The organism is Lysinibacillus sp. BPa_S21, from assembly GCF_023337795.1.
GTDB lineage: Bacteria > Bacillota > Bacilli > Bacillales_A > Planococcaceae > Lysinibacillus.
Window position 1 is genome coordinate 1 of record NZ_JALIRS010000020.1, and the last position, 49,328, is coordinate 49,328.

General features: G+C 38.1%; 45 protein-coding genes and 1 rRNA gene. 15 read left to right on the forward strand and 31 right to left on the reverse strand.

What is annotated here, in order from left to right; translation table 11 throughout:
* Positions 1-483 precede the first annotated feature (483 nt).
* The 4 genes from MOK21_RS22220 to tatC are packed head-to-tail and all read left to right on the forward strand — an operon-like array spanning position 484 to position 4,054.
* Positions 484-1,230, forward strand: coding sequence for a gluconate 2-dehydrogenase subunit 3 family protein (locus MOK21_RS22220; RefSeq protein ID WP_249076126.1), 747 nt, complete (start codon positions 484-486; stop codon positions 1,228-1,230).
* Positions 1,231-1,248: 18 nt separating this feature from the next.
* Positions 1,249-2,961, forward strand: a complete 1,713-nt coding sequence (locus tag MOK21_RS22225; RefSeq protein ID WP_249076127.1) for a GMC family oxidoreductase — start codon at positions 1,249-1,251, stop codon at positions 2,959-2,961.
* A 32-nt stretch (positions 2,962-2,993) separates the two neighbouring features.
* Complete coding sequence (gene tatA, locus MOK21_RS22230) at positions 2,994-3,197, forward strand: twin-arginine translocase TatA/TatE family subunit (RefSeq protein WP_283164863.1); 204 nt, start codon at positions 2,994-2,996, stop codon at positions 3,195-3,197.
* 11 nt (positions 3,198-3,208) lie between these two features.
* The gene (tatC, locus tag MOK21_RS22235) at positions 3,209-4,054 is read left to right on the forward strand and encodes a twin-arginine translocase subunit TatC (RefSeq protein WP_249076128.1); all 846 of its coding nucleotides are present in this window, start codon (positions 3,209-3,211) and stop codon (positions 4,052-4,054) included.
* Between the two features lie 14 nt (positions 4,055-4,068).
* Here tatC and MOK21_RS22240 read toward each other — a convergent pair whose 3' ends face one another.
* The 11 genes from MOK21_RS22240 to MOK21_RS22290 all read right to left on the reverse strand — a co-directional run bounded on the left by MOK21_RS22240 (position 4,069) and on the right by MOK21_RS22290 (position 13,699).
* The gene (locus tag MOK21_RS22240) at positions 4,069-4,884 is read right to left on the reverse strand and encodes a metallophosphoesterase (RefSeq protein ID WP_249076129.1); all 816 of its coding nucleotides are present in this window, start codon (positions 4,882-4,884) and stop codon (positions 4,069-4,071) included.
* Positions 4,885-5,137: 253 nt separating this feature from the next.
* A complete protein-coding gene (locus MOK21_RS22245) occupies positions 5,138-5,860 on the reverse strand; it encodes an amino acid ABC transporter ATP-binding protein (protein ID WP_249076130.1) in 723 nt (240 codons plus the stop codon).
* Positions 5,853-6,512 (reverse strand): amino acid ABC transporter permease, encoded by a 660-nt coding sequence (locus tag MOK21_RS22250; RefSeq protein ID WP_249076131.1) that lies wholly within the window; start codon positions 6,510-6,512, stop codon positions 5,853-5,855. Before MOK21_RS22250 ends, MOK21_RS22245 begins: the two co-directional genes overlap by 8 nt.
* An 84-nt stretch (positions 6,513-6,596) precedes the next feature.
* Positions 6,597-7,394, reverse strand: coding sequence for a transporter substrate-binding domain-containing protein (locus MOK21_RS22255; RefSeq protein WP_249076132.1), 798 nt, complete (start codon positions 7,392-7,394; stop codon positions 6,597-6,599).
* 539 nt (positions 7,395-7,933) lie between these two features.
* On the reverse strand, positions 7,934-8,293 hold the full coding sequence (locus MOK21_RS22260) for a Na+/H+ antiporter subunit G (protein WP_249076133.1): 360 nt from the start codon (positions 8,291-8,293) through the stop codon (positions 7,934-7,936).
* Positions 8,271-8,555, reverse strand: coding sequence for a Na(+)/H(+) antiporter subunit F1 (locus MOK21_RS22265; RefSeq protein WP_249076134.1), 285 nt, complete (start codon positions 8,553-8,555; stop codon positions 8,271-8,273). The genes MOK21_RS22260 and MOK21_RS22265 overlap by 23 nt, the downstream gene beginning before the upstream one ends.
* Entirely contained in the window at positions 8,555-9,037 is a 483-nt protein-coding gene (locus tag MOK21_RS22270; protein ID WP_249076135.1) for a Na+/H+ antiporter subunit E, read from the reverse strand. Before MOK21_RS22270 ends, MOK21_RS22265 begins: the two co-directional genes overlap by 1 nt.
* Positions 9,037-10,542, reverse strand: a complete 1,506-nt coding sequence (locus tag MOK21_RS22275; protein WP_249076136.1) for a Na+/H+ antiporter subunit D — start codon at positions 10,540-10,542, stop codon at positions 9,037-9,039. Before MOK21_RS22275 ends, MOK21_RS22270 begins: the two co-directional genes overlap by 1 nt.
* Positions 10,535-10,873, reverse strand: coding sequence for a Na(+)/H(+) antiporter subunit C (locus tag MOK21_RS22280; RefSeq protein ID WP_249076137.1), 339 nt, complete (start codon positions 10,871-10,873; stop codon positions 10,535-10,537). The genes MOK21_RS22275 and MOK21_RS22280 overlap by 8 nt, the downstream gene beginning before the upstream one ends.
* A 2-nt stretch (positions 10,874-10,875) precedes the next feature.
* Complete coding sequence (locus tag MOK21_RS22285; RefSeq protein WP_049663623.1) at positions 10,876-11,298, reverse strand: Na(+)/H(+) antiporter subunit B; 423 nt, start codon at positions 11,296-11,298, stop codon at positions 10,876-10,878.
* Positions 11,285-13,699, reverse strand: a complete 2,415-nt coding sequence (locus tag MOK21_RS22290) for a Na+/H+ antiporter subunit A (RefSeq protein WP_249076138.1) — start codon at positions 13,697-13,699, stop codon at positions 11,285-11,287. Before MOK21_RS22290 ends, MOK21_RS22285 begins: the two co-directional genes overlap by 14 nt.
* A gap of 832 nt (positions 13,700-14,531) precedes the next feature.
* Between MOK21_RS22290 and MOK21_RS22295 the strand changes: the two genes are divergently transcribed.
* A complete protein-coding gene (locus MOK21_RS22295; RefSeq protein WP_249076139.1) occupies positions 14,532-15,218 on the forward strand; it encodes an adenine nucleotide alpha hydrolase family protein in 687 nt (228 codons plus the stop codon).
* Positions 15,219-15,369: 151 nt separating this feature from the next.
* On the opposite strand, the gene MOK21_RS22300 is transcribed toward MOK21_RS22295, so the two are convergent.
* On the reverse strand, positions 15,370-16,575 hold the full coding sequence (locus MOK21_RS22300; RefSeq protein ID WP_249076140.1) for an MFS transporter: 1,206 nt from the start codon (positions 16,573-16,575) through the stop codon (positions 15,370-15,372).
* 119 nt (positions 16,576-16,694) lie between these two features.
* Between MOK21_RS22300 and MOK21_RS22305 the strand changes: the two genes are divergently transcribed.
* A complete protein-coding gene (locus MOK21_RS22305; protein WP_283164864.1) occupies positions 16,695-17,420 on the forward strand; it encodes a DUF421 domain-containing protein in 726 nt (241 codons plus the stop codon).
* Positions 17,421-17,802: 382 nt separating this feature from the next.
* On the opposite strand, the gene MOK21_RS22310 is transcribed toward MOK21_RS22305, so the two are convergent.
* From MOK21_RS22310 to MOK21_RS22340, 7 genes are all read right to left on the reverse strand, one after another.
* Positions 17,803-18,585, reverse strand: a complete 783-nt coding sequence (locus tag MOK21_RS22310) for an ABC transporter permease (protein ID WP_249076141.1) — start codon at positions 18,583-18,585, stop codon at positions 17,803-17,805.
* A complete protein-coding gene (locus MOK21_RS22315) occupies positions 18,582-19,475 on the reverse strand; it encodes an ABC transporter ATP-binding protein (protein ID WP_249076142.1) in 894 nt (297 codons plus the stop codon). The genes MOK21_RS22310 and MOK21_RS22315 overlap by 4 nt, the downstream gene beginning before the upstream one ends.
* On the reverse strand, positions 19,475-19,675 hold the full coding sequence (locus MOK21_RS22320) for a PLD nuclease N-terminal domain-containing protein (protein ID WP_249076143.1): 201 nt from the start codon (positions 19,673-19,675) through the stop codon (positions 19,475-19,477). The genes MOK21_RS22315 and MOK21_RS22320 overlap by 1 nt, the downstream gene beginning before the upstream one ends.
* A gap of 325 nt (positions 19,676-20,000) precedes the next feature.
* Entirely contained in the window at positions 20,001-21,101 is a 1,101-nt protein-coding gene (locus MOK21_RS22325) for an acyltransferase (RefSeq protein WP_249076144.1), read from the reverse strand.
* A gap of 228 nt (positions 21,102-21,329) precedes the next feature.
* Positions 21,330-23,012, reverse strand: a complete 1,683-nt coding sequence (locus tag MOK21_RS22330; protein ID WP_249076145.1) for a hypothetical protein — start codon at positions 23,010-23,012, stop codon at positions 21,330-21,332.
* A 213-nt stretch (positions 23,013-23,225) separates the two neighbouring features.
* A complete protein-coding gene (locus tag MOK21_RS22335; protein WP_249076146.1) occupies positions 23,226-23,657 on the reverse strand; it encodes a protein-tyrosine phosphatase family protein in 432 nt (143 codons plus the stop codon).
* A 20-nt stretch (positions 23,658-23,677) separates the two neighbouring features.
* A complete protein-coding gene (locus MOK21_RS22340) occupies positions 23,678-24,625 on the reverse strand; it encodes a carbohydrate kinase family protein (protein WP_249076147.1) in 948 nt (315 codons plus the stop codon).
* Positions 24,626-24,920: 295 nt separating this feature from the next.
* Between MOK21_RS22340 and MOK21_RS22345 the strand changes: the two genes are divergently transcribed.
* The gene (locus MOK21_RS22345; RefSeq protein ID WP_249076148.1) at positions 24,921-25,484 is read left to right on the forward strand and encodes a GNAT family N-acetyltransferase; all 564 of its coding nucleotides are present in this window, start codon (positions 24,921-24,923) and stop codon (positions 25,482-25,484) included.
* Between the two features lie 18 nt (positions 25,485-25,502).
* A complete protein-coding gene (locus tag MOK21_RS22350) occupies positions 25,503-26,420 on the forward strand; it encodes an EamA family transporter (RefSeq protein WP_249076149.1) in 918 nt (305 codons plus the stop codon).
* A 188-nt stretch (positions 26,421-26,608) separates the two neighbouring features.
* Here MOK21_RS22350 and MOK21_RS22355 read toward each other — a convergent pair whose 3' ends face one another.
* Complete coding sequence (locus MOK21_RS22355; RefSeq protein WP_249076150.1) at positions 26,609-26,839, reverse strand: hypothetical protein; 231 nt, start codon at positions 26,837-26,839, stop codon at positions 26,609-26,611.
* A gap of 202 nt (positions 26,840-27,041) precedes the next feature.
* On the opposite strand from MOK21_RS22355, the gene MOK21_RS22360 reads away from it, so the two are divergent.
* The 5 genes from MOK21_RS22360 to MOK21_RS22380 all read left to right on the forward strand — a co-directional run bounded on the left by MOK21_RS22360 (position 27,042) and on the right by MOK21_RS22380 (position 33,559).
* Positions 27,042-28,145 carry an extracellular solute-binding protein gene (locus MOK21_RS22360; RefSeq protein WP_249076151.1) on the forward strand — a complete coding sequence of 368 codons (1,104 nt, stop codon included), beginning with the start codon at positions 27,042-27,044 and terminating at the stop codon, positions 28,143-28,145.
* A gap of 123 nt (positions 28,146-28,268) precedes the next feature.
* Positions 28,269-29,339, forward strand: a complete 1,071-nt coding sequence (locus MOK21_RS22365) for an ABC transporter ATP-binding protein (RefSeq protein WP_249076152.1) — start codon at positions 28,269-28,271, stop codon at positions 29,337-29,339.
* A 12-nt stretch (positions 29,340-29,351) separates the two neighbouring features.
* A complete protein-coding gene (locus MOK21_RS22370) occupies positions 29,352-31,073 on the forward strand; it encodes an ABC transporter permease (RefSeq protein ID WP_249076153.1) in 1,722 nt (573 codons plus the stop codon).
* A 27-nt stretch (positions 31,074-31,100) separates the two neighbouring features.
* Positions 31,101-32,615, forward strand: coding sequence for an argininosuccinate lyase (argH, locus tag MOK21_RS22375; protein ID WP_249076154.1), 1,515 nt, complete (start codon positions 31,101-31,103; stop codon positions 32,613-32,615).
* The gene (locus MOK21_RS22380; RefSeq protein WP_249076155.1) at positions 32,612-33,559 is read left to right on the forward strand and encodes an N-acetylglucosamine kinase; all 948 of its coding nucleotides are present in this window, start codon (positions 32,612-32,614) and stop codon (positions 33,557-33,559) included. The genes argH and MOK21_RS22380 overlap by 4 nt, the downstream gene beginning before the upstream one ends.
* A gap of 844 nt (positions 33,560-34,403) precedes the next feature.
* Here MOK21_RS22380 and MOK21_RS22385 read toward each other — a convergent pair.
* From MOK21_RS22385 to MOK21_RS22400, 4 genes are all read right to left on the reverse strand, one after another.
* Positions 34,404-35,699: a transglutaminase domain-containing protein gene (locus MOK21_RS22385; RefSeq protein WP_283164865.1), complete on the reverse strand. Its 1,296-nt coding sequence runs from the start codon at positions 35,697-35,699 to the stop codon at positions 34,404-34,406.
* A gap of 113 nt (positions 35,700-35,812) precedes the next feature.
* Positions 35,813-36,967 (reverse strand): transglutaminase domain-containing protein, encoded by a 1,155-nt coding sequence (locus MOK21_RS22390; protein WP_249076157.1) that lies wholly within the window; start codon positions 36,965-36,967, stop codon positions 35,813-35,815.
* A 234-nt stretch (positions 36,968-37,201) separates the two neighbouring features.
* Positions 37,202-37,462, reverse strand: a complete 261-nt coding sequence (locus MOK21_RS22395; protein ID WP_053993550.1) for a metal-sensitive transcriptional regulator — start codon at positions 37,460-37,462, stop codon at positions 37,202-37,204.
* Between the two features lie 124 nt (positions 37,463-37,586).
* Positions 37,587-38,294, reverse strand: a complete 708-nt coding sequence (locus MOK21_RS22400; RefSeq protein WP_249076158.1) for a glycosyltransferase family 2 protein — start codon at positions 38,292-38,294, stop codon at positions 37,587-37,589.
* 197 nt (positions 38,295-38,491) lie between these two features.
* On the opposite strand from MOK21_RS22400, the gene MOK21_RS22405 reads away from it, so the two are divergent.
* Entirely contained in the window at positions 38,492-40,429 is a 1,938-nt protein-coding gene (locus MOK21_RS22405) for an SEL1-like repeat protein (protein WP_249076159.1), read from the forward strand.
* 582 nt (positions 40,430-41,011) lie between these two features.
* Here the strand turns inward: MOK21_RS22405 and MOK21_RS22410 are convergent.
* From MOK21_RS22410 to aceA, 6 genes are all read right to left on the reverse strand, one after another.
* On the reverse strand, positions 41,012-42,382 hold the full coding sequence (locus MOK21_RS22410; protein ID WP_249076168.1) for a sensor histidine kinase: 1,371 nt from the start codon (positions 42,380-42,382) through the stop codon (positions 41,012-41,014).
* Positions 42,382-43,053 (reverse strand): response regulator transcription factor, encoded by a 672-nt coding sequence (locus tag MOK21_RS22415; RefSeq protein ID WP_249076160.1) that lies wholly within the window; start codon positions 43,051-43,053, stop codon positions 42,382-42,384. The genes MOK21_RS22410 and MOK21_RS22415 overlap by 1 nt, the downstream gene beginning before the upstream one ends.
* Positions 43,054-43,187: 134 nt before the next feature.
* Positions 43,188-44,285, reverse strand: coding sequence for a DUF1648 domain-containing protein (locus tag MOK21_RS22420; protein ID WP_249076161.1), 1,098 nt, complete (start codon positions 44,283-44,285; stop codon positions 43,188-43,190).
* Between the two features lie 3 nt (positions 44,286-44,288).
* On the reverse strand, positions 44,289-44,684 hold the full coding sequence (locus MOK21_RS22425) for a GntR family transcriptional regulator (protein ID WP_249076162.1): 396 nt from the start codon (positions 44,682-44,684) through the stop codon (positions 44,289-44,291).
* Positions 44,685-45,103: 419 nt separating this feature from the next.
* Positions 45,104-46,702: a malate synthase A gene (aceB, locus tag MOK21_RS22430; protein WP_249076163.1), complete on the reverse strand. Its 1,599-nt coding sequence runs from the start codon at positions 46,700-46,702 to the stop codon at positions 45,104-45,106.
* Between the two features lie 111 nt (positions 46,703-46,813).
* The gene (gene aceA, locus MOK21_RS22435; RefSeq protein ID WP_249076164.1) at positions 46,814-48,097 is read right to left on the reverse strand and encodes an isocitrate lyase; all 1,284 of its coding nucleotides are present in this window, start codon (positions 48,095-48,097) and stop codon (positions 46,814-46,816) included.
* A gap of 214 nt (positions 48,098-48,311) precedes the next feature.
* Between aceA and MOK21_RS22440 the strand changes: the two genes are divergently transcribed.
* Positions 48,312-48,983: a LytTR family DNA-binding domain-containing protein gene (locus MOK21_RS22440; protein WP_249076165.1), complete on the forward strand. Its 672-nt coding sequence runs from the start codon at positions 48,312-48,314 to the stop codon at positions 48,981-48,983.
* A 131-nt stretch (positions 48,984-49,114) separates the two neighbouring features.
* On the opposite strand, the gene rrf is transcribed toward MOK21_RS22440, so the two are convergent.
* Positions 49,115-49,230: ribosomal RNA gene (rrf, locus tag MOK21_RS22445) — 5S ribosomal RNA — on the reverse strand.
* Between the last annotated feature and the right edge of the window lie 98 nt (positions 49,231-49,328).

Here is a 49,328-nt window from a genome sequence, read left to right on the forward strand (position 1 = left end):
AAATGTTTTCTGTAGCGAAAGCAAAGCGGCAGCTACAATTGTTTTATCTGTGCGAAAGCGAAGCGACAGCAACAAATATTTTCTGTAGCGAAAGCAAAGCGGCAGCTACAATTGTTTTATCTGTGCGAAAGCGAAGCGACAGCAACAAATGTTTTCTGTAGCGAAAGCAAAGCGGCAGCTACAATTGTTTTATCTGTGCGAAAGCGAAGCGACAGCAACAAATATTTTCTGTAGCGAAAGCAAAGCGGCAGCTACAATTGTTTTATCTGTGCGAAAGCGAAGCGACAGCAACAAAGCGCCCAGCTGGAACGGAAATCAACCCCACGTTATGCTAATGAGCCACAATTTATCAAGAATACTTCAAATTGATGCATCTATTGGATTAAATTTTAAATTTTTCCATGCATACCTGATTATTATTTCCTTTTTTTGCTGATTATAAAAAATAGAATAGTTTCTATACATTTTGAGGGGAGGATTCCGATGAGTCCAGAAAAGGATATTTCACGTCGTGATTTTTTAAAAACAACAGGGATTGCAGCAGGTACATTAGTCGGCGGTGGATTAATAGGAGGTCTTGTAGGCTATAACATGCCTAGTAAAGGAACCGCCACGCAAGAGCATGGTCAGCATGGAACCGCTACTGGAGAGACTGGCTCGCCAAAAGCTAAAATGTTTTTTATGAATCAAAGAGATTTTAATATTTTAGCGAATGCTACTGAACGTATTTTTCCTGAAGATGATTTAGGTCCAGGAGCAAAGGGCTTAGATGTACCTTACTTTATCGATCATCAACTAGCAGGACAATACGGTAGCAACTCTAAAGAATATATGCATGGACCGTTTGCTGAAGGTGCTCCAACGCAAGGTTATCAGAGCCGTTTAACCCGTGCAGAGATTTTTAAACAAGGTGTTCAAAGGTTAGAGGATGAGGCACAGAATCGCTACAAGAAGAGCTTCAATGATATTGAAGGGAAGCAAATGGATGAAATTTTAACCGCCTTCCAGAAAGGTGACGTAAAAATGAATGGTGTTACATCCGCTTTCTTCTTTACATTATTACGTGCAGCAACATTAGAGGGTGCTTACTCGGACCCTATATATGGTGGAAATCGCAATATGGATGGCTGGCGTATGAAAAACTTTCCTGGTCATCAGATGGCGTATATTACGCAAATCGAAGATCCGAAATTCCAAAAAATTGAGCCTAATTCATTAGGCAGTCACTAAATAGAAGGAGGTCAGAATATGGCAAAAACATTACCAAGTGTGGATGTTGTAACAGTCGGAGTAGGTTGGACCGGTGGCATTGTCGCTGCAGAGTGCTCAAAGGCAGGTTTAAAGGTCGTTGGGTTAGAGCGCGGACAAAAGCGCGGCACAGAAGATTATATGACTATTCATGACGAGTATCGTTATGCAATTCGCTACGATATTATGCAAAACCTTTCAAAGGAAACAGTAAGCTTCCGTAATAATCGGAATATGAAGGCATTGCCAATGCGTCAGCTCGGCTCCTTTTTACTTGGTGAAGGGCTTGGTGGCTCAGGTACACACTGGAACGGTATGACGTATCGCTTCTTACCCTATGATTTTCAAATTAAAACATTAACAGACAAACGGTATGGACCAAAAAAGCTTGGACCTGATTATTTATTACAGGATTGGGGATTAACATACGACGAACTTGAGCCCTATTTCGATAAATTCGAAAAAACAGCGGGTATTTCTGGTGATGATAAAAACCCATTTAGCGGAAAACGTTCAAATCCTTATCCGACGGGGCCAATGAAAATGACACCAATGCTCGCACAATTTGAACAGGCTGCAAAGAAGTTAAAATTATCGCCTTACATGGTACCTTCTGCAAATTTATCAGAAGTTTATAAGAACCCTGACGGTGAAACGATTAATGCTTGTCAATATTGCGGCTTCTGTGAACGCTTCGGTTGTGAATATGGCGCCAAATCATCTGCAGAGGTTACGGTTGTGCCAACTGCATTAAAAACAAATAATTTTGACTTACGCTATAATTCCAATGTTGTTGAAATCTTAAAGAAAGGCAATAAAGTAACCGGTGTCCGATACATCGATACGATATCTGGTGAAGAGTTTATCCAACCAGCAAACGCTGTTGTACTCACTAGTTATGTCTTTAATAATGCCAAGCTATTGATGGTCTCTAATATAGGGGAACGCTATGATCCAGCTACTGGCAAAGGGACACTTGGAAGAAATTATTGCTATCAAATACTACCTGGAGCGGCAGGATTTTTCGATGAGCAGTATAACACGTTTATGGGGGCTGGTTCACTCGGGGTGAGTTTAGATGACTATAATGGCGATAATTTCGATCATAGCGACTTAGATTTTATTCACGGTGGAAATATCGCTCTAACGCAAACAGGTGCACGCCCTATCGGCTCAAATCCAACACCTCCTGATACGCCAACATGGGGGACAGAATTTAAAAAGCAATCGATTCATTACTATACCCGCTCATTCGGGATTGGTGCACAGGGGGCATCGATGCCACATAAAGAAAATTATTTGTCTCTAGATTCTACGTATAAGGATGCTTATGGCTTACCTTTAGTACAGTTAACGTACAACTTTACAGATCAGGATCGAGCACTTCATAAATATATTTCAGCACGTGCGGCTGACATTATGAAAGAAATGGGCGCCAAAATTGTTGTTCCAAACGCTGAAATCACTGATTACAATATTGTACCGTATCAAACAACCCACAATACAGGTGGAACAGTAATGAGCTTGAAGCCAGAGGATGGCGTTGTGAATAACTACTTGCAGCATTGGCAAGTAGAAAATCTTTTTGCTGTAAGTGCCGGAAACTTTGCACACAACAGTGGTTATAACCCTACAGGTACCTTAGGGGCACTAGCCTACCGTTGCGCAGAGGGTGTTGTGAAATATAGCAAATCAGGCGGTTCCTTAGTTTAAAAACTAGGCATTTTAGAAAAGGAGGCAAGACTATGGGAGGTTTTGGAGCAATGGGTTTACCTGGGTTAATCATCATTTTGGTCATTGTTTTAATCGTATTTGGTCCAAAAAAACTGCCAGAAATCGGCGGTGCAGTCGGTAAAACATTTGCAGAGTTTAAAAAGTCAACGAAGGGCCTTATCGATGACGAGGATGATTCAACGAAAAAAGAAGAAAAAAAATCTGACGCTTCGTAGGAGGTTTTCCTATGGATCCATATGAAGAAGGCAAAAGAAAATATTTAAGTCCACTTGATAAGAAAGAAACTGAGCCTCTCATACCTGTAGAGGCTTTTGTTGAAGTTCCAGTAGAGATAATTGAACAGGATATGGTAGCTGATGAACCGCTTATTCCAATTGCATCATTGCTTGAACATCTTACTGAACTTAGAAAACAAATGATTAAAGGGCTTTTCGTATTTATTGTATTTTTTATTATCGTGTTCTCCACTATTAATATTTGGTTTCCTTATGTAACCCGGGGACATTCACTAATTATTTTGGGACCTTTAGAAGTTGTGAAATTTTACATGACGATTTCCACAACACTAGCATTCGGGCTATCTATGCCCTTTTTAGTTCATTTTTTATGGAGCTTCGTAAAACCTGGTTTAAAAGAAGAAGAAAGCCGTTTCCTCGGTCTTTATGCACCTGTTATGCTGGTACTCTTTTTAATAGGCGTAGCTTTCGGTTACTTTATTGTGAATCCACTCAGCTATTCCTTTTTAGTCAGTATAGGGGCAACTAATTTTGATGTGATGGTATCAGCAAATGAATACATGCATTTTTTAGTGATGACAACTGTACCACTCGGACTACTCTTTGAATTACCTATTGTAGCCCTTTTTTTATCGTCCATTGGTGTTCTAACGGCTGAATCCATGAAAAAAATACGAGGCTGGTCTTATATCGGGATGGGCGTTGGTTCCGCCGTGATTACACCACCCGACTTTATTAGTCAGCTACTCGTATTAATTCCAATGATTATTTTATATGAAATAAGCATTTATCTTGTTAAACGTATAGAGCGTAAACAAATAGAAAGCACTGCGTAGCAAAGACGCAGTGCTTATTTTTTCTTTAATTCCATTACAAGAATCTCTGGCGGGTTAAAAATCCGAATAGGTACTGTACTATTGCCTAATCCTCGACTAACGGCCATAGTTGTTGCGCCTTCTTCAAAAACGCCAGCCGTATATTTCGGGAATATTCCTTGTCCTCGTGCAAAAAGACCACCAATACCAGGAATTCGAACTTGTCCACCATGTGCATGTCCCGCAAATACTAAATCAATTCCATATTCCACATACGTATTAAACACTTCTGGTCGATGCGCTAGTAAAATTGTTAATACATTAGGCGGAACATTTTTTGTTGCTATCTCTAGCATTTCTTTCGTTGTTCTACCCGATAACGGATCTTCGATGCCAACAATCGCCAAGCGCTCCCCGTCGCGCTCAATAACGGTCGATTCATTGGACAACACATGTACCCCTAACGATGATAGCTCGTCATAAATTACATTCACTTTATTCGTCGCTACTTCATGGTTTCCTAGTACATAATAGACATCCGCTACTTTAACTAACCCTCTAACAGCTTGCAAGCTTCGCTCCAGATTATAACGATTACTATCAACTAAATCACCTGTAATAAAAATCAGGTCAGGATTTGTTGTTTTCACCTTAGCTATGAGTTTCTCTTGCTGTTCGCCAAAGAGAGCATCCTGTAAATCTGTTATTTGTGTAATGCGTAGCCCATTAAAGCTGGCAGGCGCTTTTTCTGACTCGAATTCATACTTGCTTACGACCAGCCAGTGATTGTTTACGTACAAAAAAATGACTATAAAAACAACAAAAAAAGCTACATATAATAATTTTTTCAATCGCAATCGCTCACTTTGTGGCTACTTTTCAGAAAAAATCTGACCCCTCTATTATAAGCATAAAACAAAGTAATTGTAACCATATACACATAAAATCATTAGATTGAACAAAAAGAACAACCTAAAATGTACTGTAAACTAAGGTTCTGACTAGCGAGCTTTTCTAGCGGATCTTCATATATTGATATGAATATAAGTAATCAAAAAACGCATTCAGACACTCCTTTAATAGAGTCTAAATGCGTTTTATCACTTATAGTACTTTTTCTAAAAAATCCTTCGCACGCTGTGTAGATGGTGATGAGAAAAACTGCTCTGGTGATGCATCCTCAATTAATTTTCCGCCATCTAGGAATAGTATACGGTCAGCCACTTCACGTGCAAAGCCCATTTCATGCGTTACGATTAACATCGTCATCCCCGTATCAGCAAGATTTTTCATAACGGCTAATACCTCTTTTACCATTTCAGGGTCAAGAGCTGAAGTAGGCTCGTCAAATAAAATTACTTTTGGGTCCATTGCAAGTGCTCGAGCAATGGCAACGCGTTGCTTCTGCCCTCCTGATAGACGGCTTGGATATTCATTGCGCTTATCAAATAGGCCTACTTTCGTTAATAACTCTTCAGCCTTTTTAATAGCCGCTGCCTTATCCATTCCTTTCACATTAATCGGCGCGTATGTTAAATTTTCAAGTACCGTTTTATGAGGGAAAAGATGAAAATGCTGAAATACCATACCGACTTCTTCACGGATTTTCATAATGTTTGTCCCTTTGTCCGTTAGAACATCACCCGCAATTGTAATCTTTCCGCTCGTTGGTTCCTCTAATAGATTTAAACAGCGTAAGAATGTTGATTTACCAGATCCTGATGGTCCAATAATAGCAATTACTTCTTTTTCTTTAATTTCTGTTGAAATACCTTTTAGTACTTCATTTTTTCCATATGATTTGTGTAAATCTTCAATTTTAATCACTTTTTCTCATTCCTTTCTCGATTCGTTTACCAAGGAACGTTAGTATAAGTGTCATGATGTAGTAGATTACACCTGCAAATAGTAAAGGTTCAAGATAACGATATGTTGCACCACCTACAATGTAAGCACGGCGCATAATATCAAGTGCACTAATAACTGTAACTACAGCTGTTTCTTTATTTAATGTAATAAACTCATTCACTAAAGATGGTAAAATGTTCTTTATTGCTTGTGGGATAATAATATCCTTCATCATCTTTGTATATGGAATACCGAGTGCTTGTGCCGCTTCCATCTGTCCTTTATCTACCGCATTAATACCAGCGCGAATGATTTCAGAAATATAAGCACCTGAGTTTAACCCGAATGCAATAATAGCTGTTGGAACTGGGTCAATTTGAATATCTAATAGCTGTGGCACTGCATAGTAAATAATCATTAATTGTAGTACGAGCGGTGTACCACGGAAAATTGATGTATAAAAATCTGCAAACCAACGCAATACATTCACTTTACCAATTTTGCATAACGCTAGTAATATCCCAATTATAAAACCGATGATTGATGCACCGATTGCAATCTGAAGTGTAACACCTATCCCTTTTAATATATAAGGAATAGAGGGAATAATAGCTGTAAAATCTAAATTCACAGTGCCCCCTCCTTTCTTGTATTCTTTTAAAGAAATGAAAGTATAAGCGATAGCTCGAAATAGAGCTATCGCAGTTTAACTTGCTTATTTAACTTTTAACCATTTTTCTTCTAGCTCTTTAATTTTGCCTTCAGCCTCTAATTCTTTTAATGCTTTGTTAATTTTATCTTTAAGATCGCTCCCTTTTTGAACAGCGATTGCTTTAAAGTCTTCAGGTTGCTCTTTCACAAGAAACGCCTCTAGTTTATCGTTCGTATCAAGATAACCTTTTGCTACACCACTTTCTACAATTCCAGCATCTAAACGTTTTGACATCATGTCTTGAATAATTTCAGGAATTCGTGTACGCCCTTCAACTGTAGCATCTACTTCTTTAGCAATTTTGTTACCTAACTTTTCTTGAATAGAAGCGTTTTGAACACCGATTTTTTTACCAGCTAAATCAGCCTCTTTTTTAATTCCACTATCTTTTTTCACAACAAACACTTGCTCTGTTTGATTATATTTGTCAGAGAAATCTACAACTTTTTCACGTTCTTTATCAGGTGACATACCAGAAATAACAACATCCACTTTACCTGCTTGTAGAGCTGGTACTAGACTATTGAAGTCTATATCTTGAACTTGCATTTCTGCACCAATCTTGTCACCAACTAATTTAATTAAATCGATATCAAAACCAATAATATCTTCACCTTTTGCAGCATCAACATACTCGAATGGTGCATAATCAGATGAAGTACCTACTTTTAATACTTGTTTTTGTTCTGTGCCTTCGTTAGCATTTGATTTTTTATCACTTGCTTTATCTTCTTTTGCTCCACATGCTGCTAGTACAGCAATTACTAGAACAAGCATTAGCATGAAAAATTTGTTCTTCATATTCACAGATCCCCTTTTATTTATGTTTTATTGTTTATGAAACTTGTATTCTTGAAAATAGCGAATGGATATTTATTCACTCAAGAGAATAAATATCTATCTGCTAATAAGATATACTTTTTTGAAGTAATAATCAAGCTAATCTGAAAATTTCCCAATAAAACATTATACACATAATTTTCTGATAATACAATCTATTCCATTCAGCCCAAAAAATATGCTTATCGCCATCACCTGCACAATTCTTTTAAAGGAAAGCGGGATTAAAAATAATAGTAGGATACATTGTGTTGTTTGGAGAAGCATCGCTCGACTCCTGCGGGAAAGCAAGACAGACGAGACCCCGCACGAAGCGTAGCGTAGGAGGAGGCTAAGCGCTCGCCCGTTGGAAAGCGAACGCAATGCTCCGGAAAACAACAATAGGGTCACAGTGCCATGAAAAAAGCGAGGTATTCAACGATTTAATCTTGAATACCTCGCGAAGTGAGAAGATATAGACTTTTTCAGTGCCCCCCAAAATGGAGATCTCGCCACTTATCTTATTTTTCATCTGGAAATAGCTTTTCCTTCAACTCATCCTCACCAGATCCTTCTGCTAAAGGTACGCGGGAGCGATACGCTGCACGGCATATTAAGTGCCCTGCTACAGGAGCTGTTACAAAAACGAAGAGAATTCCTAAAATTAAACGAACACTCACATATCCATCATGTACCCAAAAGTAAATAAATGCGCCTAATAGACATGTTAAGACCGACAATGTTGAACTTTTCGTTGCAGCATGTGAGCGTGTGTATACGTCAGGTAAACGAATCATCCCTAATGCACTAATTACACTGACAATGGAGCCAATCAATATAAGTATGACTGCCGCCCATTCAATCATTTGATTTACGTTCAACAATCACACCTCTTTCAATATATTTCGTAAATGCAATCGTGCCGATAAAAGCTAAAATACCCAATATTAAAATGGCTTCTAAATACGCCTTTGTTTTCAATATGATTGAGACGATAGCGATTGCTGAAAGTAAATTAACCCCTATTGTATCAAGTGCTATGGCACGGTCAGGCAACGAAGGACCTCGAATCACACGAAACAGCGACAACGCAATCGATACACTGAATAATGCAAGAGCCAATAGTAAAATTTTTTCAATCACTAACGTGTCACCTCCATGATGGCCTGTTCAAATTTCCCTATTGAACGAATTACAGCTTCTTTTGATTGTTCAATATCCATCGCATGAATATAAAACATATCTCCCTCTTCAGAAACTTCCATCACTACCGAACCCGGAGTAAGAGTGAGCAACAACGCAAGTGCTGTTATTTCCCAATCCCCTTTAAGCGCTGTTTTATACGTAAATATACCAGGCGTAATATTGAGCTTTGGCGTAGTAATTTGTCTTAATACGCTGTAACTCGATAAAAGTAGCTCCCAATTAAAGAGCCATAATAATTTAATGATTGAAAACACACGTCGTAAATAAAATTGTGTGCCGTAAAAGCGATGCATAGCATATAAAATCCCTATTCCGACGATAAACCCCATTAAAAATGTCGAAAATTGAGGTATAACTTCATCCTGTAACAATAACCAAAGTGTTGCGATAAATAAATTTAAGATAAATTGCATCGCCATTATTTATTCACCTCACCTTGCCATGTTGTGCCATCCAACACTGCATCAATATAGAGTGATGGTGTGTAGAGCGTTTTTGCTGCATCTGTTACATATGGAGCCATCCATTCAGCTCCAATTCCTAAACCAATTGTGCAAGCTGCCAACAATGTTAATGGTAAGACCATACGCTTTGGTAACGGCTTTTCATCCTCTAGACTTATAATAGTTTCCCCAAAGAATGAGGAGAGGAATATTCGTAAAAGTGAATACAAAACAATTAAACTCGATAAAAATCCTAGTCCTAATAGAACAAAATTCCCGCCCTCAATAGCACCTTGTCCTATTAAAACCTTACCTAGAAAGCCACTTAATGGTGGTATCCCAGCAAGGGAGCACATGACGATAAAGAATAACCAGCCGAATAGAGGGTAATTTCGAATAAGCCCACTCATTTTATCAATAACCGTTTCGCCCGTAACATACATCATCATTCCAACTGCTAAAAACAGCATGGCCTTAGCTACCATATCATGCATCAAATAGTATGTTACGCCCTGTAAGGCTGATTCCGTACCGATCGCAAGACCCGCTACTATAAAGCCAACACCAATAAGAACATTATAGGAAGCAATTGTTCTTACATCTCGCCCTGCTAGTGCTCCCATACATCCAGCAATAATCGTAACTCCCGCCATAATTCCTAGCACCATATGAGTCACTTCCGTATTAGTTGGGAAAAGCAATGTAAAGGTGCGGACGAGCGCATAAATACCAACCTTTGTTAATAACGCAGCAAAAAGTGCGGCTATAGCTGTTGGAGGTACACTATATGAGCCTGGAAGCCAGAAGAATAATAATAGGCCAGCCTTCAAGCTAAAGACAATTAAGAAAATAAGAGCTACGGTCGTTATAAGTGGATCAGCTCCTGCCTCCATTACGCGGACAGAAATATGTGCCATATTAAGCGTTCCAACTGTTCCATATAAAAAGGCTAATGCCACTAGGAAAATCCAAGATGCCACAATATTGATCAGAACATATTTTAACGCCTCGCGTAGCTGAACTTTCTCGCCCCCCAAACTAATGAGTGCATAAGAAGCAAGTAACATCACTTCAAAGCACACAAACAAGTTAAAAATATCCCCTGTTAGAAAAGAGCCGTTAACTCCCGCTATCATCAGAAGGACAAACGGGTAAAAATACATCTTTTCAAAACTTTTACCGATTGTAAAAATGGCATATAGCAGACAAATGGCGGCAACAATATTCGCTACCAATACAAGGAGCATTGCGAATGAATCCGCAACAAATAAAATACCGAATGGTGGTGCCCAACCACTAAAATCAATACGCATCACACCTTGCTTCTGAATCTCTTGCAATAAAATGACACTGATAAGGACTACGAAGCTTACTGTCAATAAACTAATGATGCGCTGCAAAAAAATATTTTCTCGTAAAAACACAAGCAAAATCGCCGTAATAACCGGCACAATTAATGGTAAAACAATCATATTACTCATCCGGCGTACCTCTCAATTCATCAAAATTCGCCGAACGGTTCGTTTTATAAGCTCGGTAACCGAGAACTAGTACGAACGCTGTAACTGCAAAGCTAATTACAATTGCCGTTAAAATCAATGCTTGCGGCAAGGCATCTGTGTATGGACCTTCTGATTCTTCTAACAGTGGTACATCTCCCTTTTTCAGTCCACCCATCGTTAAAATCAGTAAATGTGCCGCATGCGATAATACCGCAGTTCCTAAAATCACACGTAACAGCTGTTTCGAGAGGATTAAGTACGTCGCAACAGCTACTAATACACCCACTAAAACTAGTATTAAAGTCTCCACCGCTACTCATCCTCACTTATACTTAAAATAATTGTGACTACAACACCAACTACTGTTAAAGCCACGCCAGCCTCGAAAATTGTTACAGTCGAAAAGCCCATTTTCCCGAATATCGGTACATTTATATAACTATGGGTCTGCGTTAAAAACGGAACATCAAAAAATAGCGAGCCGATTGCTGTACCTGTCGCAAGTAAAACGCCCAACGCTGCAACTTTTTTAAAATCAAATGGCATCCCTTTATGCACGGTTTCAATGTCATATGCTAAATATAGTAAAACAATGCCGGAGGCCAACACGAGACCACCTATAAAACCTCCACCAGGAGCATGATGCCCTGCAAAGAATAGATAAATACCAAGGGTTAAAATAATGAATACAACCGTCTTTGTAATCGTACGTAAAATAACATCATTGATTTTCATGATCCGATTCCTCCTTTCGTGGCTTTAGCTTCGTTAATGAATACACGCCTAAGCCAGCAATCAGAAGAACGACAACTTCTAGCATCGTATCAAATGCACGAAAATCGCCTAATATGGTGTTGACAATATTTGAACCACCCGCAAGTTCGTAGGAATCATTGAAGTAAGTAGCTACTGGCTCAAAGCGATCGAAATGGACAACCGCTAAGCCCACTAATGTCACTGTGGCGCCAACGAAAATAGATATAATCACTTTAGACCATTGCATTTTTTTACGTGATGCTTCTGGCATTAAATCTGGCAAATATTTAAAGCATAGCAGGAATAATGCAGTTGTCACAGATTCAACGACTAACTGAGTTAATGCTAAATCAGGAGCACGGAAAATAACAAAGAAAAATGCAATTGAATAGCCCAGTACACCATTTAATAACATGGCTGTTACTCGTCCTTTAGCGAAAATCATCCAGACAGCGGCGAACATCATGACAAACACTAAAATGAGCTCATAGGACTCAACCGTGGAATCCTTCGCAAAATCAAAGGTAGTAGCATCCGACCAAATAAAATAACCTGCAATAAGAGCAACAAAAAATACATATATATAGACAAAATAATGTGTTAAATTACCTGTCATATAACGATTAGTAAGCTTTGCAGAACTATTCTCACTAAACTCAATCATGCGATTGTAATAGATATTAAACGTATGTCTTTGAGGGAATATCCGGTACAAAGGCTTCCAGCTTTTTAACGTTTTAAATAAAATAATCCCAATAATAATGACGCCAAGAGTCATTAACAATTCAGCATTAATGCCATGCCAAGCATGAATATGTGGTGTTAATGCACTAGTAGATGGGAATGTTGGATAAATACTCGCCATAGCAGGCTCTAAAATATAATGCCCAAGCACATTTGGGAAGAAGAAAATCCCAACTACAAAAACGCACAGAATGATTGGCGAAAGTAGCATACCTAACGGAGCTTCATGTGGTTTTTTATCCAACTTTTCAAGTTGCAGTTTTCCGAAAAATGTTCGACTAATTAAAATCATACAGTAAACAAATGTAAAGACACTTGCCGCCCAAGCCACTATTGGAAATAACAGACCTAAATCGGAAATTGAAAAGGCCTCAACATTACGAATAGCTAGTGCCGCGGCAAAAAACATTTCTTTACTTAGGAAGCCATTAAATGGTGGTAAGCCAGCCATCGAAAACCCGCCAATGACTGCAATGGTGAAAGTTACCGGCATTAAGGCCATTAATCCACCAAGACGACGAATATCGCGTGTGCCCGCCTCATGATCGACAATACCAACCATCATGAATAGTGCACCTTTAAACGTAGAGTGATTAATTAGATGAAACAACGCTGCAAAGCTTGCCTGCGTATATAGAACAGTATCTGCAGCATAACCGTAATAATGTCCAACTGATCCTAGCCCGAATAAACTCATAATTAAACCAAGCTGACTAATTGTTGAAAAGGCTAATAACGCTTTTAAATCGGTCTGACGAACAGCATTAAATGAGCCCCAGAACAGCGTTACAAGGCCAATCACACTTACTAACCAAAACCAAACAGCCTCTCCTCCAAATACTGGAGAAAAACGCGCAACTACATATATACCGGCCTTTACCATTGTTGCCGAGTGTAAGTAAGCACTAACAGGTGTTGGCGCCTCCATTGCATCTGGTAACCAAATATGGAAAGGAAACTGTGCAGATTTTGTAAATGCCCCGATTAGAATGAGGACTAACGCTGGGATAAACAGTGTATGATCACGAATGATTCCTACATTGGCCACGATTTCACGAATACTAAAAGTACCTGATGCTACATAGAGCATTAGAAAGCCTGCTAGCATTGAAAGGCCACCAAATACAGTAATTGTCATAGCTTTTCTTGCACCAGCACGAGATGCTTTTCTATGATGCCAAAAGGCAATTAACAGGAACGAAGATACACTTGTTAACTCCCAAAATGTGTATAATACCATTAAATTATCTGAAAAGACGACGCCAAGCATAGCGCCCATGAATAGTAATAAATAGCAGTAAAAATGATGAAGAGATTCTTTCGTTGATAAATAAAAAATAGAATATAAAATGACTAAACTACCTACACCCGTAATCAGCAAGCCAAAAATCATACTGAGTCCGTCGAGATAGGTTGTGAAATTTATATTAAAAGAGGGAATCCACTCATATGTATGAATAAATGTTTTACCCTCGGCAATTTGAGGAATGTAGCGCGAAAGTAAAAGAAACAAGATGAATGGAACGGATAACACAAACCAGCCAAGATGTGCAACACGCCTTAGTCGCCTATACAGTAGTGGAATAAGCGCAGCACAGACAATTGGTAAAAGTATCGCAAAGAGAACTGTAACCAAGTAAAAACCTCCTACTAACAATTTCTTTCAGCAACTTGCCGTTTGATTTGATGCGAAAAACTGTGTATATGAGAAAATAACAGATACTAAAGTATTCCCCAATCCACTGAAGTTACTACTGTTTTATACTTTGCTTCACGCACAAAAATCGATAACCATTGCTGAAGAGTATTGATAAAAATATTAAAGCCTTTATGCTTCTGACCATCCAAAAGACGGTATATATGTGTTGAATAAAGTTAGGGATATATTGAAAATCCACATAATAAAGTGTGTATCTTGAATCGGAAAGTAAAGTGGCATTTTGTTGAAATGGCATTATGTAATGACAAAAATCTAGTTCATTCAACATTCAGCACATATTTGATGCTGGGAGAATCTTTTGGTAATTGCACTACATAAAACCAGGGGAACTTTTCAGGCTATGAGCTCATATCCCTAGAAGCCTGAATAACCAATAGCGTATTGCCTTAAAGACTTTAGAAAATGATATGATTTTTAAATAGTTAATGTGTACACACTATTCATGTAACTATGGTGTACCAAGTCACTTGACTATCTATTTAACTAACTGCATAATAGTGTGGCATATAGAAACAATGGTTTAAATGCACGAAATGCATAAATCAAATAACTGTAAAGTATAGAGACAACCCAGTTTCCTCAAGGTTTTCTCAATATATTATCACTAACTCTTATACGTTTTTTAGTATACAATATAAATGAGCATAATGCACTGCATTAATATCGGTTTTAGCTGTTTTAGGATATTTTCTTCAAAATCGACAGTAAAAACGACAAAATTACGACAAGATAAGAGGTGTTAATTTTTATGAAGCATGTAAAAGGGCGTTTAGACGAAAGTATATTAGTTTGTGTCTACTATGGGCTTAACGGTGAGCGATTAATACGACGTGGTCATAAAATGGCTACAATGTTAGATTGTCCACTTTATATTCTTTCAGTCGATTCGCAACCCCTTGATGCATTTGATGCAGAGAAATCTAGCTACATTGAGCAATGGAAAAAGTTATCTGATGAGCTTGAAATTGAAAAGTTCATATTACAAGATAATGAAAAGCGCCCCATACAAAAGGTTATTGCGGAAGTAGCAAAAAACTACGGAATTTCTCAAATCATCGTAGGTCAAAGTGCACAGAGCCGATGGGAAGAGATTACAAAGGGTTCCTTCCTAAATGTCTTATTAAAAGAAGTTCCTTTCGTTGATTTCCATATCGTAGCCGTCCAACGTCCAACTGATGATGATACGTACGATACATATGAAAAAGGTGTACGTGCTTATTTAATTCAAGAACATGAGGACTTTAAAGTAGGATTTACATGTCCTAAATATGTATCAATTGAAGGTATATTTTTCAAAGAGATTGGCACTGACTTTGATAACGGTATTTTTAAATTCACTTACAATGATAAAATGCATGAAGTTCACATATCAGAGGGCTATGTACTAGGTAAAGAAAAACTTCCAGCAGAATTTTTATCTCCATTACGTCAATAATAAAAACGCGTTCCTCTAACTTGAGAACGCGTTTTTAACTTATCTATAAAATAATGACTATAAATTAGAGTGTAGCATTAATTAAAAGTTGATTTTTATTCCGAGTTGGGCTTCCGCGGGCTTGGTTTCAATCTCCTTGTCACTACAATCGTTACACCGCTGAAGCCGGTTTATCTTTAGGTAAGAAAAATGCTACTAGTAATAATAATGGTAGCAAAGATACGACCATCATCGTAAAGTCAATACCTCTATGATCCATCAATACACCAATGACCATCGCACCTATTGCTCCCATTCCGAAAGCAAAGCCAGTTGTTAAACCAGCCATTGTACCAATTTTAGTCGGAACAAGCTCCTGTGCGTAGACAACTGTTACCGAGAAGCTAATCATAATAAGTGTACCGATAATGACTAAAAATATCATCGCTGCCCATAACGGTACATAAGGCAATGCTAAACAAAATGGCATCGGTACAACAACGGACAGTAAAATAACATTCTTTCTACCAATTCGATCTGATAATGAACCACCGAAAAATGTACCAACGACGCCAAATGCCATAAAGGTGAAAATTAATATTTGTCCAAGGCGAAGACTAACACCATAATGATCCATTAAATAAAACACATAAAAACTTGTTATATTAGTTGTATAAAATGATCGCGCAAAAATAATAGTAAACAGTAATGTCAACGCGATGCCTACTTGTTTCTTTGTTAATGGAGGCAAGTTAGAAACTAATACTCGTTTTTTCTTTGCACTACGTTCTTGCTCCAGCTGCTTTCTATACCACGCTGCAATTTTGCTCAATATCACAATACCTATCGCTGCCGCTACTAAAACAATCGCCGCACCCCGTTGTCCAAAAACAGCAAAGATATAAGCACTAATTAGCGGTGCAAGTGCTTGTCCAGAGTTACCGCCAACTTGGTAAACCGATTGAGCAAGTCCTCTTTTTGAGCCCGCCGCCATAAAAGAAACACGTGAACCCTCAGGATGGAAAATAGCTGAGCCAAATCCTAAAAATAATACTGCCATAATAATTATCCAATATTGAGATGTGAACGCTATAATAGCAATGCCTATGAATGAACTTATCATACCAATTGGTAGAGCATAGGGCATCGGTTTTTTGTCGCTAGCAAAGCCGACAATAGGCTGCAAAGCAGAGGCAAACATATTTAATGCAAACGAAATAAGGCCTATTTGTGTGAAGGTTAATCCTAAATCACTTTTCAATATTGGGAACATCGCTGGAATAACCGCTTGCATCGTATCATTGATTAGATGAGCAACAGCTATGGCAATCATGATTGGATAGACTGGATTGTTTAAATTCTCTATTGGCTTATTCATGCCTCTACCCTCTTTCCGATTTTTGTAAATCCTCATTTATAAGAGATCGTCGCATACTATTGACCTTTTTGCACAAGCTATTCATTGAAAATAGCAGTCTTAAGGGAGTTGATTTATGTATGAATATAGACGAATTTTTTAAAGCTGATTTTTGGGAAATGATACTTAGGGCAACGCTTTCCTTCTTTGCGTTACTCATCGTAACCCGATTACTTGGGAAAAAACAGCTTGGACAACTTACATTCTTCCACTATACAACAGGTATCACCTTTGGTTCCATTGCTTCTGAAATCGCAGCACAGGCAGAGACACCGTTTTTAGATGGACTTATTGCGCTCATATGGTGGAGTATCTTAACATATATCATGACCATCATTACCATTAAATCTAAAAAGGCTCGTGTCATTGTTGATGACAAGCCAACAATCCTTATTCAAAATGGCATTATTTTAGAATCTGCCTTGAAGAAAAATCGTTTGCATATGGATGAATTAGCGATGATGTTACGGGAACAAGCTATATTTTCTATACAAGATGTGCAATATGCTTTACTTGAAACTACAGGTAAACTAAGTGTGTTACCAAGACCTGCCGAGCAACCCGCTACAAAGCAAGATGTAAAAGCCGATGTTACACCACCAACTTATATACCAACAGAAGTACTTTCTGATGGTAAGGTTATTCAAGAAAATTTAGTTGAACTTGAATTAACAGAAGATTGGCTGATGAAAAAGCTGAAAAAGCAAAATGTCCAATCTGTTGAAGACGTTTATTTTGCTCAGGTTCAAACAAACGGCTCCCTCTATATAAGCATGAAAGATAAAGCAAGACGATCAAGCTCTTAACAGCTTGCCTCGTCTTGCTTTATCTATTGTAACACTGCCGATTCGTCATCCTTATACTTATTTTCTCATATTTTCTGAGTTTTTGGTAAATTAGAGTTATAGCTACATTATATTCCTAAGTTATAGATATTCCAAGAACAGTGATTTACATAATATAGCCTCATTACCCTAATTAAAAAATCCCCCTAAACTACTTGAAAGTTACGCAACGTTGTACAATATTGGTAACAGTAAAAAGGAGGATTTGAGTTGCTTGTCATTCATGAAGTTTTAAAACAAAAAAAGGTAAAAATCCGCCTACTTTTTCATTTACAGAGTACGGTAGTTTTCGTGCTCATACCCTACTAAAAAAGGTTAGCAGATTTTCACCTTCATACTTCCTTTAAATTTTAGTTGTCGATGCATTTTTCTTCATTGTCAAAATCCCTAAACTCACACAAATTATCGTGATAACTAGTGTAAGAGATAGACTCCACCAATAATCCGGCATCTCCATCGTGCCTCTAATTAGTTGAACGCCATATAGCGGTAATTTCCACGGTGAAATTGTCCAAAATGCCCCAACTAAAGTATCCAATATTTGCCCAATAAATATGACGGCGAATGCACATGTTGTTGCTACCACTGTTTTAAAAGTCGCGCTCATCATTAATGTTACTGCTATTACAAAGAGTAGCCAAGAAAAATACGTGATGAAACTTGCCACAAGTGGACCTATCTCAAATGTCCCAAAAAGGATGACCGTATAGTATACGCTCGCAGCAAAACCAGCTAAAATACTCACAAAACCAATAGTACTCATGACGACAAATTTACTCATAAAATAAGCACCAAACGATATAGGACGGACATACAATAAAGTGGCCATTCCACTTGCTCTTTCCTTACTAACGGCTCCTACAAAAGTCGCCATGAAAACGAGTAAACCGATCGTTTGAAATTGTCCAATAGAAGCATACAATAGATCAGCTGGCATTAATTCCGGCATCAACATTTCAAAACCTTCTGGTAAGTTACCAACAGCATTTAAAATATCCATCATATAATAGTTTGTCAGTGGATCAGTCATACCGAGTAATGCAAATACAAGAGGTATCCATAAAAACTTCCAGCTTCGCCATGCCTCTCTGAATTCCTTTTGCAGAAGGACAGTAAATCCTCTCATATTTTTCTCGCCACCTTCATGAAGATTTCTTCAAGTGTTGCTGTTTGTCGCTCTACTTTTCGTATTTTAGAAGGACAACTACTTAAATGTTGAAGCAGCTCCTGCATACTCGGTTTTTCATCAATAATTTCTATATATACATGAGAGCCCCTTGCTTCTCCTACAAGTTCAGATTGACTGGCAAAAAGTTGTGCCTCTTTTTCAGTGCTAAATTCTACAACATAATTTGGTTCATCGAAACGTTGTCGAACTTCACGTAAAGTCCCCTGCTCTACTAACTTTCCATCCCGTAAAAACAATAATTGATCTGTCATCTCTTCGGCATCATTTAAAATATGGGTCGAATATAAAATAGTTGTTTCTTGTTGTAAGCCCTTCAATAAATCAAGAACTTCCCTACGACCTACCGGATCCAATGCAGACACAGGTTCATCCAATAACAGTAATTTAGGCTTATGCACAATTGCCTGGGAAATTCCAAGCCGTTGCTTCATACCTCCTGAAAATGTAGCAATCTTCTTATTTAAATCATTACCTAGACCTACAAATTCAAGTGTTTTTTGAGCTTCTACTGTGGCTTTTCTTGCTGGTACACTATTTAACTTTGCAGTCATTTCAGTAAACTCTAACGCGCTTAACCAAGGGTGGAATTGCGGATATTGTGGCAAAAAACCAATATTGGCTCTTAAATCACCATCCAGCATGTTTACACTTCCAGAGGTTGGTTTTAATAAGCCTGTTAACATCGATAATGTCGTCGTTTTACCAGCGCCATTAGGTCCAATTAATGCTGTCGATGTATTTTTTTCTAATGTGAATTCGATTCCGTCCACAACTACTCTCTCTGCAAATTGCTTTGTAAGCCCTGTTACCTGAAGTAATGTCGTCATCATTGTTTTCTCCCAACTATAAAGTACGCAATTGTTCCAACAATATTAGTAAAAATAATTAGAAACACCCATAAAATTTTAGGCCCATTTGTTGCATGGATTTTACGTAAATCAACTAAAGCTACAATCATTAAAATGATTTGAACCACAATTAGTGGCGCTATGACTGCCCATGGAACTTTTGCTAACTCCTCCATCATACAGATCACCTCATTCGTTGTTATATTACTACTATAACAACCTTGTTCTATCATGTATATAACAAGATTGTTTTGAATTAACCGACCATCTTCCATACAATTACTAAATATCAGATGTTTGATTAACCACTTTTATACATTCTAATTAATTCGAAGAGGCTGATTTCCGCTACAGGATACTTGCGGTCGCTTCCTCCGCTGCGCTCCGTTAAGATCTCCCCTTTCCACTTAGTACATTTTCATCCAAAAGAAAAACACCTCTCGTTCCTTTTGATTTACTCATTCAACGAAAGGTGTTTAGATCTTATCTCAAATTTTTAAGTCATTAGGCTTTATTTCTCTTTGGTGCTGGCAGATTTCCAAATAAAAACCATGCACGTGGGAAAAGAAGATGCATTGAGCGAATAAATACATAACAGAAAATGACCGTTAAAACAAATCTCAAGAATACATATAAATGTATATGTGAAGAAACGAGGCCACTCAAAATACTATCGCTCAATACGTATAAAATACATGGATGGACTAAATAAAATCCAAACGAATAAATTCTTAAATGCTCAGCTAATTGATTGAGCTTTCTTCCTCCATGATTGACTAAATAAATACTAACTTTAAATAGTACAAAACATGAGAGAAGCATATAGAAAGTAGACAAACATTTAAATGCTATGTATGAAATGTCATCGTACCCTAGGGTGATGCGGAAATAATACAGAATGGTATACGCTATGCCTATTAAAAAGGTAAGGGTGATCCATACGAAATATTGTCTTTTCGACCATTGTTCCTTTAAAGATTGATAATGTAATGCAACCCAGCCACCGAAGAAAAAGCTTGCAATGTATATGGCAAACAAAGGAACGGTAAAGGAAATATCAAACATTTCAAAGTAACTTTGAACAGCTAATTCAACAGCAAAGCCAATGATCAATAAATATTTTTTAAACCACCAAAAGCGTTTTACGAGATAGACGAAAAGCGGCATTAAAAAATATAACTGTACTAAAATTAAAATGAAATATAATTGATAATAGGCTCCCCCTGTAACAATGGAAGTAAACATTGCCTTCCAACCTGTAAATACTCGAAATCCTTGATAGTAGGAAAATAACTCATAAAAAATGGACCAAACAAGGAAAGGTCCTAGAATAAACAAAAATCTACGTTTGTAAAAGTTTGTCCATGTTTGTTTTGTAAAGGGTTTCGACTCGTAATTGTAAAACAATGTAAGACCACTTAGAAATACAAAAACAGCCCCTTCAAAGCGAGTAAAACGATTTAAAAATAAATAGTAAAAATAAGATGAATGATCAATTGGGATATTATTTAATGCAACCCCAGTAGCATGAATTAAAATAACAAGTAACATCGCCGTTACTCGCATAAATTTTACTGCGTCGATACGTTCTTTATTTAAAGGCAATTGAAGAACCTCCCTAGACACAATCATAACTATATAGTAGCTAGGACGTCAACAAACCTTCTGTTAATGTTCTTAGTACATTTTGCTGAGCGACTCCTTGACGAACTAAAAAAATTATATATAAAAAGCACATATAAATTCGATATTACCAAATTTATATGTGCTCATAGCTTTCATATAACAGCTAGCCATTATGTAGCTGTTTTCTTTCTCCATATTGGCCAGACATTAATTTGAATCAAAGCCGTTAGAACCATCGCCTGCTAGCGCCATCGCTAAAGCGTAGAATGTACGACGTGCTCCAGCACAGTTTGGAGATTCTTTATCAGTAGTAGCGAGGTCTGTAGCAGAGCTAACCGTCCCCTCTGTATTTGAAACATCCGCTAAAATATCTAAGCGGGCTAAATCCCAAAGACCTGAACGACCGTGCGACGGGAAGGAATGTTGACCATGTAATGCTTGACCCACTTCAAGTTGAATTTTAATAGCTTCTCCGATTTTATTACTGCTTGCAAACCCTTGACCTGTAAACCCAGGATAAACATTAAACAATCCTACCATCGCCTGATTGATCCCCTCCCCCTTATTAGGCATTTGCCACGGATTTTTAACTAATTCGGATGAACCTAACATCGCATTTTCCGGAATGTACATCCCCCAATATTTAGCTTGGCTAAACGAATGATTAATTAAAGTATTTTTGATTGTTGAATAATTTGTAAATATATCTTGGTAGGTATTCATCATCTGCGTGGCCATCACTGCAGAATCTGAATCAACATTCGGAACAAGATTGTACCATGATGAAGCTGTTGGATTTTCAATCAAACTCGCAAAGATCTGTAAGAATGTTATAGCAAATGTATTATATGCCGGGGAATCAAATCGAGCTCTCAGCATACTATTCGCTAACGTCACTTCGGAAAATCCATGAACTGGAAGAACTCTTTTAGCAGTTAGTGAATCGTTAAAGGGCTCTTGTTGGAAACACCCTTTAGAGGCATTGGCAACTGAAGTATTGGAACCCCAATGAGTATAACTAAGTACATCTCTGATTGCGTTTTTCATGTGATATGCAGGATTTAATGAAGCTCCAGTGTCATTAACTTTTACATCATACACATGTGCAGCCATCCAAAAAGCAATTGCATTTATCGAGGCATTAAGAATAAATCGCTGGTTTTTAGTGTTGAAGTAGGAATGGTGATCTATATATTCTCTACCACTTGTTCCTGGTTGGATACCAGCAAAAGAAACTTGTCCCGAACTATCCAAAACTGTTGGCATCTCTAAATATTTTTTTTGAGGATCAGTGGATAAATCTGCGGTAGTTATCCAGTATCCGATTTGTCCCGAATAGGGTCCTGTAGCGAAACGATATGCTTTTTCTGAGTCATTATATGTCCAAGCTGACGGAGTACGATGATACATTAACGCATGATATTCTTTAGAAGTTAAAACTTCATTAGCAAAATAATCTCGGTATCGCACTAACAACTCATCTACTTTAGATAGTGATACATCACTTTGAGATTCATCTAACTTCTTAAGCATTGCTACACCAAGATAAATAAAACCTGCTAATGGATTAATTGTCGGGAAATTATATGTTCGATTTAGAAGCTTAGGAATAACCGTATTAACCATTTCCTTATAAACCGCATCACGCTCTCCAGCGAGTGCCTTTTGTTGAGCAAACTGGGCACAGAACATCATTAATTGTCCAACGCCTTGTTGATATGTGGAAGCATCACTTGTGCCATTTAATAAATGATTCTGGAAAAATTTCCGCACTCGTGGATATCGACCTTTATCTTTCTTATAAGGATGATTTAAAGATACCTGCTCAGTAGACAATAGAAATGCTTCGGCGAAGGCTTGAGCCTCTTGTAAGGGTGTAAATGTAGTCAATTGATTCACTCCTAAATTTGTATTTTTGAGCTTACAAACATTAAAAGTGAATTATTTTTTCAAAAATAAACCGCTATTTTTTATCACCATAAACTTGGATTGATTATTTAACAAAATGTCATCCAACTTTTTAGTTTTATCGACAACTACCTTTCAAAGAGCAAAAAAGAAGATGTACCAAAGTTATAAAAAACCTTTGGTACATCTTCTCATTTATTTATATAGCTTCTGCAGAGCATCTTCCATTTTAGGTCGGATTGTCACTTGTGGACGGGCGTTTTTAACAGCCTCTTCTGCTTCCTCTAGAGAATTGGCCATGCCAAGCTCCATTAATACAGCAGTCGCTGCAACTCCTGCGCGTCCTCCTCCGCTTCTGCAATGGAAGTACACTTTCTGCCCATTCTCATAGGCAGCAGCAATTTCTTTCGCAACCTTTTGAATAGATGGTGCTACTTCTATGTCCTCATCAGCAATTGGCATATGCTTGTACACATATGAAGCTGCATCTTGCTCCTCATTGGATAAGCCGTTCACTCGAACATCAATCACGATATCAACCGTTTCTTGCTCAAAAGCTGAATTTGCATCTTTCGCACCGCCAAAGAATAATCGATCCTTCACTAATACATCGTAATTTTTCTCCATAGTATGCACGCTCCAAACAACTATTTAAGTAAATGCTTAATATCATCATAAAAAGGAAGAGCTGTTAATGCCCCTGCTTTAGTGGCTGCTAAAGCACCTAGCTTATTACCAAAGCTTACACAACGGGCAAGTTCCTCCTCCGTTGTAGGTAAACCATTGTAATGGACATCGCGTAATACACCGGCCATAAACGCATCTCCAGCACCTGTAGTATCTACTGGCACAACCTTTTCTGTCGGAACATGGATAACCTCACCATTTAATACCGCATATGTGCCGTTCTCCCCTACTGTTACTAAAATAATAGGCACTAAATAACTGTTTAATTGCTCAATTCCCTCTTCCAAGCTAGTTGTTTCTGTCAGGAAGAATAATTCCTCATCAGTAACCTTTAAAATATCTACGTTCTCGAAAAATGACGTGATGGTTTCACGGCAAACCTGCTCACTGCTCCAACGTAGAGGGCGAATATTCGCATCCATTGCGATAATAGCTCCTTTTTCCTTTGCCAACTCTACAGCAGCACGAGTTGTTTCAAGAGCTGTTGGATGGAACATTGTACCCGAGCACACAGTTAAAGCAGATGCATGTTTGAAAGCTGCATCGTTTAATTGTGTTGCTTCTACTTGTAAATCTGGCGTCTCATCGACATAATCCTTAAAAATTCGTTCACATGCTTCTGTTAAATGTACATAGACACCACTAACACGCTTCGCAGGGTTAAATACGGCATAATCCAGGTTTACCCCTTCTTGTGCAAGGCCTTCTCGAACAAATTGAGAGCCTTCGTCATCTCCTGTAATCGTAATTAATGACGATGGCGCACCGATACGGCTAATTCCCGCAGCAACATTTACCGTTGCACCACCCATATATTTAGTAAAAGAAGTGTTTGTTACGTCATCAGCGATATAGTCAATAAAAGCATCGCCATAAACTAAAATATAATCCTTATCTTCCTTTGTCATTGTTGTCCTCCCGAAACTCTAGTCATTATAGATTAACATGAAATTTGATGTCGTATAAAGTTTTAAACTTTCGGAAAAATAATCAATGATCCCTTGGCTTAATTGAGACCGGAATCGGCGTTGGTCATTGCCACAGGACTCGGCGTTCTTAGACTGAGTTCCTCTATTTCAGCAAGTGTTTGAACACTCGTTCCAAAGAAGATAAGATGCCGTCAGAATATCATCATTTATTCAAAAACTTGAGTCATCCTCTATCTTTGTTATACTTGCCTATAGAAAGGTAGGGATTTTGACAATGAGTATTACAATTCGACAAGCGCAACCACAGGATGCCCATGCCGTTGTACCATTAATTATTGATGCGATTGGTGATATTGCCAACCGATTAACTGGAGAACATACAGCTCAAGCAGTGGAACAAGAGCTTACTGTACTATTCAAGCGTGAGGACAATCGACATTCCTATTTAAATACTTTTGTTGCCGTTGAGAATGAACAAGTAGTAGGAATTCTTGTTTACTATAATGGCGTCGAAGCTATTCACATGGATGAAAATCTTGTTAAATGGCTTCAAGAAAAAAATGCACCGTCCATCATCATCGATAAAGAGGCACATGAAGATGAATATTATATTGATACTATTTGTGTAGCACCAGAAGCTCGTGGAAAAGGTATAGGATCATTATTATTACAATTCGCCATAGAGGAAACACAAAAACGAGGCTATACAAAATTATCATTAAACGTTGAAACGCAAAAAGAGGACGCTCGTCGTCTTTACGAACGTATGGGCTTTGTGATTACAGAGCCATGGTCCATAATCGATGAACCATTTCATCATATGGTGAAGCAATTTTAGGAAGTGAAACAAAAAAACATGAAGAAAAATTTATTTTATCCTCTTTTAATTGTCATTGCTTCTAGTAGCTACGGTATATTATCGACAATTGTCAAAGTAGCTATGCAGCATGGCTTTACAACAGGAGAGGCAGTATCGAGTCAATATATTATTGGCTTTATGCTTGTTGCAACTATTTTTATTTTGACACAAAGACAATTACCAAAGATTTCTAAAAAGGGACTGCTCATTTTAGTGTGCGCCGGGATACTTACCGGTACTACAGGAATTGTATACGGAGAATCATTGAAGTATCTTCCCGCCTCTCTGGCAGTAGTCATGCTCTTCCAATTCACATGGATCGGCTTATTAATAGATTGCGCACTGCATAAACGCTTACCAAGTCGGACTGAAGTGATTTCTATCATTGTATTATTTGCTGGAACTATTTTAGCGGCTGGTGTACTCAATGTAGATTTAAGCGGTATTGCGATTCAAGGCTGGCTACTAGGTTTTACTGCTGCCTTTACTTTTGCTTGCTTTATCCAATTTAACTCTCGTCATGTGGAAGGTATTACAACTACATCACGCGTGATGATTGTTTCTTTTGTCGCCCTTATCGTAATTAGTATTTTCTTAAACCCTGAAGTTCTTTGGAACGGTAAATTATTTGCCGGTGGTTTATGGAAATTCGGACTAGCATTAGGACTATTCGGTATTATTTTGCCGATTTATTTATTCTCTATAGCGGTTCCGAAGGTGGGAGGAGCACTTGCCTCTATTCTAAGTGCAATCGAGTTACCTGTTGCTGTAACTGTTTCCGTTATTGTTTTACATGAACCTTTAACATTTTTACAAATAGCGGGTATTATTTTAGTTATTCTAGGTATGATGCTACCGACCATACTTTCGCAGCGACGACAAAAGAATCAATCTTTAGAGCCTACTAGTAAGTAAATTTTAATCTAAATAAAGAAAGGGAGATGTATTCAGATTATTGATACATCTCCCTTATTTCTATACTAACTTTTATCAACCATGTGCTCCGTCCATAAACGCTGTGAATTGTGTACGTGTTAAGTTTTCGCTTGGTCTAAAATTCTTGAAAAGTAAAGGGTTGTTGAAGTAACCCTTGTTAGATTAAATTACCATTTCAAATTTGAATATAGTTCAGAAATTTTTATACCTTCTATCGTTGCCTTTTCAAAGAGTTCTTCATATCCATTAAACTCTTGGGTATAATGGTCTCTGGTTCTTGACAGAAACGACTTATCACCATTATGGCTAATCCAATACTCATCATTTTTAAAATCGAAATTGAATTCTTCACCTATTGCAATAAGACTTTTAAATTCTTCAAATTCTTCTTTTGTCATGTATTTAACCTCCTCTTAACCTTCGATAGATTTTAATAGTCTTTACCTCTTTGTTTGTTTACCCAATCATCATTACTATCTATTATTTTCATTAATTATTATAAATCTAATTATAATTTTTTAATAATTCTAACATTATTGCAAGGTCTATAGATTATACTGTTAGTATGTAAGTTTTTCACTATTAGGAAGGGGGAAGATTATGCAGAAAACACGTATCTTCAGTTTTTTACTTGTACTGATGCTTATTGTATTAGCTGCTTGTAGTAGTGATAACAAGACTTCTACAAAAGATGCAACAGATAACAACAAAACATCCGATTCGAAAAAGACCGATGAGGCAGCTACACCATCTGGAAAGCTTGTGATCTATACAGGTCGCGATGAAGAAATGGTACAAAAAGTAATCGATCAGTTTAATGAAAAGTACCCGGACATTGAAGTGGAATTTTTAACGATGGGCGCACAGCAAATTTTAGAACGCCTACGTGGTGAAAAAGCAAATCCGCAGGCTGATTTTTGGTGGGGCGGTACGCAGTCTGCACTAACTGTCGGCGCCGATGAAGGTTTACTTCAAGCTTGGAAGCCTAGCTTTAGCGACTCCATTGACGCAGCTTATAAAGATGCAGATGGCCGTTGGTTTGGTGAAATGCTACTACCAGAAGTCATTATGATTAACAGTGATGTATTAAAGAAAGATACGGGTCCACAAGATTGGGACGATTTATTAGATCCAAAGTGGAAGGATAAAATTTTAATTCGTGGTGTGTTAGCGTCTGGGACGATGCGTACGATTTATTCATCTATGATTTTACGTCAAGGTGCGGATTCACCTGAAAAAGGCTACGATTGGCTATTAAAATTAGATGCCAACACGAAGGAATATACACAAGATCCAAATGCACTTTATTTAAAGATGACACGACAAGAAGGCAGCGTTTCCTTATGGAATTTACAAGATATTTTATTGAAGAAATATACAACCGATTATCCGTTTGATTATATTTATCCGAAAAGTGGTGCACCGATTTTAGTGGATGGTGTTGCCGTTGTAAACAATGCTAAAAACTTAGAAAATGCAAAGCTCTTCACAGAATTTATATTTGAAAAAGGTATGGTGACACAATTAGCCAACGATTACTATCAAATTCCAACTCGCTCAGATATCGATAAAGCGGCAATGCCTGAGTGGTATAAAGAATTAGATTTAAAAACTTTCGATATAGATTGGAAGCTCATGACTGAAAAAGAAGCAGAATGGATGGAGCATTGGGATAACAATATTAAAGGCCGCGGAAAAAAGTGACCGATTACTAAAGGGTTGTAACTCATAAGACATCTATGAATATTGTTCATGTTTTTAAGCCTCGAGTATATTTTGCTCGAGGCTTCATGTAACTAATTTTCTAACGAGAAAGGAGCGTTTCAATTGAAAAGTGTCAAAATAGAAAATGTCTCTAAGAAATTCGGTCAAATTCATGGCGTAAAAGATTTAGATCTTCATATCAAAGCTGGCGAGTTTTTCACTTTTCTCGGTCCAAGTGGTTGCGGGAAAACGACAACACTAAGAATGATAGCCGGCTTTTATTTCCCAACTGAAGGGAACATTCTTTTTGATGATTTGGATGTGACAAGGCTTCAACCGAATAAAAGGAACATCGGTATGGTATTTCAAAATTATGCCCTCTTCCCACATATGACCGTAGACGAAAATATCGCCTTTGGATTACAAGTACGAAAGTTCTCGAAGGCAGAGATCAAGCAAAAGGTTGATCGCATTAGAGGACTTGTCCATTTATCGCAATATGGTAAGCGAAAAATTAATGAATTATCTGGTGGGCAGCAGCAGCGGGTTGCATTGGCAAGAGCGCTTGTGATAGAGCCTGATATTTTATTACTAGACGAGCCTTTGTCGAATTTAGATGCTAAATTACGTGAAGAAACGCGCGTTGAAATAAAACGTATCCAATCTGAGCTCGGCGTTACAACCATCTATGTTACGCATGATCAAATGGAAGCTATGTCTATGTCAGATCGGATCATGGTCATGGAAAATGGGAACGTCAGGCAAATCGGTACGCCTCAAGAGATTTATAATCGACCTTCTAACCGCTTCGTAGCAGACTTTATTGGTGAGACAAACTTAATTGAAGCGGAAATTGATTCCGTTAACGGTGATGATATAAAGGCCAAAACAGCGAGTGGACTTATTCTTACTGGGCGAAAGCAACAGAGCTCCCCTACTTTAACGCATATGATTGGAGACAAAGTATTTATTTCTATTCGTCCTGAATCTATTAATCAAGGCACTGGTGAAAACACATTAACAGGTAAAATTACTTTTGTGGAGTTTACAGGGATTAGTGTGAACTACATTGTGGAATGTCTAGATTTTTCACTAAAAGTAATGATTATCAATATGAACGGTCAACTTAAAAAAATTGGTGAAGACATCACCTTAAATATAGCCCAAGATTCACTTTATTTTTTGGGAGAATAGGAGGGTAAAAACATGGAGAAAACACACCTCAATCCTTCTGAAGGAAATGCATGGACACGACTAACTAGCTCAAAGTGGTTTGTTTATATTTTAGTTGCACCTTTATTTTTAGTGTTGTTTGCCTATGTAGTATACCCGTTCTATCAAACTTTTACAGAAAGCTTTTCTGGTGATCATGCGCTATCTAATTATAAAAATTTTTTTAATATAGCTAGCCCCGCAAACATTGAAGCATTGTGGACTAGTATTTATATATCCGTTATTAGCGTTATTTGCTGTGCAATTGTGGGTGTAACTATGGCATTTCTACTGGAACGCTATAATTTCCCAGGCAGAAGGATACTCTCTATTTTAGTATTGGTACCTATGGCTCTTCCGCCGTTAGTAGGCGTGCTGTCCTTTACATTTTTGTATGGAGAAAGTGGTATTTTCCCACGTATGTTTCAGCACCTATTCGGTTTAGAGCAAGTACCTTTTTCATTAAAAGGCATATGGGGGGTTATCGTAGTACATACATTCACTATGTACACTTACTTCTACTTAACCGCCTCAGCAGCTATCAAAGGTCTTGATCCCGCTTTAGAGGAAGCCGCGACTAGCTTAGGCGCAGGGCGTATTCGAGTATGGACAAAGGTTATTTTGCCTATGTTAACCCCCTCGATTGTTGCCTCATCCTTACTCGTATTTATGATTTCTATGGCATCCTACACTGCACCTTTAATGTTCGGTGTTGAACGCACGATGACTATGCAAATCTATTTATCACGTACGAATGGTAATTTAGATATGGCGGCGACACAATCTATGATTTTATCCTTTGTGTCCATTACATTTTTAATTATTATGCGCTGGTATCAAAATCGCCGAAATTATCAAAACCTCAGCAAAGGTATTAGTGTTCATCGATCTGAAGTGTCTTCGAAAGGCATGAAAGTTATGGCAACTATTGCATCTTTCGTAGGCACGTTAATCTTAATTTTGCCGATTTTAGTGCTTATATTAATTTCATTTTCCGTTGATGGTGCATGGAAAACGCAAATTCTCCCAACAGATTATACACTGGATCATTATCAGGCACTATTTACCGATGAACGGACGTGGCGGCCAATTTGGAACTCTGTTCGAATGGGGCTTGTTGCCACATTCGGCAATATCATTTTTGGTGTTGCGGCAGCCTATGCTATGGTACGATTAAATTTTAAAGGTAAAACATTACTCGATATTTTAATTATGGTTCCTTGGGCATTGCCGGGAACGGTTGTAGCTGTCAATTTAATCGCAGCCTTTAGTACGGAAAGTATTTTCTCCTTTAATCAGGTACTGATCGGGACGTTTTGGATTTTACCGTTAGCTTATTTTATTAGACATTTACCGCTCGTTTTCCGATCTACATCCGCATCACTTGTGCAATTAGATCAATCTATTGAAGAAGCATCACGAAGTTTAGGGGCAACATGGTGGTATTCATTTAGACGTATTGTACTCCCCCTTACATTTACGGGCATTCTAGCAGGTACGCTACTTGCACTTGTTCAAAGCTTTGGTGAATTCGTCGCATCTATCCTGCTTTACAGTACGACAACCATCCCATTATCAGTGGCGATTTTCCAAAAATTATATTCTTTTAAATTTGGAACTGCTTGTGCATATGGTGTCTTACAAATTTGTTTAATTTTAATTGTACTTATTATTTCCGAGAAGTTATCAAAAGGCAGTGCTGGTTCGGCCATATAACTGCTAATCTACTAGGAGGCAATTAATATGTTTGAAGATTTCCGCAACAAAACACAGCAAGAAGACGGGAAGATCTTCCCCTCTAATATTTATCGTAAAATTGTCTTACAGCCGGCTTATGATGAAGCCAAGAAAAACTTTTTAACAATCATGTTGCAAATCAATATTGCACACTTAAAAATGTTAGAAGAACAGGGACTAGTAAAAAAAGAAGAGGCTAAAGACATTGGCGTTGCTCTTAAAAAAATAGACTTAAATTATTATCGTATAGAGGATTACAGCCCGAGATATGAGGATTTGTTTTTCCGCATCGAAAATAAATTAATAGAGCTTGCTGGTGATGTTGCTGGGAATCTTCACATTGGAAGAAGTCGTAATGATATGGGCATTGCCATCTATCGAATGACGTTAAGAAAAAAATTGTTATTGCTTATGCGTGAATTACTGACATTACGGGATGATTTAATCGCAGCTGCCGAGGAGCACGTGGATACAATTATGATTGGCTATACACATACGCAGCAAGCACAGCCAACTACTTTTGCGCATTATTTGAAAGCTGTCATCGATCAACTTGAACGAGATTTTGAACGTTTACAGCATGTCTACAAAACGGTGAATCGTAGTAGTATGGGAGCAGCGGCATTAACGACAACAGGCTTTAATGTTAATCGAGAACGCATGCGTGAGTTATTGGCTTTCGATGATATTATCGAAAATGCGTGGGATGCTGTTGCAGGTGCAGATTATATTGCCGAAGCAGCAAGTATTGTTCAACTTGCGGCACTCAATCTTGGCCGCACCTCCCAAGATTTCTTACTATGGGCTACACAGGAATTCAATGCCTTTACGCTAGCAAGTCCCTACGTGCAAGTTAGCTCTATCATGCCACAAAAGCGCAACCCTGTTTCGATAGAGCATACACGCTCATTGCTATCAGCAGTTGTTGGTGATGCTAGTACAGTATTACAAATGGTACATAATACACCTTTTGGAGATATCGTAGATACAGAGGATGATATGCAACCGTATTTATGGCGCGCCATTGATCGTTTAATAGGTATTTACAAACTGTTTGGTTCGCTTGTTGTCACGATGGATGTAAACAAGAAAAAACTAAGAAATCGAGCAGAAAATAGCTTTGCCAATGTCACAGAGCTTGCCGATACGCTAGTGCGCTCTGAAGAGATTTCTTTCCGCCAAGCACATAGTATTGTTAGTAAATGTATTAAAGTATTGCTCTCTCATGGCGAAGAATCTCTAGCAAGCCTTACATGGGGGCTTGCCAATACACAATCTAAATTAATTACTGGTAAACCATTAAAAATTTCTGAGGAAGATTTTTATAACACATTAAAACCAGAGACTTTCGTAGGCGTCCGTACCTTACTTGGCGGTCCAGCACCTGCAACAATGAAAGCCTCTCTCGAACGCTCCAAGGCAAATTCTCATAATCTTAATGAATGGGTTCGTGTAAAGGAATCTCTGATTGTTGAGGCAGAAAAACAATTAACAGTAATTATAGAGGAATGGAATCAATGATGGGATGGCTACTTATTATTGACGGTGGTGCTACAAAAACGGCATGTGCGCTCGTACATGCCGAGTCTGGTGAAATAAAATATACAACATCAACAAGCGGCTCGAATTATCAAGCAATCGGCATTGCATCTGCAACAGAAATATTGCAAGCATTATTAGCAAATGTGCAGCACTTTTTGCAACAGCAAGATGATTCGAATATTGCGGTTGCTACCTTTGCAATGGCTGGGATTGATTCCCCAAAAGATCATGAAGTCGTATCAGCAATCATTCATAATGCTGTATCGGCATTACAATTAAAAATAGAAACGCTACTTATAGAAAATGATGCACAAGCCACTTTACTTGGTGTTACTGCTGGACAGGCAGGTGCATTACTCATTGCTGGAACAGGAGCCATTGCGTATGCATTCGATGGTATGCAAATAGTACGTGCTGGAGGCTGGGGGCATCGTGCAGGAGATGAAGGCAGTGGCTATTGGTTAGGGCAAGAGGTTATCCGAGCTATTTTCCGCATGGAAGATGGCCGCGGTGAGCCAACCATATTAAAAGATGCTGTCTATGATTTTTTACGGATCCAAGATGTTACAGAGTTAGCTTCATGGCTTTTCCGTCCATCTTACACGAACGCGCAGCTTGCAAAAATGGGAGTATTTTTGGCAGATGCCGTGACCAAAAAGGATTCATGTGCCATTCAAATATCAATGCGCGCCGCCCATGAATTAGTACTCCTTGCATGCGCTGTATTAGGGAAAGCTGGTTATCAAAGTGGAGCATTTCGCCTTTATTGTAATGGTGGTGCCATTAAGCATAATCCATTAATTTTTAAAACCTTTGTACAGGAAATGAAATCAAAATATCCGCAAATTGAAGTTTCTCTATGCCAGCATCAACCCATCCATTATCTTATAGAACGAACAAAAAGGGCCCATGACAGTTTGTAATGTCATAGGCTCTTCATGATGTTGAAAAACTATTTTGTTCAATGCAATTAAGGTGTCTATAAAATAAAGAATGACTCTTCTACAAAGCGAGGGGTTGATTTCCGTTCCGACTGGGCGCTTTGCCGCTGACGCTTCGCTCCGCTGCAGGGTCTCGGGCCAACAGATGTCTTTTGCGCGAAAGCGTAGTGCTAACGTAGCGGCAGCAGCACCGATGTTGGTCACGAAGGCGTTATCATAGGATGTGATGATTTTAGCCTTCGTTCCTCTATTGCTGATCCCCAAGGAGTCGCCCAGTCTCCACTCCAATCAACTTATCCACATGACATACGTTTTAACAAAAATGACATCCAACTTTTTAGTTTGGGCGGTACCTTTCAGGAGTTATCGCCCAACTTTTAAATTTTATCTACCAACTTTCATGTTTTATCTACCAACTTCTGAATTTTATCGACCAACTTTCACGTTTTATCACCTAACTTTTAATTTTTATCAACATCCACCTTCCGAAGAGCAAAAAGGATTCACACACAAAACTGTGCGTGAATCCCTTTACTTTATCAAATAGCGTTCTTTCTTAATTGCACAAATTAAAAATTCTACGCTATCATTGATTGGAGTGCGAGACAGACGAGACCCTGAGGCCAACACGATGTTGGTCACGAAGGCATTGTCACAGGACGTGACACACTTAGCCTTCGTTCTTTTTGCGGAGGAAGCGGCTCGACGCTCGCCCGCAGGAAGCTTTGCTCTGTGCGAAAGCGTAGCGACAGCTACAAAGCGAGTAACCCGTAGCGGAGATCAGAGCCTTCAAATAAATTATATCGCTTCTATTTCGTTGATAAAGTTAAAGCGGCATTTTTTTCAGTTCATTCGTCGTGAAATATAAATAGCTATCCTGCACAAACAAATCCTTCGTTTCTTCCCTATTTAATATTTTTTCCCCGCTTCCATCCGGACGAATTTTCGTTAAATACGCTCCGTGTGAATAATTACTAAAATATAACCAGCCATCTGCATAAACGATATACTGTGCACGTGAATTAGAGACTCGTTTCGATTTCCCTGTTTTTACATCAAGCACGTACAATTTATTATCATCAGAGATATTACTATAAAATATTTGTTGCCCTACCTGTGTAGCGAAATCTATATTGTGAAAGTAGTTATACATTGTACTTGTAGCCTTCGGGTAGTCCTTAGCAATCCACGTATGATCTTTTGCCATCGTTCTATCATCCACTAAGAAATATTGATAGCGAACCGCCCCTTTACGATCAGGCACCGGGTCATTCCATGTTGTATCGAGGTGATACCATCGACCATCCAGTTTTACTAAATTCCAAGCATGTCCTTCCTGTCCGACATAGCCCACTATATATTTTGTTTCTATACCTAGCTTTTGTAACATCGAATGAGCCAGTAATGCATAGCCCTGACAAACGCCACCATGTTCTGCAAGCACTGTATAAGCGCTATGTGGACTTGAATTCGTTTGATCCGTATAGGCGGTATTGGTTACAATATAATCATTAACAGCCCTAACCTTTTCAACATCACTTAATGATTTTTTATTGATAGAGGCTACAATCTCTTGCACATTCATGCCAACGAATGCTGCCTGCTCTGGTGTCATTAAATAACTTTGCTCCCCAAATATTTTGGCCGTTGTTCTTCCATATTCGAAACGAATTGAATGTTTACTAATATGTCCATATACATAATCATCTCGTTTTATAGCATTTTCATAGGCTTCTTCCACTAGCTGTTCAATCCGTTTTGTATCGCCTTTATATTTAATCTCAAAATTAGGTGAAAAACTACTGTAGTACGCATACATCGCGTCAGCCATTTCCTTTGCATTTGTTACAACTAACTTTGCTTCAGGCTTTTTGGCTAAAGGAGCTGTAGCGGCTACCCCTTCTTCAGAACTTTCTTCTATAGGTGTGGCCGTTTCAATGGAGGTATTCTCTGAAAGCTTTGCAGTAACGTCTATGATTTTTTCCTTTGTCGAAAGAAGCATCGTTTCTATTTCATCATTATTTGCCCAAGTGATCACTTGTTGTACAACTGCTTTACCAGCCGTATAAATAGGGTCAATAAAAATAATGATCATTACGATAATAGCTAGTTTTTTCCACAAAATCCTCACCTCCAACCGTGTTCCTGTTTTCATTATATACAAAAAAAGCACAAAGAACTCACTTAGAAGTCCTTTTGTGCTTTCATTTTTTAATAGATAGGGATATTTGAATCTTATTTTATTTTAAGCTTCTGATCTTTCCCCTTAACACTATAAACTAAATACTTATCATTAATTCTTAAATCAGTAACCGCTTGCTTCACTAGCACCTCAGTTTTTAATGTTTTAAGATTTAATTTTGTTAAATAACCACTATTGCTGTAATCACTGAAATATAAAAAGTTATCCGCTCCTGTAATATACAAGGCACGCTTATCAATGACCTTTGTTTTCTTACCAGTTGCTAAATCAAGCTTATACAATTTATCTTTATCTGCCTTATTACTAAAATACAATGTTTTATTAACCTGATGGGCAAAATGGACATTTTGCATATAGCTATATTTTGTACTTGTTGCAGCAGGATAATTCGAGGCGATCCATTTATGATCTTTCTTAAGCTGTGCATCTGTTACTAAGAAATAATCGTACGAAGAAGTGCCAAAACGATTTGGTAATGGATCATTCCATGTTGTATCTAAATGATACCATTTACCATCCACCTTTACTAAATTCCATGCATGTACCTCGTTACCATTAACTTTTCCAACAACATACTTTACATCGAATCCAACTTGTTTCAACATTTTATAAGTTGTTAACGCGTAGCCCTGACATACTGCTTGTCCTTCCATTAACAATGCGTAAGCACTATGGGAACTAGCCTTTGTTTTAGTACCATATGTAGTATTTGACACAATATAATCATTAATCGCTTTTACTTTTTCGAATTCGGTCATAGAAGGTTTAATAATCGTTTTTACTATTTGATCAACCTTTTTTTGTACGGCTACTTCTTGTGTTTGGTTTGTCAAATATTTCACATTAAACTTTACATTGCCTGTTGAGTCTGTAGAAATAGATGTACTTTCCATATGCTCACTCGCATAGACTGCTTGCCCCTTTGCTTTTTCAAAGGACTCCATAAGTTTCTTTTTAAAATCAGTCATTGGTCCACTATATGTAATTTTAATTTCCGGAGCAAAATTATTTAATTGCTTCACGATTTCTGCTGTGAATTGATCCCAAGTAGATACTTTCGTATTAGCTACTACATGATAAGCAATCGCTGAGGAAGTATTTACTGAACGAGTATCTGCATTTTGAGCATAAGCTGCTGTTGGGCTTAACATCAGTAATGCGGCACCGCTTATTATCCATCTTTTCACAATAAATCACCTTACCATTTGTTATATTCTTGTAATTAGAATAACAAAGGAAAGGACTATAAATCTATCGGACAAGTTCACTAACTGTGACTTTTAACCATTTATGCAAAACACAATGCATAGGCACAAAATCCCATTTATAAAATATAAGTATCGAATCGAACTATATATTTGCAAAAAAATGAAAACCCACTTATTTAAAAGTGGATTTTCTATAGATAGACTTCTCTTTTTTTAACGGCTTTTTACGACTAAATTTACTGCTTCTTGAATCGCTTCATTCATTTTCTCGCCATCGCCTTCAGCATTTTGTACACATTCTAAAAGATTCGTACTTACAATGACACCAACTGTACGATCTACTGCTGAACGTACTGCAGATAATTGAGTAATGACTGCCTTACAGTCCTTTCCCTCTTCCATCATTTTCAAAATTCCACGTAGCTGACCTTCCATTCGTTTTACACGGTTTTTTACTTGATCTGAATATTCCATCATTATCATTGCTCCTTCTTTCCATACTCGCTACGTTCTTGAGTAATTATTATTCTTTATCTAGCACATTATTTCAAACATTTATGCCTCGCCATAATTGCGTCCGGAGGCTTTAACGTATTCGTTATTTTTTCCTTGGTTTTAAATAATTCATAAGCATTTTCGCAATAATTGACCCTGCATTTGTTATTTCATCATACTGTATAACTGTATTTTTCTTTATTCGTAACTGACCTATCTCTACTTCAAAAATGGGACACTTTCTTTTAAGCGCAGCAACCAACATATTCGTGTCATAGTCATATCTTTCACCTTTTACTTTTATTAGCCATGGTAGCTCATTAAAAGAAATAAACCGTAAACCTGTTTGTGTATCCATTAGTTTTCTATGATAGAGGATTTCAAAAAACAAACTTGTTGCACTGTTACCCCAATATGATAAAAACGTGCTGTCTGCTGAATGAAAGTTTCGTACACCTAACACAATTCCTTCAGAAAATACCTTTGTCATTGTTAAAACTAGCGTTACATCTTGTAAAGTATGCTGTCTATGAGCGCCTACTGTAATGACACCTTGAAATTTCTCCTTTTGAGCCATTACATAGTCAAAGGCTGTTTTTAGTGCGCCTCCCTTACCAATATTATTGCTATGCTCTAGCACTCGACAGCAGTCAATCTTTTTCAACTCCTCAAAAACAACTGTATATTTTGGATCGCTGCCATCATTGACAATAATAACTTGGCTAATGGTAGTGGCTAATAATTGATGGACATAGGTTATAAGTGACTGTTGTGGATTATATGCTGGTATAATTGCTGCAATATTTTTCATTATTTTTATCCCCCGGATAACATAAAACTTTGGCATATGCACTTTTTAGTAATTGCTACCTCGAATTTCTACAAATCTCCTTATACCACATAGTATCACGTAACGCGGACAATTCAACAATAACGCTATTTTCCCGATATATGAAAAAAGAAGACATCAATCCCGATTTCGAGGATGAGAAGAAAAAGAGAAACTTTATGAGAGAGGTGAGTTCTATCGTCATACAATATGAAATTCTCCAAGATCAATGTAAGAAATTAAAAGCTTTGAGCTTCATTGAACTGGCAAAAAATTTACAGAATGCTAGCGAGCTTGCCATTGCAAAGCCAGCTCTATCTCTACAAAACTCACTCCTTGTACTGGAGAAAATTTTATATGAGCTTTATAAGTTGCAAATGCATTCCGAACCGAAACTAAAAAATATTCGATCATTACTTAATGATCGTAGCTTTGTTGCAAAAATTCATCCACGTCGTATCTATTTATTAATGAATCTTGTAAGTAAAATGACTTCTAGTAATAGTAGTGAAGTTGTGGAAGTAAAGGCAGCAAAAATTGTTCTCGATTATATAAGTGATATTGTAGAATGGTTTATCGAACGCTATGACCGTAGCTTAAAGGAAAAATTGATTCGCAAAGGCTCCCACTTCGAAGATATGACTTCAGTTTTTGATATAAATATGCTACTTCAAAATGACCAGTCAACCGAGGCCTATAAAAGTGCTGCCCATTGGTTTGAGCTTGCCGCAAAACAAGGGAATGCAAGTGCTCAATATAATTTAGGTGCTCTTTATAATCAAGGACGTGGTGTTAAGAAAGATTATGCAGTTGCAAAAATGTGGTATGAACGCGCTGCTGCGCAAAATGATGGAAATGCGCTTTATAGCTTAGGCGTGCTCTATCATTTAGGTCATGGTGTTGTACAAAATTATGAGGAAGCCGCTAAATATTATATAGCTGCTGCCCATTTAGAGAACGCAGATGCTCAGTACAATCTAGGTGTCCTATATAATCAAGGGCTTGGTATGCCACTAAATTTTACTGAGGCTGCAAAATGGTATATGCTAGCGGCGAATCAAGGCAATACAAGCGCCCAAAATAATCTTGGATTCCTTTATCATAACGGAACTGGCGTTGAGCAAAGCTATGAGGAATCTATAGCTTATTTTGAAATGGCTGCATTAGCGGGAGATGCAAGTGCTCAATATAATCTTGGTTATATGTATCTTAAAGGCCGCGGCATCTTGCAAGATTTTGAAGAAGCTGCAAGTTGGTTCCATTTAGCTGCTCTTCAAGACCATACAAATGCAGAATTTCAATTGGCCATGCTATATAACACTGGACAAGGTATTCCTCAGGATCACCTAGAGGCTATAAAATGGTTTAAGCTCGCAGCACACAAAGGACACTTAAATGCTCAGTACTGTCTCGGTATGCTCTATGTTAAAGAAAACGATATAACTTTAGCTGAAAAATGGTTACAGTTAGCCGCTACCAAGGGACATATTAGCGCAGGCTTTGAACTTGGACGTATTTTTGTATACCATCTTCGGCAACCTGAGAAAGCCCTTCCTCACTTCAAAGCGGCCGCTGAAAAGGGTTATGCTAATGCTCAGTACGAGCTCGGATTATTATATGAAGCTGAATTGAATTATGTCGAAGCAGTAAAATGGTGGAGAGCTGCTACTGATCAGTCCCATATTCAGGCTGAATATCAATTAGGGTTATTATATGAGCACGGATTGGGGCTCGAACAGGACTTAGAAGAGGCACGGCGCTGCTACCGGTTAGCAGCCATCCAAGGACATTCAGGTGCTCAATATCAACTCGGTAATTTATTTGATAAGGGCAAAGGTGTCCATCAGGATTATACTGAGGCTGCAAAATGGATTGAACAAGCTGCCGCTACAGGACATCCCAAAGCACAATATCAATTAGCCCAAATGCACAGTCATGGACAAGGGGTGCCGAAGGATTTTAAGAAGGCTGCCCAACTGTATCGACTGGCTGCCAATCAAGGGCATCAAAAAGCACAATTCCAGCTTGGTATGCTTTACAAAAAAGGACACGGTGTTGCTCAGGATTATACTGAGGCAACAAAATGGCTTAAAAAGTCTCTTGAAAATTTAAAATAAAGGGCTTATTAGCCTAACGTGAGGTTGATTTCCGTTCCGGCTGGGCGCTTTCCTGGGGGCGTCCGATGAGCCGCTTCACTCGCTTTGCTCGCTCCAGGGTCTCGGGCCAATAGGATGTTGGTCACGAAGGCGTTATCACAGGACGTGATGCTTTTAGCCTTCGTTCCTCTATATCGCTGATCCCCAAGGAGTCGCCCAACCTCCACTCCAATCAACTTATGTATGACATATGTTTTAACAAAAGTCATCCCTAACTTTTAGTAATGAACCGAATAAAGCTATTTTTCCTAAAAAATACCGTGTCACCCCATAACGACAGTGACACGGTATTTTCTAGTTTTTCATTTCTTTGTTTGATTCACCATAAATGTTACAACGATGAATAAAGCAAAGCTAATTAATAGTGTTGTTCCACCTACTATAAAGAAGATCATTGTGAACGTACTACTAAATTAAATGGATTTAAATTGTAGAACCACATACAGGCGTATACCCCATTTTTGTTCAATAAGATAACCCCCTAAACTTTTATAACTTAGTCAGCAGTTTATCCCGTGAACATGAACTTTCATAAACTCCTCATTACAGTTTTGGTAAGTGAACACGGACCTTTGTGCCAGCATTCATAACACTGTCCATATGAACCGATCCTCCATGTAGCTCAGCAATTTGCTTCACAATGGCTAGTCCAAGCCCGGTACCTTGCTTAGTTCTAGACGTATCCACTCGATAAAAGCGCTCAAATACCTTTAGTAGTTGTTCAGCGGTCATTCCTATGCCACTATCTTCAAAGAGCACTTCAACTGAAGTTGAGGATTCTTGCAAATGAATATGAATTTCTCCACCTTCGACATTATATTTAATGGCATTCGTCAATAAATTATCCCAAACATTTTGTAATAGCCCTGCATCACCATCATATGTTACTGGTTCAAGCTGATACGATAATTGTACATTAGCTTCTTCAAGCTGCCAGCGATACTTTCTTACGGTTTCCTTTAATTGCTCATCTAAACGATAAGGTTCACACTTTAGCAACCTTGTAGATTGATCGAGTGACGTTAGTAATAGTAATTGCTTCGTTAATGTCGACAGACGCTTCGTTTCTAGCTCAATAATCGTTGTATATTCCTGCCTTTCCATATCGGTCAGCAAGGGATTCTTTAGTAAATCTACATAGCCTTGAATATTCAACAATGGCGACTGAAAATCATGAGACACATTACTAATAAACTCTTTACGCATTCGATCATTTTCTTGTAATTTTTCTGTCATAACATTAAAGCTAACCGCTAATTGTCCAATCTCATCTGCTCGATCTATATCTAGTAGCGTATCGAATTTTTCATGTGCAAGCTGATTAGTTGCTTCTGTTAGTTGTGTAATAGGGCGAATTAAAGCCTTAGCAAAAAGTAGCATTGCCAATAGACTAAGTACTGTCATCGCAAGAATAAGTCCACCAAGTATCGTATGTACCTCAGAAAACAACAAGCGAATATCTGGCCTAATAAACAGCGCATACTGCTTATTTTCATAAGTGAATGGCACACCTATCGTATTAATTAACTCATTCGCAAAAAAGCCTGTTACAAAAGTTTCTTTAGGGAAATTACGCATACCATGATAAATTTCTCCGTTTAAGACATGCTTGACTGTATTGGACGATAGCGTTTTATCACGATACTCACCACCGTAGAAATGTCCTTCATTATCAGTTGTTGCATAAATTTGATAACCTATTTCACCGAGAGTCGTTAAATAATTATTTAAATCGTCAGGCTTAGACGATTCAATGTATGTCGCAATATCTTGCGCAATCTTCACATTTTTAGCATCATTTTTTTCCTTCACAACTTGATGATAATAAATATTCGTCGCTAAAAAGCCGATACACAAGCTACCAATCATAACGAGTATCGTCGTGACAACAAATTTACTATATAACGTTTTCATCATGTAATAACCTCAAGCTTATAGCCAACGCCGCGCACCGTTGTAATCTCAACACCTGTTTCATAACGATGCAGACGCTCACGAATCCGCTTCACATGTGTAGTTAAAGTCTGTTCATCTCCATCGTAGTCATAGCCCCACACTTGTTCCATAATAAAGCTACGTGTAAACACCTGATTCGGGCGAGATGCTAGTAATGCCAATAGTTCAAATTCCTTTAAAGGTAAAACAAGTGTATCTTCCCCAATGACAACTTCAAAGCTTCGACGATCAATCACGATCCTGCCTACCTGGATGGTTACCTGATTTTTCTTATCTAATCTACGCAATATCGCGGCTATGCGGAACAGCAATTCTTTAGGTTCAAAAGGCTTCACAACATAGTCATCTGAGCCTGCCAAAAATCCTCGTTCCTTGTCTTCAAGCTCGCCTTTTGCTGTTAATAACAATACAGGTATATCGTAATCCGTGCTCAATGTCTTGGTTAATGTAAAACCATCCATTCCCGGCATCATAATATCTACAACAGCCAAATCAGGCAAGTTTCCTTCAAGTAATTTCAGGGCCTGTTGTCCGTTTTCCGCCTGTATTACCTGATAGCCCTCTCTTGTCAGATAAATATCCACTAGCTGTAAAATATGTACATCATCATCTACAACGAGAATTTTCATTCAGGTTTACCTCCATCCAACTTGTTTCCGGTCACTACTTTAACAAAAAATCCGCCCCATTCACGGACGATCTGCAAGTCTTGCAATGATCGCTTACAGGAATGTAACGAATTTTTAATAACTCCATGTTTATATTATAACGAAAAAAAAGAAATCAATAGCAATATAAATAACGGCAAGCCAATTACGATATAGCCTCGTGGATTTGCAAAATTCATCGTCCAACCGACCCCAAAGCGTTTCTCTACAAAAACGGAAGGATCTTGACGATTTATATAAATTAATCCGCCCTTCCAATAGCGGTCCTCATCAACATCCATTACTTCTGAAACCACATTGTCTCCATAGTTCACCCTCAGCTTACGTTTTTTCCATGCGTAAATAAGGACTGATCCAATAACAAGCAATAAGAACAAAATAAATACCGGTAATAGTCTTTTTCCTGTAGTCATTGAAGGATAGATATTGCTTAGCTGTAATACTGTAAATAATATAGTAAAAGCATAGCTTAATAACATAATGCTCCAGCTCATATACTTTCGACTTTTTAGCTGATCTTCCAATGATTCTTCCTTACGATTAACAGCCAACTTGATTGCTGAACGCTTTATAGAATCTACACTTCCCCACATCATACATTGCATCATCAGCATAACAAGCGGCAGTGAAACCGCAGTAAAATATGTTTTGCTTCTCCAAGAATCCGCTTCACCGTTAGGTCCCCAGTGCACAGCAATATGATCCGGTATTTGGTCATAATGGAGGAAAGTAAAGATAATTAAAAACACCGTAACGCCAAAAGGGATTACATAGAACGGCCACGGAAGCATTTCATCACGACTACGCGCCGTTAAGTCAACTGCACGCACTTGTTTGATAGTCAAACCCCATTGCTCTTCCTTTTTGAGTTTGGAAACCTTTTGGTGGTTTATCCAATATAAGGTCATGCTGATTGCAAGCATTGCAAATAAGCAGCTAAGTAGTAAAATACTTTGCGCGAACTCAGATAGTGCAAAGTATTCATAGCTAACGATCATTACCATGAATAACACAATACCAGAAATTCCAACGATTTGAGCATAATGCTTTTTCATCCTACGTAATGCCAGATGTTTTACATTTTGTTCAGGTATAGTAACGCCAAAAATGATTGTCTCGCGTACTATATACGGAACAAATACTTGTAGAGCTAAAGTTATGATGTAGACAGTTGAAAAAACGAAAAGTAGCATGTGCTACACCCCTTCTACAGGTATTTGTAAATCGGAAAAAACCTTTTTCATCATGTGCTCGATTTGCTCAACTGTTGCGCCGAGCACCATTCCTTCTACCACAACAGGCTTTAAGTTTTTTTCAATTTGTTGTAATTGTTCAGGAGTTAACGATCGCTCCTCTGTTGAACGAATAATAGCACCTGATTTGGCTCTAATTGTGATGATTCCTTTTTCCTCTAACTCATGATAGCTTTTATTAACCGTGTGCATATTTACACCCAGATCAGCAGCTAAATTACGTACAGATGGTAGAGTATCTCCAGGTTTCATTTCACCTCTTGCAATTCCCTCCATAATTTGTCGTGTTACCTGTTCATAAATTGGTACATCAGATTGTGGCTCTATTTGTATAAACATTCATATCATCTCCGTGATTGTTATATAAACAATATAACAAATAATCATTCTTTGTGCATAAAGAAAGAGATTGAATGTATGAACAATAGAAAAAGGAAATGTCTCAAGTTTAAATCGAGACATCCCCTTTTAACTGTAGTTATTTCTGAACTAATAATAAGATAAAAAAACACCTTACAAGCTCCCCATCTAAGCTCGTAAGGCATCTTTCACCCCATATAAATCTCTTTACTCTTATTAATAGACCCCTTTTTGTCACCGCGCTCACTTTTCTGTACTCGAACGGGGGAACAGACCCCGCTCGTACTTAGGGGAATAAGGTGGACTCCATTCGAGTTTAGTCCACAGCACTTTAGGAAAGTTTAGATATGTTCAATTAGTAGATTCGTATCTTAAACTAATTATGCCTCAGCAGCAAGTTAAGCTAATTTTTCGTAACCTGGAAGTGTCAAGAATTCCACAAATTCGTCTTGTTCAATTAAAGATTTAAACAGCTCAGCAGCTTCTTCATAGCGACCACTGTTATAGGCTTGTTCCCCAACAGCCTCTTTAATTTTCATAAGCTCTTCCTCCAGGATGTCTAGTACAAAGGACAATGTAATACCACGACCATCATCCAAGATACCTTTAGGGTGTCGAATCCATTGCCACACTTGCGTACGAGAGATTTCGGCCGTTGCAGCATCCTCCATTAAGTTGTTAATCGGTGCTGCTCCGTTGCCTCGTAGCCAAGAAGCAATGTACTGAACCCCTACACTACAGTTAATACGAAGACCTTCAAGCGTAATTGTCCCTTCTGGAACAGCTACTAAATCTTCCGCTATAACATTTACATCTTCACGCTTTTTATGGATTTGGTTTGGTGTCGTCATAATCGCATCAAACTGCTCCATTGCAGTTGCAACCATACCCGGGTGTGCTACCCAAGTACCATCATGGCCATCTGTTGCCTCGCGACGTTTATCTTCTGCAACCTTTGCAAACGCTACTGCATTTGCATCATCATCCCCTTTAACAGGGATTTGCGCTGCCATACCGCCCATCGCAGGAGCATTTCGTTTATGACATGTTTGAATACATAAAGACGTATATGCCTTCATGAATGGTACAGTCATTGTTACTTGCCCACGGTCTGGTAAAATTACATCCGGTTGATTGCGGAGACGTTTGATATAGCTGAAAATGTAATCCCAACGTCCACAATTTAGACCTGCTGAATGTTCACGCAGTTCATATAAAATTTCATCCATTTCAAATGCTGCTAAAATTGTTTCGATTAATACAGTAGCCTTAATTGTCCCTTGTGGAATCCCAATATAATCTTGTGCAAACACAAAGACATCATTCCATAAGCGTGCCTCCAAATGGCTTTCAAGCTTCGGTAGATAGAAATAAGGCCCCGTACCTTGTGCCAATGCATTTTTAGCATTGTGGAATAAATACAGACCGAAATCAAAGAAACTACCAGAGATCGGTTCGCCATCCACTAGTACATGCTTTTCAAGTAAATGAAGACCACGTGGACGAACTAATAACACAGCTGTGTTGTCGTTTAATTTATACGTTTTACCATTTGATGCTTGTGTAAATTCAATTGTCTTATTAATAGCATCACGCATATTAATTTGACCGCCAATCATGTTTTCCCATGTCGGAGCAGATGCATCCTCAAAGCATGCCATAAACATTCTTGCGCCAGAGTTTAATGCATTAATAACCATTTTACGGTCCACAGGTCCTGTAATTTCTACACGGCGGTCTTGCAAATCTTCTGGAAGTGGTGCAATTGTCCAATCTCCCTCACGGATATGCTTTGTTTCTGGTAAGAAGTCGAGTTTCTCACCTGCATCAAGTTGCTTTTGGCGTTCTTGACGAGTCTCTAACAGCTCTTTTCGACGAGCATCGAATTTTTCATGCAGGGCAAGAACAAACTCAAGGGCTTCTGGTGTTAAAATTTCTTTTGTTTGCTCGTTTTGTTCCCCAACAATTTTAAGCTTACCTGTTGTTGCTTGTTCCATTAGTTGTTTCCCCCACCTTTGCGATTTTAAGTAGTCATCCCCCGCTTTAGGAGGAGCGAGGGAGACTGATCTATGATTATGAATTTAGGAATACGCGTACTTTATGAAACTTTATACGAATTGCTCTGTTTCTGTAGAACCAGCCATCGCTGTTGTAGAAGAAGTACCACCAGAGATAACTTGAGATACATCATCAAAGTAACCAGTACCTACTTCACGCTGGTGACGTGTAGCTGTATAGCCTTTTGATTCTGATGCAAACTCAGCTTGTTGTAGCTTAGAATATGCAGCCATCCCATTGTCTTTATAATCATGTGCAAGCTCAAACATTGAGTGGTTTAATGCGTGGAAACCAGCTAATGTTACGAATTGGAATTTATAACCCAATTTACCTAGCTCACGTTGATACTCTGCGATTTCTTCTTCTGATAAATTTGCTTTCCAGTTGAATGAAGGTGAGCAGTTGTATGCTAGCAATTTACCTGGGAATTTAGCATGAATAGCTGCCGCAAATTCACGAGCTTCCTCAAGAGATGGTTTAGAAGTTTCACACCAAATTAGATCCGCATATGGTGCGTATGCTAAACCACGAGCAATCGCTTGTTTGATGCCTGGTTTTGTACGGAAGAAGCCTTCTGGAGTACGTTCACCAGTAATGAACTCAGCATCACGTGGGTCGATATCAGATGTTACCATATCAGCAGCATCAGCATCTGTACGAGCGATTAAAATTGTCTCAACACCCATTACGTCTGTTGCAAGACGGGCAGCAATTAAGTTACGAACAGCATTTTGTGTTGGAAGTAAAACTTTACCGCCTAAGTGACCACACTTCTTCTCAGAAGCTAATTGGTCCTCTAAGTGAACACCAGCAGCTCCAGCTTCAATCATACCTTTTACAAGCTCAAATACATTTAGAGGACCACCGAAGCCAGCCTCAGCATCTGCAACGATTGGAGCAAACCAATCAAACTGATCAACACGTCCCTCTGCATGATCAATTTGATCTGCACGTTGTAAAGCTTGATTAATACGCTTAACTACTGCTGGTACAGAGTTTGCTGGATATAAGGATTGGTCAGGGTACATTTGACCAGAAAGGTTAGCATCAGCAGCTACTTGCCAGCCTGATAAGTAAATTGCTTTTAGTCCTGCTTTTACCTGCTGTACCGCTTGATTACCAGTTAATGCACCTAATGCATTAATGAACGGTTCTTCGTGTAAAGAGTTCCAAAGTCGAGCCGCACCTTTAGTTGCTAAAGTTTGTTCAAGTACAACAGATCCCTGTAGCTTAACAACCTCTTCAGCTGAATATGCGCGTTCAATACCAGCCCAGCGAGGGTTCTCTGCCCATTGTTTTTCTAATGCTTGGATTTTTTCTTGACGTGTTGACATATTGAAATTCCACCTTCCCCTTTGTATACAATATACTCTGTTAAAAAACTTTTAATCTACTGTTCCATAACAGGTTTATTTGTTATAAATTAATATATAACAGTACATCTGAATTTTCATTATTTTTAGATAAAATACCAAATTTTAATGATGAAACCGCTTTTTTTAGCGACGAAATTTGGTAAACTGTTTACAAACAAGGGGGATATTCACAATGAACAATGAGTTTAATTCTTTGCCAAAAGATATTTCACAACAGTTTATTTCAATGTTAAAAGACTGGGTTCCAGCCAATTCATCCATTGCAATTGCTGCTGAAAACTCCTATATCTATTTTCATTCTGGACATCAAAACATTAACTTGGAAATTGGCCAACAAGTACAATCGGGAAGCATTGCGGAGCAAGTACTGCGTACGAGGAAACGAACAGACGCCGTTTTAGATAATTCATTATTTGAAACACCGTATTATGGGATAGGTTACCCTATAAATATTATCGATGTGCCTGCAGCACTCGTTGTAGTCTTACCTTCAACTTTTACCGAAAAGAAACTAGAGCCTTTTCAATTTTTAACTGGAAAGAAAGAAGAAGAATGGAATCCTGTTGCAATTGAAAAAATTTCTCATATTGAAAGCCTGCAGAAAAAAACGTGGTTTTATGTGGAGGGAGAACAATTTAAAACAAGTATTACACTGAAAGAACTTCAAATGCGTCTACCGTCATCATTTATTCGCATTCATAGATCTTATATTGTTAATATTCATTTCATAAAAAAAATGGCTCGTGATCTTACTTCAAATTTTATTGTCACTCTAAAGGATGGCAGTGAGCTACCCGTTAGCCAATCTTATTTGAATAATCTTCGAAACGCTCTTGAATTCTAGATTTTCACCTTGGCGAATTGTTGTTGCTGTAACACACTGCGAACTGACAGAAAAGGCTGTCCTATACATTTGTTGTATAAGACAGCCTAAAAAAATAAAAAAGCCTGAGGAAAATACTCAGACTTTAGATTGCCTAGCGACGTCCTACTCTCACAGGGGGAAGCCCCCAACTACCATCGGCGCTAAAGAGCTTAACTTCCGTGTTCGGTATGGGAACGGGTGTGACCTCTTTGCCATCATCACTAGACATATTTAATTGAAAGAATTATTCTTTCAAAACTGGATAAACGGTGCATTGAATGTTTCAAACGTTTTGGTTAAGTCCTCGATCGATTAGTATTCGTC

Excerpts from the sequence above, each read along its gene's own strand:
- MOK21_RS22220 (WP_249076126.1), top strand. The coding sequence starts at position 484 with ATGAGTCCAGAAAAGGATATTTCACGTCGTGATTTTTTAAAAACAACA.
- MOK21_RS22225 (WP_249076127.1), top strand. The coding sequence starts at position 1,249 with ATGGCAAAAACATTACCAAGTGTGGATGTTGTAACAGTCGGAGTAGGT.
- tatA (WP_283164863.1), top strand. The coding sequence starts at position 2,994 with ATGGGAGGTTTTGGAGCAATGGGTTTACCTGGGTTAATCATCATTTTG.
- tatC (WP_249076128.1), top strand. The coding sequence starts at position 3,209 with ATGGATCCATATGAAGAAGGCAAAAGAAAATATTTAAGTCCACTTGAT.
- MOK21_RS22255 (WP_249076132.1), bottom strand. The coding sequence starts at position 7,394 with ATGAAGAACAAATTTTTCATGCTAATGCTTGTTCTAGTAATTGCTGTA.
- MOK21_RS22270 (WP_249076135.1), bottom strand. The coding sequence starts at position 9,037 with ATGGCGATGCAATTTATCTTAAATTTATTTATCGCAACACTTTGGTTA.
- MOK21_RS22275 (WP_249076136.1), bottom strand. The coding sequence starts at position 10,542 with ATGAGTAATATGATTGTTTTACCATTAATTGTGCCGGTTATTACGGCG.
- MOK21_RS22285 (WP_049663623.1), bottom strand. The coding sequence starts at position 11,298 with ATGAAAATCAATGATGTTATTTTACGTACGATTACAAAGACGGTTGTA.
- MOK21_RS22295 (WP_249076139.1), top strand. The coding sequence starts at position 14,532 with ATGAAGCATGTAAAAGGGCGTTTAGACGAAAGTATATTAGTTTGTGTC.
- MOK21_RS22300 (WP_249076140.1), bottom strand. The coding sequence starts at position 16,575 with ATGAATAAGCCAATAGAGAATTTAAACAATCCAGTCTATCCAATCATG.
- MOK21_RS22305 (WP_283164864.1), top strand. The coding sequence starts at position 16,695 with ATGAATATAGACGAATTTTTTAAAGCTGATTTTTGGGAAATGATACTT.
- MOK21_RS22310 (WP_249076141.1), bottom strand. The coding sequence starts at position 18,585 with ATGAGAGGATTTACTGTCCTTCTGCAAAAGGAATTCAGAGAGGCATGG.
- MOK21_RS22315 (WP_249076142.1), bottom strand. The coding sequence starts at position 19,475 with ATGACGACATTACTTCAGGTAACAGGGCTTACAAAGCAATTTGCAGAG.
- MOK21_RS22320 (WP_249076143.1), bottom strand. The coding sequence starts at position 19,675 with ATGATGGAGGAGTTAGCAAAAGTTCCATGGGCAGTCATAGCGCCACTA.
- MOK21_RS22335 (WP_249076146.1), bottom strand. The coding sequence starts at position 23,657 with ATGGAGAAAAATTACGATGTATTAGTGAAGGATCGATTATTCTTTGGC.
- MOK21_RS22340 (WP_249076147.1), bottom strand. The coding sequence starts at position 24,625 with ATGACAAAGGAAGATAAGGATTATATTTTAGTTTATGGCGATGCTTTT.
- MOK21_RS22345 (WP_249076148.1), top strand. The coding sequence starts at position 24,921 with ATGAGTATTACAATTCGACAAGCGCAACCACAGGATGCCCATGCCGTT.
- MOK21_RS22350 (WP_249076149.1), top strand. The coding sequence starts at position 25,503 with ATGAAGAAAAATTTATTTTATCCTCTTTTAATTGTCATTGCTTCTAGT.
- MOK21_RS22355 (WP_249076150.1), bottom strand. The coding sequence starts at position 26,839 with ATGACAAAAGAAGAATTTGAAGAATTTAAAAGTCTTATTGCAATAGGT.
- MOK21_RS22360 (WP_249076151.1), top strand. The coding sequence starts at position 27,042 with ATGCAGAAAACACGTATCTTCAGTTTTTTACTTGTACTGATGCTTATT.
- MOK21_RS22370 (WP_249076153.1), top strand. The coding sequence starts at position 29,352 with ATGGAGAAAACACACCTCAATCCTTCTGAAGGAAATGCATGGACACGA.
- argH (WP_249076154.1), top strand. The coding sequence starts at position 31,101 with ATGTTTGAAGATTTCCGCAACAAAACACAGCAAGAAGACGGGAAGATC.
- MOK21_RS22380 (WP_249076155.1), top strand. The coding sequence starts at position 32,612 with ATGATGGGATGGCTACTTATTATTGACGGTGGTGCTACAAAAACGGCA.
- MOK21_RS22395 (WP_053993550.1), bottom strand. The coding sequence starts at position 37,462 with ATGGAATATTCAGATCAAGTAAAAAACCGTGTAAAACGAATGGAAGGT.
- MOK21_RS22400 (WP_249076158.1), bottom strand. The coding sequence starts at position 38,294 with ATGAAAAATATTGCAGCAATTATACCAGCATATAATCCACAACAGTCA.
- MOK21_RS22405 (WP_249076159.1), top strand. The coding sequence starts at position 38,492 with ATGAGAGAGGTGAGTTCTATCGTCATACAATATGAAATTCTCCAAGAT.
- MOK21_RS22410 (WP_249076168.1), bottom strand. The coding sequence starts at position 42,382 with ATGAAAACGTTATATAGTAAATTTGTTGTCACGACGATACTCGTTATG.
- MOK21_RS22415 (WP_249076160.1), bottom strand. The coding sequence starts at position 43,053 with ATGAAAATTCTCGTTGTAGATGATGATGTACATATTTTACAGCTAGTG.
- MOK21_RS22420 (WP_249076161.1), bottom strand. The coding sequence starts at position 44,285 with ATGCTACTTTTCGTTTTTTCAACTGTCTACATCATAACTTTAGCTCTA.
- MOK21_RS22425 (WP_249076162.1), bottom strand. The coding sequence starts at position 44,684 with ATGTTTATACAAATAGAGCCACAATCTGATGTACCAATTTATGAACAG.
- aceB (WP_249076163.1), bottom strand. The coding sequence starts at position 46,702 with ATGGAACAAGCAACAACAGGTAAGCTTAAAATTGTTGGGGAACAAAAC.
- aceA (WP_249076164.1), bottom strand. The coding sequence starts at position 48,097 with ATGTCAACACGTCAAGAAAAAATCCAAGCATTAGAAAAACAATGGGCA.
- MOK21_RS22440 (WP_249076165.1), top strand. The coding sequence starts at position 48,312 with ATGAACAATGAGTTTAATTCTTTGCCAAAAGATATTTCACAACAGTTT.